General features: G+C 72.6%; 44 protein-coding genes (2 of these 44 only partly in view). 19 read left to right on the top strand and 25 right to left on the bottom strand.

Annotation, left to right across the window (positions count from 1 at the left end; translation table 11 throughout):
- Positions 1-161: the 5' end (the start) of a dipeptidase gene (locus WMF26_RS04785; RefSeq protein ID WP_437999318.1), read on the bottom strand. The gene continues 1360 nt to the left of window position 1, outside the view; 161 of the gene's 1521 nt are visible here — the first part of the coding sequence; it begins with the start codon at positions 159-161; its stop codon lies beyond the left edge, outside the window.
- Between the two features lie 271 nt (positions 162-432).
- Here WMF26_RS04785 and WMF26_RS04780 point away from each other — a divergent pair, with 271 nt between their 5' ends.
- Genes WMF26_RS04780 through WMF26_RS04770 form a run of 3 tightly spaced genes read left to right on the top strand, consistent with a single transcriptional unit; the run spans position 433 to position 3475 of the window.
- Complete coding sequence (locus WMF26_RS04780) at positions 433-897, top strand: DUF3565 domain-containing protein (protein ID WP_437999317.1); 465 nt, start codon at positions 433-435, stop codon at positions 895-897.
- 22 nt (positions 898-919) lie between these two features.
- Positions 920-1366, top strand: a complete 447-nt coding sequence (locus WMF26_RS04775) for a hypothetical protein (RefSeq protein WP_437999316.1) — start codon at positions 920-922, stop codon at positions 1364-1366.
- Positions 1367-1426: 60 nt separating this feature from the next.
- Entirely contained in the window at positions 1427-3475 is a 2049-nt protein-coding gene (locus WMF26_RS04770; RefSeq protein ID WP_437999315.1) for a DEAD/DEAH box helicase, read from the top strand.
- Positions 3476-3709: 234 nt separating this feature from the next.
- Here WMF26_RS04770 and WMF26_RS04765 read toward each other — a convergent pair whose 3' ends face one another.
- Positions 3710-4546 (bottom strand): acyl-CoA desaturase, encoded by an 837-nt coding sequence (locus WMF26_RS04765; protein ID WP_437999314.1) that lies wholly within the window; start codon positions 4544-4546, stop codon positions 3710-3712.
- Positions 4543-6054, bottom strand: coding sequence for a B12-binding domain-containing radical SAM protein (locus tag WMF26_RS04760; protein WP_437999313.1), 1512 nt, complete (start codon positions 6052-6054; stop codon positions 4543-4545). The genes WMF26_RS04765 and WMF26_RS04760 overlap by 4 nt, the downstream gene beginning before the upstream one ends.
- Positions 6055-6305: 251 nt before the next feature.
- Here WMF26_RS04760 and rph point away from each other — a divergent pair, with 251 nt between their 5' ends.
- Together rph and WMF26_RS04750 are read left to right on the top strand one after the other, a co-directional pair.
- Positions 6306-8924 (top strand): rifamycin-inactivating phosphotransferase, encoded by a 2619-nt coding sequence (rph, locus tag WMF26_RS04755; RefSeq protein ID WP_437999312.1) that lies wholly within the window; start codon positions 6306-6308, stop codon positions 8922-8924.
- Positions 8925-9420: 496 nt separating this feature from the next.
- Positions 9421-10974: a serine/threonine-protein kinase gene (locus tag WMF26_RS04750; RefSeq protein WP_437999311.1), complete on the top strand. Its 1554-nt coding sequence runs from the start codon at positions 9421-9423 to the stop codon at positions 10972-10974.
- Between the two features lie 3 nt (positions 10975-10977).
- On the opposite strand, the gene WMF26_RS04745 is transcribed toward WMF26_RS04750, so the two are convergent.
- On the bottom strand, positions 10978-11916 hold the full coding sequence (locus WMF26_RS04745; RefSeq protein ID WP_437999310.1) for a PEGA domain-containing protein: 939 nt from the start codon (positions 11914-11916) through the stop codon (positions 10978-10980).
- A gap of 278 nt (positions 11917-12194) precedes the next feature.
- Between WMF26_RS04745 and WMF26_RS04740 the strand changes: the two genes are divergently transcribed.
- Positions 12195-15347 carry a hypothetical protein gene (locus WMF26_RS04740; RefSeq protein ID WP_437999309.1) on the top strand — a complete coding sequence of 1051 codons (3153 nt, stop codon included), beginning with the start codon at positions 12195-12197 and terminating at the stop codon, positions 15345-15347.
- Between the two features lie 108 nt (positions 15348-15455).
- Here the strand turns inward: WMF26_RS04740 and WMF26_RS04735 are convergent, their stop codons facing one another.
- Entirely contained in the window at positions 15456-16406 is a 951-nt protein-coding gene (locus WMF26_RS04735) for a LysR family transcriptional regulator (RefSeq protein WP_437999308.1), read from the bottom strand.
- Between the two features lie 124 nt (positions 16407-16530).
- Here WMF26_RS04735 and WMF26_RS04730 point away from each other — a divergent pair, with 124 nt between their 5' ends.
- Positions 16531-17379 carry an oxidoreductase gene (locus WMF26_RS04730; RefSeq protein ID WP_437999307.1) on the top strand — a complete coding sequence of 283 codons (849 nt, stop codon included), beginning with the start codon at positions 16531-16533 and terminating at the stop codon, positions 17377-17379.
- Between the two features lie 183 nt (positions 17380-17562).
- Here WMF26_RS04730 and WMF26_RS04725 read toward each other — a convergent pair whose 3' ends face one another.
- The 4 genes from WMF26_RS04725 to WMF26_RS04710 all read right to left on the bottom strand — a co-directional run bounded on the left by WMF26_RS04725 (position 17563) and on the right by WMF26_RS04710 (position 20047).
- Positions 17563-18078 carry a putative immunity protein gene (locus WMF26_RS04725; protein WP_437999306.1) on the bottom strand — a complete coding sequence of 172 codons (516 nt, stop codon included), beginning with the start codon at positions 18076-18078 and terminating at the stop codon, positions 17563-17565.
- Positions 18079-18129: 51 nt separating this feature from the next.
- Positions 18130-18372, bottom strand: a complete 243-nt coding sequence (locus WMF26_RS04720) for an anti-sigma factor family protein (RefSeq protein WP_437999305.1) — start codon at positions 18370-18372, stop codon at positions 18130-18132.
- A gap of 6 nt (positions 18373-18378) precedes the next feature.
- A complete protein-coding gene (locus WMF26_RS04715; RefSeq protein ID WP_437999304.1) occupies positions 18379-19104 on the bottom strand; it encodes an RNA polymerase sigma factor in 726 nt (241 codons plus the stop codon).
- A 91-nt stretch (positions 19105-19195) separates the two neighbouring features.
- The gene (locus WMF26_RS04710) at positions 19196-20047 is read right to left on the bottom strand and encodes an alpha/beta fold hydrolase (RefSeq protein WP_437999303.1); all 852 of its coding nucleotides are present in this window, start codon (positions 20045-20047) and stop codon (positions 19196-19198) included.
- Between the two features lie 428 nt (positions 20048-20475).
- Here WMF26_RS04710 and bioA point away from each other — a divergent pair, with 428 nt between their 5' ends.
- Positions 20476-21759 carry an adenosylmethionine--8-amino-7-oxononanoate transaminase gene (bioA, locus tag WMF26_RS04705; protein WP_437999302.1) on the top strand — a complete coding sequence of 428 codons (1284 nt, stop codon included), beginning with the start codon at positions 20476-20478 and terminating at the stop codon, positions 21757-21759.
- 105 nt (positions 21760-21864) lie between these two features.
- Here the strand turns inward: bioA and WMF26_RS04700 are convergent, their stop codons facing one another.
- A complete protein-coding gene (locus WMF26_RS04700; protein WP_437999301.1) occupies positions 21865-22884 on the bottom strand; it encodes a hypothetical protein in 1020 nt (339 codons plus the stop codon).
- 144 nt (positions 22885-23028) lie between these two features.
- Positions 23029-23301, bottom strand: coding sequence for a hypothetical protein (locus WMF26_RS04695; RefSeq protein ID WP_437944938.1), 273 nt, complete (start codon positions 23299-23301; stop codon positions 23029-23031).
- Between the two features lie 104 nt (positions 23302-23405).
- Between WMF26_RS04695 and WMF26_RS04690 the strand changes: the two genes are divergently transcribed.
- The gene (locus tag WMF26_RS04690) at positions 23406-24251 is read left to right on the top strand and encodes a GFA family protein (protein WP_437999300.1); all 846 of its coding nucleotides are present in this window, start codon (positions 23406-23408) and stop codon (positions 24249-24251) included.
- 157 nt (positions 24252-24408) lie between these two features.
- Here the strand turns inward: WMF26_RS04690 and WMF26_RS04685 are convergent, their stop codons facing one another.
- Complete coding sequence (locus WMF26_RS04685; RefSeq protein ID WP_437999299.1) at positions 24409-24882, bottom strand: STAS/SEC14 domain-containing protein; 474 nt, start codon at positions 24880-24882, stop codon at positions 24409-24411.
- 134 nt (positions 24883-25016) lie between these two features.
- Positions 25017-25505 (bottom strand): hypothetical protein, encoded by a 489-nt coding sequence (locus WMF26_RS04680; protein WP_437999298.1) that lies wholly within the window; start codon positions 25503-25505, stop codon positions 25017-25019.
- Between the two features lie 288 nt (positions 25506-25793).
- Here WMF26_RS04680 and WMF26_RS04675 point away from each other — a divergent pair, with 288 nt between their 5' ends.
- The 4 genes from WMF26_RS04675 (at position 25794) to WMF26_RS04660 (ending at position 29926) form a co-directional block, all read left to right on the top strand.
- Positions 25794-26711, top strand: coding sequence for an alpha/beta fold hydrolase (locus WMF26_RS04675; RefSeq protein WP_437999297.1), 918 nt, complete (start codon positions 25794-25796; stop codon positions 26709-26711).
- Positions 26712-27645: 934 nt separating this feature from the next.
- The gene (locus WMF26_RS04670; RefSeq protein WP_437999296.1) at positions 27646-28038 is read left to right on the top strand and encodes a hypothetical protein; all 393 of its coding nucleotides are present in this window, start codon (positions 27646-27648) and stop codon (positions 28036-28038) included.
- 108 nt (positions 28039-28146) lie between these two features.
- Positions 28147-28935, top strand: coding sequence for a DUF5819 family protein (locus WMF26_RS04665; RefSeq protein WP_437999295.1), 789 nt, complete (start codon positions 28147-28149; stop codon positions 28933-28935).
- Between the two features lie 4 nt (positions 28936-28939).
- Positions 28940-29926: an HTTM domain-containing protein gene (locus WMF26_RS04660; protein WP_437999294.1), complete on the top strand. Its 987-nt coding sequence runs from the start codon at positions 28940-28942 to the stop codon at positions 29924-29926.
- Positions 29927-30015: 89 nt separating this feature from the next.
- Here the strand turns inward: WMF26_RS04660 and WMF26_RS04655 are convergent, their stop codons facing one another.
- Positions 30016-30594, bottom strand: coding sequence for a hypothetical protein (locus WMF26_RS04655; RefSeq protein ID WP_437999293.1), 579 nt, complete (start codon positions 30592-30594; stop codon positions 30016-30018).
- Between the two features lie 485 nt (positions 30595-31079).
- On the opposite strand from WMF26_RS04655, the gene WMF26_RS04650 reads away from it, so the two are divergent.
- Complete coding sequence (locus WMF26_RS04650; protein WP_437999292.1) at positions 31080-33149, top strand: hypothetical protein; 2070 nt, start codon at positions 31080-31082, stop codon at positions 33147-33149.
- Between the two features lie 160 nt (positions 33150-33309).
- Here WMF26_RS04650 and WMF26_RS04645 read toward each other — a convergent pair whose 3' ends face one another.
- The 3 genes from WMF26_RS04645 to WMF26_RS04635 form a co-directional block, all read right to left on the bottom strand.
- Positions 33310-34833, bottom strand: coding sequence for a B12-binding domain-containing radical SAM protein (locus WMF26_RS04645; RefSeq protein ID WP_437999291.1), 1524 nt, complete (start codon positions 34831-34833; stop codon positions 33310-33312).
- 17 nt (positions 34834-34850) lie between these two features.
- Positions 34851-35522 (bottom strand): CPBP family intramembrane glutamic endopeptidase, encoded by a 672-nt coding sequence (locus WMF26_RS04640; RefSeq protein ID WP_187345862.1) that lies wholly within the window; start codon positions 35520-35522, stop codon positions 34851-34853.
- A 350-nt stretch (positions 35523-35872) separates the two neighbouring features.
- Entirely contained in the window at positions 35873-36703 is an 831-nt protein-coding gene (locus tag WMF26_RS04635) for a class I SAM-dependent methyltransferase (RefSeq protein WP_437999290.1), read from the bottom strand.
- A 1046-nt stretch (positions 36704-37749) separates the two neighbouring features.
- Between WMF26_RS04635 and WMF26_RS04630 the strand changes: the two genes are divergently transcribed.
- A complete protein-coding gene (locus WMF26_RS04630; RefSeq protein ID WP_437999289.1) occupies positions 37750-39255 on the top strand; it encodes a sigma 54-interacting transcriptional regulator in 1506 nt (501 codons plus the stop codon).
- An 87-nt stretch (positions 39256-39342) separates the two neighbouring features.
- On the opposite strand, the gene WMF26_RS04625 is transcribed toward WMF26_RS04630, so the two are convergent.
- Together WMF26_RS04625 and WMF26_RS04620 are read right to left on the bottom strand one after the other, a co-directional pair.
- Positions 39343-39867 carry a hypothetical protein gene (locus WMF26_RS04625; protein WP_437999288.1) on the bottom strand — a complete coding sequence of 175 codons (525 nt, stop codon included), beginning with the start codon at positions 39865-39867 and terminating at the stop codon, positions 39343-39345.
- 206 nt (positions 39868-40073) lie between these two features.
- On the bottom strand, positions 40074-43973 hold the full coding sequence (locus WMF26_RS04620; RefSeq protein WP_437999287.1) for a protein kinase domain-containing protein: 3900 nt from the start codon (positions 43971-43973) through the stop codon (positions 40074-40076).
- Positions 43974-44260: 287 nt separating this feature from the next.
- Between WMF26_RS04620 and WMF26_RS04615 the strand changes: the two genes are divergently transcribed.
- Both WMF26_RS04615 and WMF26_RS04610 read left to right on the top strand, forming a co-directional pair.
- The gene (locus tag WMF26_RS04615) at positions 44261-44833 is read left to right on the top strand and encodes a hypothetical protein (RefSeq protein ID WP_437999286.1); all 573 of its coding nucleotides are present in this window, start codon (positions 44261-44263) and stop codon (positions 44831-44833) included.
- A gap of 114 nt (positions 44834-44947) precedes the next feature.
- Positions 44948-45619, top strand: coding sequence for a hypothetical protein (locus WMF26_RS04610; RefSeq protein ID WP_437999285.1), 672 nt, complete (start codon positions 44948-44950; stop codon positions 45617-45619).
- A gap of 84 nt (positions 45620-45703) precedes the next feature.
- Here WMF26_RS04610 and WMF26_RS04605 read toward each other — a convergent pair whose 3' ends face one another.
- The 4 genes from WMF26_RS04605 to WMF26_RS04590 form a co-directional block, all read right to left on the bottom strand.
- The gene (locus WMF26_RS04605; RefSeq protein ID WP_437999284.1) at positions 45704-48289 is read right to left on the bottom strand and encodes a bifunctional serine/threonine-protein kinase/formylglycine-generating enzyme family protein; all 2586 of its coding nucleotides are present in this window, start codon (positions 48287-48289) and stop codon (positions 45704-45706) included.
- A gap of 131 nt (positions 48290-48420) precedes the next feature.
- Positions 48421-49215: a hypothetical protein gene (locus WMF26_RS04600; RefSeq protein ID WP_437999283.1), complete on the bottom strand. Its 795-nt coding sequence runs from the start codon at positions 49213-49215 to the stop codon at positions 48421-48423.
- Between the two features lie 279 nt (positions 49216-49494).
- Positions 49495-50595 carry a PAS domain-containing sensor histidine kinase gene (locus tag WMF26_RS04595; RefSeq protein WP_437999282.1) on the bottom strand — a complete coding sequence of 367 codons (1101 nt, stop codon included), beginning with the start codon at positions 50593-50595 and terminating at the stop codon, positions 49495-49497.
- A 264-nt stretch (positions 50596-50859) separates the two neighbouring features.
- The gene (locus tag WMF26_RS04590) at positions 50860-52392 is read right to left on the bottom strand and encodes a hypothetical protein (RefSeq protein WP_437999281.1); all 1533 of its coding nucleotides are present in this window, start codon (positions 52390-52392) and stop codon (positions 50860-50862) included.
- Between the two features lie 543 nt (positions 52393-52935).
- On the opposite strand from WMF26_RS04590, the gene astD reads away from it, so the two are divergent.
- Positions 52936-54402, top strand: a complete 1467-nt coding sequence (gene astD / locus WMF26_RS04585; RefSeq protein ID WP_437999280.1) for a succinylglutamate-semialdehyde dehydrogenase — start codon at positions 52936-52938, stop codon at positions 54400-54402.
- A gap of 60 nt (positions 54403-54462) precedes the next feature.
- On the opposite strand, the gene WMF26_RS04580 is transcribed toward astD, so the two are convergent.
- Both WMF26_RS04580 and WMF26_RS04575 read right to left on the bottom strand, forming a co-directional pair.
- Complete coding sequence (locus WMF26_RS04580; RefSeq protein WP_437999279.1) at positions 54463-55752, bottom strand: cytochrome P450; 1290 nt, start codon at positions 55750-55752, stop codon at positions 54463-54465.
- 155 nt (positions 55753-55907) lie between these two features.
- A complete protein-coding gene (locus tag WMF26_RS04575) occupies positions 55908-56600 on the bottom strand; it encodes an ROK family protein (protein ID WP_437335976.1) in 693 nt (230 codons plus the stop codon).
- Between the two features lie 1064 nt (positions 56601-57664).
- Between WMF26_RS04575 and WMF26_RS04570 the strand changes: the two genes are divergently transcribed.
- Positions 57665-57671 carry the start of a DUF1592 domain-containing protein gene (locus WMF26_RS04570; RefSeq protein ID WP_437999278.1) on the top strand. Its footprint extends 1628 nt past the window's final position, so 7 of the gene's 1635 nt are visible here — the first part of the coding sequence; it begins with the start codon at positions 57665-57667; its stop codon lies beyond the right edge, outside the window.

Raw genomic sequence — 57671 nt, 5'->3', positions numbered from 1 at the left:
GGCCCCACCGGGCTCTCCGCGATCTCGGGCGCGGGCTCGGTCCACGGCGCGATCTCGCGCTCGGCCGTCGCGAAGGGATCGGGCGACTCCGCGGTCGCCTGGGGAGGAACGCAGGCCGCGAGCGACGCGGCGAGGAGCGCGAAAGAAATGCGTGTGCGCATGAGCCGAGCGTATCACGCGGTCTCAGCGGTGGGACGGCCCGCGCGACGGCCGGATCGTGCCCCCGGCCGTCGATACCGCGGCGCCCAGCGGCGTCGTGGTGCGGCGTACGAGTGGGCCACTATGCCCCTTCGACCCACGAAGAAGCACCTGGCGGCGGAGGATTGCGTCCCTGCCAGCTAGCGCCGCGAGCCTCGCTTGACGTCCTCGAATCGCTCTGCTCTTCCTTCTCCCGCGCTGGCATGCAGCCAGCCTTCGGGGGGAGAAGCCGGGATGCTCCGACCGATCACGGGCTACCACAAGGACGACGCGGGCGACTGGGTGGCCGAGCTGAGCTGCGGTCACGGTCAGCACGTCCGGCACAAGCCCCCTTTCCTCCTGCGCCCGTGGGTGCTCACCGCCGAGGGCCGCGCCTCGATGCTCGGCACCGAGCTCGATTGCGCGCGCTGCGATCGGCTCGACATGCCGGGCGGGCTCTGCGCGTACAAGCGGACCGCGGAGTTCGACGAGGGCACGATCCCCGGCGGGCTCCGGAAGAACCATGCGACGAAGCCCGGCGTGTGGGGGGTGATCCACGTGGTCTCGGGGCAGCTCCGCTACCGCATCGAGGGGCCCGCGGGGCGAGAGCTCCTCTTGACCCCGGAGACCCCCGGGATCGTCGCGCCGGAGGTGCTGCACCACGTCGAGCCGGACGGTCCTGTCAGGTTCTTCGTGGAGTTTCACAGGAAGGGCGCGTGACCAGGATCGTTCAGGAGACCCCATGTCGCTCAGGCAGCGCGATTACCTCCTCCGCATGATCGAGCAGCTCGCCGAGGCCATCGGCCGGATCGCCGGGCTCCGGCGCGCCGGCCAGCTCGACGAGGCGGAGCTGCTCGTCCGCACCACCGCGGACGGCCTCTTCGGCCCGATGCAGGACATGCTCGACCGGGTCGACGCCGCGGGCGCAGCCACGCTGCTCGGCGACCCCGAGAAGATCGGCGCGTACGCGGCGCTCTGCGCGGAGCAGGCCGAGATCCTCGAGCTCCGGGGCCGGGCCGCGCAGGCGCTCGCGGAGCAGAGGCGCGCGCTCGAGCTCCACCTCGAGGCGATGAGCCGCGCGCCCCAGGGCAGCCCCCGCGCCGAGGAGGCCGCGCGCGCGCTCCTCGGCCGGGTGGACGCCGCGCGCCTGTCCGAGCGGTACCGCGCCCTCGCCGCGAGGCTCGGCTGACCGGGACGCGGGCGCGCGCGCCGCGCCCCTGCCGGCTTGCCATGACGCCGGCGCGAGGCCATGAGACGCGGAGCCGCCGTGGAACCGACCACCTCGTCCGCCAGCTTCGCCGCGCTCGGCATCGGGCCTGCCCTCCTCGGCGAGCTCGCCGAGCTCGGCTACGAAGAGCCCACCCCGATCCAGCGCGAGGCGATCCCGCACCTCCTCGGCGGGCGCGACCTGCTCGGGCAGGCCGCCACCGGCACCGGGAAGACGGCCGCGTTCGCGCTGCCGCTGCTCCAGCGGCTGGAGATCGGCAGCGCGCCGCCCGGCCGCCCCGTGGCCCTCGTGCTCGTGCCGACGCGCGAGCTCGCCATGCAGGTGGCCGAGGCGATGCACCGCTACGGCCGCCGGCTGGGCGTGCAGGTGCTGTCGGTCTACGGCGGCCAGCCGTTCGGGCAGCAGCTGCGCGCGCTGCGGCGCGGGGTCCATGTCGTCGTGGCGACGCCGGGCCGGGCGCTCGACCACATCGGCCGCGGCACGCTCGCCCTCGACGGCATCCGCACCGTCGTGCTCGACGAGGCGGACGAGATGCTCGACATGGGGTTCGCCGAGGCGCTGGAGGAGATCCTCGCGGCCACGCCGGGCGAGCGGCAGACGGTGCTCTTCTCGGCGACGCTGCCCGCGCGGATCGCCGCGATCGCCGGCCGGCACCTGCGCGAGCCGGTGCGGGTCAAGATCGCGGTCGAGAAGGCGGCGCCGGGGGAGCTCCCGCGCGTGCGCCAGACGGCGTACATCGTGCCGCGGGCGCACAAGCCCGCGGCCCTGACGCGGGTGCTCGACATGGAGGACCCGTCGTCGGCGATCCTCTTCTGCCGTACGCGCAACGAGGTGGACGAGCTGACCGAGGCGCTGCGCGCCCGCGGCTACGAGGCCCAGGCGCTCCACGGCGGCTTCTCGCAGGAGCACCGGGATCGCGTGATGGCGCGCTTCCGCGCCGGCGCGGCCGACCTGCTCGTCGCGACCGACGTGGCGGCGCGGGGGCTCGACATCGAGCACGTGTCGCACGTCATCAACTACGACGTCCCCTGCGCCGCCGAGGTGTACGTCCACCGCATCGGCCGCACGGGGCGCGCCGGCCGGGAGGGGGCGGCGATCACGCTGATCGAGCCGCGCGAGCACTACCTGCTCCGCAACGTCGAGCGGCTCACGGGCCAGCGCATCGAGGCCGCCACCCTGCCGACGGTGGCCGATCTGCGCGCCCGTCGCCTCGAGCTGACGCGGGCGTCGCTCCGGGAGGCGCTGCTCCAGGGCGGCGCCGAGCGGTTCCGGGTCGTTGTCGAGGGGCTCGCCGACGAGTTCGACGTCATGGACATCGCCGCGGCGGCGGTGCAGCTCGCGCACCGCGCGACGGAGGGGGATCGGGAGGAGGAGGCGGCGGAGATCCCGTCGTTCCGGCCGCCGCCGCCCGCGCCGGAGCGCCCGCGGCGCGGCCCGCCGGGGGCGCGCGGCCGGCCGGGGGAGGCGCCGGGGCGGCCGGGGGAGGCGCCGGGGTGGCCGCGGCGCGGGGGGCGCGAGGAGCGGGAGGCCGACGGCACCGTCGCGCGGCTCTACATCGGCGCGGGGCGCGTCGCGGGCATCCGGCCGGCCGATCTGGTCGGCGCGATCGCGAACGAGGCGTCGCTGAGCTCTCGCGACATCGGGGCCATCCAGATCGCGGACGGCTTCTCGGTGGTCGAGGTGCCGGCCGGCGCGGCAGACAGCGTCATCGAGGCGCTGCGCGCCACCCGGCTGAAGGGGCGCAAGGTGCAGGTCCGCCGCGACCACCACGACGCTCCCGGCGACGCCCGGAGCGACGAGCGCGACGAGGCCGGCGCGCGCGGCGGCGCGGCCGACGAGGACAGGCCCCGGAGCAGCGCGGCCGGCGCCCGGGCGCGGGCGCGGAGCGGCGCGGCCGACGAGGGCGGGCCGCGGGGCAGCGCGGCCGACGAGGACAGGCCGCGGGGCAGCGCGGCTGGCGCCCGGGCGCGGGCCAACGCGCCCGACGAGGCAAAGCCGCCGGGCCGCGCGGCCGCGGCCCGGGACCGCGCGGGGGGCATGGCGCCCCCGCGGCGTCGCCCCCGGGACTGAGCCCAGCGGCGGTCCGCTCCGCTCCGCGGCCACCCGCGCGCGATGGCGGGCAGTGCTCAAAATTGAACATGAAGGCGGGGAGGCGGGAAGAAAAGATCAATGATCTTCCTGCCTTCCCGCCTTCATGGGAGCTCTCTCCGCGCAAATTTGAGCACCACCCGATGGCGGGTCCGCCGCGCTGTCGCTCCCGCGCGCCGAGCCGCGGGATCGGCGGCCGGCGCTCGGCGCTCGGGCCTATCCGCCCCCCGCCGCCCGGGCCCGCGCGCCCTCGCGCCCCTCCGGCCCGGGCTGGATGTCCGACGCGAGCCCCAGCGCCGCGAGCGCGCGGATGAACAGGAACGCGAGGTCGTGCTGCCCCGGCGCCATCCCGTAGCGCGCGGCGCGCGGGAAGGCGTGGTGGTTGTTGTGCCAGCCCTCGCCGAAGGTCAGGACCGCCACCCAGCCCACGTTGCGGCTCCCGTCGCGGGTCTCGAACGCGCGGCGGCCGAAGCGGGGCGCGTGGCAGACCGAGTTCACCAGGTAGGTCGCGTGCATCCAGCACACGAGCGGCAGGAAGAACACGAACGGCACCGCGCCCCAGCCCAGCGCGAGCCCCGCGAGCAGCACCGCCGCCGCCTGCGGCGCGAACCGCCACCGGAGGAGCCACCGGTAGTAGGGATCGCCGGCCAGATCGCGGCAGTACCGCTCCGGATCGCGGGGATCGGTCGAGCCGTCGTCGACGATCCACCCGAGGTGCGCGTACCAGAGGCCTCGCCGCGGCGAGTGGACGTCGCCCTCGCGATCGGTGTGCGCGTGGTGCCGCCGGTGCGTCGCCACCCACGCGATCGGGCTGCCCTGGCCGCTGATCATCGCCGCCGACACGAGCGCGTACTCGACCCACCGCGGGCAGCGGAACGCGCGGTGCGAGAGCAGCCGGTGCAGGCCGACGATGGTGGACAGGTGGAGCGCGGTGTACAGCCCGGCCGCGAGGGCGACGTAGCTCGCCCGGATCGGCAGGAGCAGCCCGACGACGGCCAGCGCGTGGACCAGGGCGAAGTAGGCGATCGCCGCGCCGCTCGCGCGGCCCCTCACGACGGCTCCCCTCCCCGCGCGACCGCCGCCGGGCCGCTCCCCCGCCGCGGCCGGATCCGGGCGAGCCCCCGCGGATCCGCCCGGCAGGACGCGGCGTCGATGCGCTGCGGCTCGAGCCCGAGCTCCCGCATCCTCGCCGCGTCCCACGCCTCGATCGGATCGCGCCCGGCGATGTAGCTGCGCGCGGGGTTGGCGAGCGGCGCGCGCAGGCTCATCACCTCGGGCGCCGACATCAGAACGCACGTCTTGTAGCGGGGCAGATCGCTCGTCATCAGCCGGCTCCACAGGTGGCGGCCCACGCTGGTCAGGCCCCCCAGGGTGCGGCTCAGGCGCTGGAAGTGCTCGATCGCCTCGGAGGGGTGCAGCCGGTCCGGCCGGTGACACAGGGTGTACCCGTCGAGGTCCCGGCTGGTCACCCCGGGCAGGAGCCGCCCCTCGGCCGCCACCTGCGCGAAGAACGGCGTCTCCGGGTACGGGCAGACGATCCCCAGGAACGTCGGGCACTGATCCCCGAGGTCGTGCAGGTACGCGGGCAGCCGCTCCAGGTACTCGTTGGTGTCCCCGTCCGCGCCCACGAGGAGCCCGAACGAGAGCACGATCCCGCTCGCCGAGGCCCGCTTCAGGACCTCGCGGACCTCGCTCAGCTTGTTCTGCCCCTTGTTCATCGCGCTGATCGACTCGGGGTTCAGCGACTCCAGCCCGGTGTAGACGTAGCGGCACCCCGCGCGCCCCATGAGGCGCACCAGCTCCGGGTCGCGCAGCACGTTGAAGGTGAGCGCGCAGCCCCAGATCTTCTTGAGCGGCATCAGCGCCTCGCAGAGCTCCCGCAGGTAGCGGGGAGAGCCGCCCAGGTTGTTGTCGAGGAAGCTGAACGTGTCGCCGGTCACCCCCGGAATGCGCCGGTTCAAGATCATCCGGTCGCGGATGTCCCGGATCACGTGGTCGATCGGGCGATAGCGGTACTGCTCGTGCCCCGTGAGCACGCAGAAGTTGCAGGAGAAGGGGCAGCCGCGCGACGCCTCGATGCCCGGCAGGCGAACGAGGTTGTTCCGGTAATCGATCAGATCGTAGCGGTAGGTGGGGATCTGCTCCGGGGGCACCGGCGGGAGCGCGTAGACGGGCTGGAGCTCGCGCCGCTGGAAGTCGACGACGAGGGCCGGGACGTTCGACTCCGGGTCGCCCGCGATCACCGCGTCGAAGTGCTGGAGCGCGTCCGCGCGGAAATGGCTCGCGTGCCGGCCGCCGGCCACCGTGGTGACGCCGCGCCGCCGGAGCAGCGCGGAGAGCACCTTGGTGTGCTCGTAATAGGCGTGCAGGTACGAGAAGAACACGAGGTCCCAGGGGCGATCGAGGGGGATGTCCGTCTCCTTCTCGTTGTAGAGCTCGATCTCCGCGTCCGGCGGGCACAGGGCGGCGATGAGCTCGGGCACGGAGGACTGCATGATCGAGCGCTCCTTGCGGTGCAGGCGGCTCGGGTGCGTGTACGTCGAGAGGATCGCGATGCGCATCGAGGGGGGCTCCTGGTTCAGCTCAGGCCGACGGCGACGAGGAGGGTGAGCAGAAGCCACCAAGAATAGGCCATGCTTCGCGCCGCGAGCAGCCCCGCGATCGCCGTCCGCTGGGCCACCCAAGTCGCGCTCGATCTTCCCCGCGTCCCTGGCGGCCCTCTCCGTCGGTCGTTATAGTGGCGCGCTTCGACGGGGGGGCGTGACGATCCATCGCAGCGAACGAGCTGCCAACGTCGGATGGAGGTGAACGGATGCGGACCTATGTGCTCGATCTCCAGGAGGTCGATCGAACGAAGGCCAAGCTGGTCGGCGGGAAGGGCGCGAACCTGGGGGAGGTCTCCAGGATCGAGGGGATCCGCGTGCCCGCTGGCTTTTGCGTCACCACCGGAGCCTTCCAGCGGATCATGGGAGGAGCGCCGTCGATCGCCGGGTTGCTCGATCGGCTGTCGTCGCTCGAGGTGGGAGACCGGGACGGGATCCGCGAGCTCAGCGGCGAGCTGCGCCGGATCATCGAGGGGACGGCCATCCCCGAGGACCTGCAAGAGGCGCTCACCCAGGCTCTCTCCAGGCTCGGCGCGGGCGACGCCTACGCGGTACGGTCCAGCGCGACGGCGGAGGATTTGCCGGGGGCCTCCTTCGCGGGCCAGCAGGATACGTACCTGAACGTCATCGGGACGCAGGCGGTCCTGCAGCACGTCCGCCGGTGCTGGGCATCGCTCTTCACCGAGCGGGCGGTGACCTACCGCGTCCAGCACGGCTTCGACCACCGCAAGGTCCACATGGCGGTGGTGGTGCAGAAGATGGTCTTCGCGCAGGCGGCCGGGATCTTGTTCACGGCCGATCCCGTCACGTCGAACCGGAAGGTGTCGTCGATCGAGGCCGGCTTCGGCTTGGGGGAGGCCCTGGTCTCCGGCCTGGCGAGCGCCGATCGCTACAAGGTGCGGAACGGCCAGATCGTCGAGAAGGCGATCGCCAAGAAGACGCTGGCCACGCGCGCCCTGGAGGAGGGCGGCACCGAAGAGCGGGCGATCGAGCCCGAGCGGCAGGGCGGGCAGGTGCTGACGGACGCGCAGATCCTGCGGCTCGAGCGCGTGGGCCGGCAGATCGAAGGGCATTTCGGCCACCCCCAGGACATCGAGTGGTGCCTGGTCGGCGATGAGCTCCACGTCGTCCAGAGCCGGCCGATCACGACCCTGTATCCCATCCCCGAGGCAGGGGATCGAGGCAACCGCGTCTACATCTCGGTCGGCCATCAACAGATGATGACCGACCCCATGAAGCCCCTCGGGCTGTCGTTCTTCCAGCTGGCCGCGGCTGGCCACATGGTCGCGGCGGGCGGCAGGCTGTTCGTCGATCCCACGAAGCAGCTGGCCTCACCGGCCAGCCGGGACGCCCTCCTGAAACTCGTGGGGCGCTCCGATCCGCTCATCAAGGACGCCCTCTCGACCATCATCGCGCGGGGAGACTTCATCGAGCCCTCGCCCGTCGATCCGGCGGCCTCGCGTCCCGGCCAGGGCGAGCAAGGGGCGGCGCCCTCGCGCTTCGACGCGCAGGTCGAAGACGACCCGGCGATCGTCACCGCGCTGATCGAGCGGGCCCAGGCCGGGCTCGAGGAGCTGAAGCGCGACATCCGAGGCAAGACCGGAACGGCGTTGTTCGACTTCATCCTGGAGGACGTCCAGCGAATGAAGAAGTCCATGTTCGGTCCACAGAACATGGGCGCGATCATGGCGGCCATGAACGCTTCATGGTGGCTCAACGACAAGATGATGGAGTGGCTCGGCGAGAGGAACGCCGCGGACACGCTCTCCCAGTCCGTGTCGAACAACGTCACGTCGGAGATGGGCCTGGAGCTCCTGGACGTCGCCGACGTGATCCGTCCTTATCCGGACGTGGTCGCTTATCTGCAGGACGTGAAGCACGATGGCTTCCTGGAGGAGCTGGCCGAGCTCGACGGTGGGCAGCAGGCCCGGGACGCCATCCTGGCGTACCTTCAGAAATACGGCATGCGATGTGCCGGGGAAATCGACATCACGAGGGCCCGCTGGAGCGAGGCGCCGACGACCCTGGTCCCCTTGATCCTGAGCAACATCAAGAACTTCGAGCCTCATGCCGGCAAGCGGAGGTTCGAGCAGGGGCGGCAGGAGGCCTTGCAGCGAGCGCAGGAGCTGCTCGACCGGTTGAGGCAGCTGCCGGATGGGGAGCAGAAGGCCAGCGAAGCCCAGCGGATGATCAACCGGCTCCGGAATTTCCTTGGGTATCGCGAGTATCCGAAGTACGCCATCGTGAGCCGCTACTTCGTTTACAAGCAGGCCTTGCTGCAAGAGGCCGAGCGGCTCGTGCAGGCCGACGTGATCCACGACCTCGAAGACATCTACTATCTGACGTTCGACGAGCTCCGCGAGGTCGTGCGCACGCATCGGCTGGACGACCAGCTCGTCAGCCGACGGAAGGCCGAGCACGAGCTCCACAAGAAGATGACGCCCCCGCGCGTCATGACGTCCGACGGGGAAATCGTGTCGGGTGCGTACAAGCGAGCCGATCTCCCCGCCGGCGCCCTCGTCGGCCTACCGGTCTCCTCCGGCGTCGTCGAGGGACGCGCCCGCGTCCTCCTGGACATGGCCCATGCGGATCTGGAGGCGGGGGACATCCTTGTCACCGCCTTCACCGACCCGAGCTGGACGCCCTTGTTCGTGTCCGTCAAGGGCCTGGTGACCGAGGTGGGGGGCATGATGACCCATGGCGCGGTGATCGCCCGGGAATACGGCTTGCCGGCCGTCGTCAGCGTGGAAAATGCGACCAAGTTGATCCGGGACGGGCAACGCATCCGCGTGAATGGAACGGACGGGGTTGTCGAGATCCTGACCTGAGGCCGCGGCCAGGGAGACTCTGGGGTCCCGCGCCTGAGGAGCCGTGCCGGCACAGAGGCGAGACAGGGCGGGCGCCCGGGGGGTGAGAAGTCCAAACGCGATCCGAAAGTCAAGCTCCTCGTCGCGGCCGTCCCACCCACCGTCCAGTCGCGCTGCATGCGCTGGTGGACATAAGGCACCTTCCGCGATCCACCTCTTTCGTGGAAAAGTGGCGCCGTATCAACAACCTCTCTGCGATCCAGCTCTCCGGGAAAACAACGCTCTATCTACAATCAATTCATGGTCCAGACGGGCCCCCTTCACGCCACGGCCTGCGGGAGCGGCAATTCACCTGCGAAGCGGCCCCATCGGCTGCCGGCGGATGTAAAATGTAAGTGAGTGGGGGTGTTGGTACGACAATTGCGGCCTGTCTCCGTCGTGTTTCTTGCGCTATGCCCTTGCTTGGTTTCGCCGCCCACTCGTACAGTGAGGGGCCGTAGTTAACCTTGCGAGTAGCGTGAATCCTGCGCCGAACGTCTTAGCGACCAACGCGGCCGAGCTCGGGCCTGGGTCCGTGTTGGGTCGTTACGAGCTGCTGCTGCCGATCGCAGCGGGCGGCATGGCCATGGTGTGGGCGGCGCGGCTGAAGGGGACGCGCGGCTTCCAGAAGATCGTCGCCGTCAAGACGATGCTGCCGAAGCTGTCCGAGGACGACCAGTTCGAGCGCATGTTCCTCCTGGAGGCGTCGCTCGCGTCCCAGATCCGCCACCCGCACGCCGTCGAGATCCTCGATCTCGGCGAGCAGGACGGCGTGCTGTTCCTGGCGATGGAGTGGATCGACGGCGTTCCGCTCAGCCAGGTGATGAAGGTCGCGAAGCGGCGGAGCGGCGTGCCGATCCCGATCGCCGTGCGCATCGTGGCGCAGGCCTGCGCCGGCCTGCACGCCGCGCACGAGCTCAAGGACAACGGCGGCAAGCTCGTCGGCCTGGTGCACCGCGACATCTCCCCGCAGAACATCCTGGTCACGTACAACGGCATGGCCAAGGTGGTGGACTTCGGCGTCGCCAAGGCCACCGCGTTCAACGACAGCACCACGAAGGCCGGCCAGCTCAAGGGCAAGGTGAGCTACACGGCGCCGGAGCAGGTGCGCGGCGACCCGATCGACCGGCGCGTGGACGTGTTCGCGATGGGCATCGTGCTCTACGCGCTCACCACCGGCAAACACCCGTTCCGCAGGGAATCCGAGGGCGCGACGCTGTTCGCCATCTCGTCGCCGGACCCGGTGGTGGAGCCGCGCACGTTCCTGCCGAGCTACCCGCCGTCGCTCGAGGCCGTGCTGATGCGCGCGCTCGAAAAAGAGCGCGATCGGCGCTACGCCACCGCCAACGAGCTGCTGCGCGCGCTCGACAACGCGCTGCCGCCCAACCAGCGCGCCACCGAGGACGACGTCGCCGCCTTCATCCGCGAGCTGTTCGAGGAGGAGCACCAGCAAACGCGCGCGGCCCTCGCCGAAGCGCTGGAACGCGCCGACCGCAATCCGCCGAGCGGCAACCTCGGCATCTCCGACGTGACCGGCATGAGCCACTCGGTGGTGAGCGCCTTCAACCCCGTCGACATCCGCCGCGCGGCCCCGGGCCAGGCCGGAAGGGGCGCGCTCGACGACGACATCCCCCCGTTCGCGCGCTCCAACAGCCGCGCGCCGATCGCCATCGCGATCCTCTGTCTCTTCGCCGCCGTCGCGTTCGCCGTGCTGACGCTCCGGAGCGACGACCCACCAGCCCCTTCTCCGGCCATCGCCGCGACCGCCGCCCCTGCGCCGGCGCTCCCCAAGGAGGAGGCGTCGTCGCCCGCGCCTCCTCAGGCGGAGGCGCCCCCTGCGACCGAGCTCGGCGCGCCCGCGGGCGCGCCCTCTGCCTCCGCGTCGGCCAGCGCAGCGCCGGCGCCGCGCCCGGCGTCACCCGGGAGCCCAGCGCCCCGCCGTCGGGACAAGCCCGCCGAGCAGGTCAAGCCGGCGAGCCCGACGCCGACGTCCGCACCGCCCAAGTCGTGGAAGCACGATCCGGGGTTCTGACGCTCAGAACGCGCCCGAGAGACTCGCGCCTATCTCGGATGCGCCCGCGACGGGCGCGAGCGCGAGCGAGGTCTTCGCGGGCTCTTTGGGCTTCTTCTGGAGGAGCAAGATCGCGGTCGCCGTGCCGACCGCGGCGACGCCGACGCCGAGCGCCACCTGCGCGCCGTAGTGATAGAACTTGAGGTCGTCGTAACGCGACTGCATGGAGGGCGGGCACGACTTGCCGCCCGGACCGCAGGCGTCCTCCAGATCCGTGAGCGCTCCCTGGCGGAGCACGAACAGCACCCCGGAGCCGATCAGGCTCGCCGCGCCGACGCCCCCGACGACGAACGGCACCACCTTGGACGGCGGCTTGTCCGGCAAGGCGCCCGCCCGGATCAGCAGCTCTTGCGGCAACGCTTCGAGCGTCACCTCGACGCGCGTCACTCCCCCCTCCTTCAGCTCCACCGTCTTTTGAAACGGCTTGTGATTGGGCGCCTTGGCGGTGAGCGCGTGAGGCCCGGGATCGAGCGGCACCTCGGCGCCGATCGACGCGCCGCCGAGGGCGATGCCGTCGAGCGCCATGGCCGCGGAGGCCGCCCCCTTGCCGCGCACGATGACGAGCTTCGGGATCCGGGCGCGCAGCCGGCCGATCGACTGCTCGACCTCGCCCCGGAAATCGGGCCCCACGGCGTCGGCCTCGGCGAGCGCCAGCTCGTAGCCGCCGAGCGCGGCCACGAGCCGCCCCAGGTTCTCCTCGCACACCGCGATGTGGAAGCGCACCTGCGGCGTCATCCGCACCTGGCCGACCTCGCGGAACTGCTGCAGGGCCGCGGCCCAGTTGCCAGCCTGCTCGAGCTCGGTCGCCTGCTGGAACTGCGCGCGAGCTCGCTTGAGCGCGTCGTCGTCCTGCGCGAGCGCGGGCGCCTCGAGCAGCAGCAGCACCGCCGCGACGCGGAACATTCGTGGAAAATTCCTCACCGCTGCGACGCGGAACATTCGTAGAAAATTCCTCACCGCTGCGACGCGGAACATTCGTAGAAGATGCCTCATGCGAGGCTTACCATAGTGGCTTGCCGTCTCCGCTCCTGTCAACGTGGCGGCGCGGCCTTCGCGGCGCGCGACGCCGCGCCGCGTCGTCGTCGGAGGTGCGAGCGCGCCGGCAGAGCTCGGCGAGGATCCTGGCGCTGTCTCGATTTGTGGCCGCGAAATCCGCCAGAGGATGGTACTTTGGCCGGTGGATGTCGACCCCGAGCTTTCTACGTTGCTTCGCGCTGCTCCGCGCGTTCTCGGCCGCCGCGCTGACGGCGGGGATCTCCGCCGTTTCGTGCAGCGTGCCGGACTTCGAGTTCCCGCCGGCAGGCGGCGCCGCCCCCCCGCCGCACTGTACCGATGGCACGCAGTCCGACGGCGAGACGGGCCTGGACTGCGGCGGCGAGTGCGATCCGTGCCCGCTCGGCGCCGGCTGCGCCGCGAGCCGCGACTGCGCCGAGGGCGAGTGCATCGACGGCATTTGCCAGGAAGCGGGTTGCATGAACGACGCCCGCGACGGCTCGGAGTCGGACATCGATTGCGGCGGCAGCTGCGACAGGAAGTGCGCGACCGGCCAGGACTGCAACCAGGGCAGCGACTGCGAGAGCCGCGTGTGCCAGGAGGGCCTGTGCGTCGCGCCGACCTGCACCGACGGCGTGCCCAACGGCACCGAGAGCGACGTGGACTGCGGCGCCGACTGCGGGGGCTGCGAGGACCGAAAGAATTGCCGCTCGAGCAGGGACTGCCTCAGCAGCGATTGCATCGACGGGGTGTGCGGCCCCACCTGCCCGGATGGCTACGCCAACTGCGATCGCCAGGTCGAGGGCGAGTGCGAGGTGAACCTGCGCAGCGACGCGAACAACTGCGGCGACTGCGGCCAGAAGTGCGCGCTGCCGCGCGCGACCGCCGAATGCCAGGGCGGCGCCTGCAAGGTCAAGGAATGCGAAGCGCCGTACGCCGACTGCGACGGCGACCCCGAGAACGGTTGTGAGGTGAACACCGCGATCGACTCGAGCCATTGCGGCGGGTGCGACGAGCTGTGCCCGGCCGTGTACGGCGACGCGTATTGCGAGGCGTCGGAGTGCAAGATCGAGTGCGACGAGGGCTACACCGACTGCAACGGCCTGGTCGGCGACGGCTGCGAGATTGGGACCAACCGCGACGTGTTGAACTGCGGCGGGTGCGGCGTCGAGTGCAAGCCCACGGCGGGCGGCAGGCCCTGGTGCCGCGACGGGGAGTGCGGAGAGACGGTTTGCCCGGCCGGCAGGGGCGACTGCAACGGCGACCCCGAAGACAGCTGCGAGGTGAACCTGGCCGCCGATCCGGAGAACTGCGTCACGTGCGGCAGCCTGTGCACGGTCGCCAACGGCACCGGCAAGTGCACGGCCACCGGCTGCGCCGTCGGCACCTGCGCGCCGGGCTTCGCCGACTGCGACGGCATCTACGAGAACGGGTGCGAGACCAACACGGACACGAGCCTCAGCCACTGCGGCGGCTGCGGCGAGACCTGCACCATCGCCGGCGGCGCCCCCAAGTGCGAGGGCGGCGAATGCAAGGTGAGGACCTGCAACAGCGGGATGGGCGACTGCGACGGCGACCCGGACAACGGCTGCGAGACGAACGTCAACTCCAACCAGACCCACTGCGGCGCCTGCGCGGCCGCCGGCGGCGTCGACTGCAACACCATCTACGCGAACGCCACCGCGACGTGCCAGAGCGGCGCCTGCGCCTTCGTCGGCTGCAAGGCGGACTACGCCAACTGCAACAGCTCGCTGAGCGACGGCTGCGAGGCCAACATCAGGACCGACGAGGGGCACTGCGGCGACTGCAGCACCCAGTGCAACACCATCCACACCACCAGCAACCAGTGCCTCGACGGCACCTGCAACCCGGTGTGCACGACCGCGCAGTACGACGACTGCGGGGTACCGAAGAACGGCTGCAACATCGATCTGTACAACGACGAGAGCAACTGCCTCGGCTGCAACCTCGTTTGCCAGAGCGGGTCGAGCGCCCACGTCGTCAGCAACACGTGCAGCTCGTCGGGCTGCAACCCCGTGTGCGCCGGAGCCTACGAGAGCTGCGACGGCAACGCGAACAACGGGTGCGAGACGGACACCGCCACGAACCCGAGCCACTGCGGCGACTGCAACCAGGTGTGCAGCACCGCCTCCGGCGCGCACGTGACCAGCAACGGCTGCAGCGGCGGCCAGTGCCAGCCGGTGTGCAGCGGCGCGTGGCGCAACTGCGACGGCAACGGCATGAACGGCTGCGAGAAGGACACCGCCAGCGACATCAACTCTTGCGGCGGTTGCGACACCCGGTGCCTTACGGCGCACGCGAGCGCCACCACCTGCACGGCCGGCGCCTGCGTGCCCACCTGCAGCGCGGGCTGGAAGGCGTGCGGGAACCCGGAGGCCGGCTGCACCACCCAGCTCGGCACGGTCAGCAACTGCGCCGATTGCGGTGACGTGTGCAGCAACGCGCACGCGAGCGCCGTCGCCTGCACCGCCGGCACCTGCGTGCCCACCTGCAACGCGGGCTGGAAGGCGTGCGGCGACCCGAGCGACGGCTGCACCACCCAGCTCGGCACCTCCAGCAACTGCGGCGACTGCGGCCACGTGTGCTCGGGAGCGAGGCCCATCTGCTCGAACGGCAGCTGCGTCGTCACGCCGGACATCGTCGTCGTCAACTCGCGCACCGGCAGCGTGGGCGTCAGCGGGATGGCGACGCCCATCATCAACGTGAGCCACACGCTGCAGTCGCCGTCGGGCAACGATCGCATGGTCCTGGTCGGGGTCGTCGCCTCCGAGAACGCGCTCGTGCCGGTGAGCGTCACCTACGACGGCACGCCGATGACGCTCTTCAACGGGGTGACGACCGAGAGCAACGCCGCGGCGCGCATCTACTACCTCCTCGACAGCCAGCTGCCGGCCACCACCGGCACCAGGCCCGTGGTGGTGCAGATGGCGAACTCGGCCAGCTGGGGCGTGTCCTTCGCCAACGTGGTGGAGCTGAAGGGCGTGCATCAATCGAACCCGTTCGCGAGCACCACCTCGACTGGCCTCCTCAACAACGCGACGGACTGCAACGGCACGGCCCGAGGGGTCACCACCAACTTCAGCGCGACCAACTCGTTCGTGTACACGTTGATGGCGGCGCGCAACGCCAACGCCAGCCCCACCATCAGCCCCACCTCGGCCACATCGACGATGAACCTGCGCCAGACCTCGCCGGCGACCATGGTCGCGCTGGCCGGCTACCTCGTGGCCAACTCCAACACCACCATCTCCTGGAATGTGAGCAACTGCTGGAGCACCGCCGGCGTCGGCGTCGCCGTGCGGCGCGCCGGCGGCGGCTGAACCGAGGCAGCACGGCCGTCCCCGTGAGGGGACAGCGCCGGTCCCGAGGGCGGCGGCGTGGCGCCGCAGCGGCGGCCGCGCCGCGTCGCGCCGAGGGTGGGTCCGGGCTCACGCGGGGCCCTCGCCGCCGGAGGCGCCGGTCCGACCCGAACGACGCTTGGCCTTCTGCCCGCGAGCGCTCGTGACGCCCTCGATCAGCGCGCGGAGTTTCGGCTGCTCCTGGGTGCGCGCCGGAAAGTACAGGTAAAAGCCAGGTCCCTTCGTGATGAAGGCCTCGAGCACGCGCTCCAGCCGGCCCTCGGCGAGGTCGCGCTCGATGGCCTGGTCGGGGACGTACGCGAGGCCCGACCCCGCGCACGCGAGCGCGACCATGAGCGCGATGTCGTCGACGACGATGCCGCCGGGGACATCGACCGTGATCGTCTTGCCCCGGCGTTCGAGCTCCCAGCGATAGACGGTGCCGCTCGCGATGAGGCGCTGTCGGATGGCGCGATGGCGGACGAGGTCCTCCGGCGCGCGCGGCCGCCCCGCCTTCGCGAGGTAGGCCGGCGAGCCGACGATCGACCACGACGAGTCGCTCGTGATCGGGACCCGCACCATGTCCTTCTCGACCGCGTCGCCGAGCCGGATGCCCGCGTCGAAGCCGGCTGCCACGAGGTCGACGAAGGCATCGTCGAGCGAGACCTCGATGGACAGCTCCGGGTACGCCTCCCGCATCTGCGCCACGAGCGGAGCGAGGAGCCATGCGCCGCTCATGCGCGGCGCGGTGATGCGGAGGTTGCCGGAGGGGCGCCCGCGGTAGTCGCCGAGCGCGGCGAGCGCCCCCTCGACGTCGGCGATCGCGGGCTGGAGGCGCCGAAAGAGGCTCTCGCCCGGCTCGGTGAGCGCGACGCGCCTCGTGGTCCGCTGAAACAGCACCACGCCGTACCGTCGCTCGAGGAGCTTGATCTTCTGGCTCACGGCGGTGGGGGTGACGCCGAGCGCGGCGGCGGCGGCGGTGAAGCTCTTGCAGCGGCCCACGGCGAGGAACGTCGTGAGCCCGTCGAGCGCGTCGATCATGCCCGATTATGAAGCGTACGTTCATAGAGCTTCAAGCGTTCTGCGCATTTTCTTCAAGGTCGGGATGCTGCATGTTCACTCGTGCGAGGGGCGCTGAGCCCCCGGACACCGAGAGGAGATCCCCATGGAAGCGAGCGAGAACAAGCGTGTTTGGTTCATCACGGGAGCGTCGCGCGGCATCGGCGCGGAGATCGCGAACGCGGCGCTCGCCGCCGGCGACCGGGTGGTCGCCACCGCGCGCGATCCGAGGAGCGTCACGGACCGCTTCGGGCGGCAGGAGGCGCTCCTCCCCGTCGCGCTCGACGTGACGGACGAGGCGTCCGTCGCCGCGGCGGTCGAGGCTGCCGTCGCGCGGTTCGGCCGGATCGATGTGCTTGTGAACAACGCCGGCTACGGCGTCGTCGGCGCGGTCGAGGAGACCCCGGGCGACGAGGTGCGGCGCGTCTACGAGACCAACGTGTTCGGCCTGCTCGCGGTGACGCGCGCCGCGCTCCCGCAGCTCCGGAAGCAGCGCGCCGGCCTGATCTTGAACCTCTCGTCGGTGGGCGGCTACCGGTCGGGGCCCGGCTTCGGCATCTACTGCTCGACGAAGTTCGCCGTCGAGGGGATCTCGGAGGCGCTGCACGCGGAGCTCGCGCCGCTCGGCATCGCGGTGACGATCCTCGAGCCGGGCTACTTCCGCACGGAGTTCCTGGAGGCGAAGTCCGTCGTGGCGACGGGGAAGGTCATCGACGATTACGTGGAGACCGCGGGCAAGGTCCGGAGCCACGCGAAGGAGGTCAGCCTCCAGCAGCCCGGCGACCCGGTGCGGCTCGCCCGCGTGGTCGTCGAGCTCTCCCGCGCGAAGAACCCGCCGCTCCGTCTTCCGCTCGGCACCGACGCCATTGCGGCAATCGAGGCGAAGAACGCGCTCGTGGCGCAGGAGCTCGCCGCGTGGCGCGCCGTCTCGGCGTCCACCGACTTTCCGACGTGAAGCTCGCGCGCCCTCCCGGTGTCGCCCAGGCTGAGTTTTGCTGCTGCGCCACGTATCGATGCAGAATGGTTGACGTAGGCGCGTTCGGGCGCTCGCTGATATCGACCTCACCGCCGGCACGGTCTGGGACGAGAGCTTCGACGGCTCTCGAACGTCACGTCCCCTCGTGGCAGCGCCGTCGGCTCAGTCGACGAACACGTTCCAACAGAGCGCGTTTCGCAGCTTCTGATCGTCGAGGACGAGGTCTCGAATCTCGTCGGTCAGCTGTTCCCACTGCCACTCGCGTTCGGCGCGCGCAGCCGCGTCCCCTTGGCCCGGCGGCGCGGCTTCCCGGGCAGCCCTGATGGCGTACGCCGCAGCCCCCAGCTCATGGGCGGCGACATGCGCCACGGCCACCGCCTGACCCGCCGCGAGGGCGGCGAACCGGGCGGCGGGGGGCGCGTCGCGGCCAGCGGCGTTGGAGGCGAACGCCGCGTTGTGACACTCTCTCATCGTGGCCTCGCCTCGGGTCCACGCCCGCGCCAGCGCGAGCGCTCTGCGCGGCCGGTCATCGTCTGGCTTGTATTCATCGAAGAACCTCAGGACGTGCTGCGCGCAATCTGCGGCCCAGATGGCCAGCGCGCGATGGGTGCCGTCCTCCAGGAGCCCTCCGCGGCGGATGGTGATGAACCGTGGGTCACGTTTCTTGGGGAGAATCATAGTGCTATTCGCTCTGCAACACTTCGTCGGCGGGATTCCTGACCCGCGGCGCTAGTCGGCGGTCGTCTTCCGCCGCTGGAACTGCGCGAACAGCGCGGAGCGGACCTCGTCGTGCAGCGGCTCGCCCGGGATCCCCCGGAGCGCGTCGATCGTCAGCTCCATCTGCCGCAGGTAGGTCCGGCACCGATCGCACCACGCGAGGTGCCGCGCGCAGCCCTCCTCCTGCTCCGAGGACAGCTTTCCCTCGCTCCGGTCGGTGATCATCTCGGTCAGCTGACAGCACGTGACGACCATGCGCGCTCACCCCCTCGTCAGGTATCGCTCCAGCGCGGCCCGGAGCTTCGATCTGCCACGGTGCAAAAGGACCCGCTGGTTCGCCTCGCTGATGCCCAGGATCTCGCAGACCTCGTCGGAGGGACACCCCTCCACGTCGCGCAGCAGGACCACCGCGCGCTGGCCAGGCAAAAGCGCCTCGATCTCCCGCTGGAGCACGACGCCGACCTCCTTGCGCAGCAAGAGCCCCTCCGGGCTCTGCTCCGTCCAGGGGACAGGCGGGCTCACCCAGTCGCCCGTGCTGTCGAATCGAGCCGGCTCGACCGCGGGCTCGCCGCCCCGATCCCCGTCCTCCAGCCACGAGACGGGGACCGTGCGCTTCTCCCGCGCGCCCCACGTCCTGGCGCGGTTCGTCAGGATCCGGAACACCCAGGTCTTCAGCGCGGAGCGCCCCTCGAAGCGGACGAGCCCGTCGAAGACCGCCGCCCAGGTCTCCTGGACGACCTCCTGCGCGCACGCGGGGCCGGCGATGGTCCGGGCGAGCCGGAGCATGGGCGTGTGGAGCTGGGTCACGAGCCGCTCGAAGGCCTGCTCGTCGCCCGCGAGGAGCCGGCGGACGAGCGCGAGGTCGTCCGCCGACGCCGCGGAGCCGGCCGCGCCTTCCGTCGCGGGGAGCGGGCCTATCTCGGCCGATGCGCGCTGCGCCGGTGCGGCCGCAGTGCCGCCGGCGCCGGCCAGAGCGTCGTGGGACACGCGGAGGACGGTACCACGCCGCCGAGCCCCCCAGCAACCGACGCCGATCCGTGGCGGCTCGCCCCGGGGAGGACGGCGGCCGCCGCCCGGGTCACAGCGACGTCAGCGCGTCCGCGACCTCCCTCGGCTTCGTCAAGAAGGGGGCGTGGCCCGCGTCGATCGAGATCACCTTCTCGCAGGGCAACGCCGTGTACTGCTGCCTCTGCTCCGCAGGGCTGATGGCGAGATCCTGGAGCGCCTCGATGTAGACCCGCGGGACCCTCCCCCACCGCTCCTCGGTGACGTGGATGGGCTCGTCGAACGGCTTGGCGGGCTCCTCCCGCAGGTGGCTCTCGAGCGCCTCGATGTCCTCCGGGGAGCAATCCTGGCAGAAGGCGTTCTCGGCCCACCCCTCCTTGAAGCTCAGCGAGGTGCCGTCGCTCGACGGGGCCGCATACGCCTTGATCTCCGCCCCCGCGTCGTCGGCCCACTCCTGGTTCAGCGACTGGCCGTCCTTCATCAGGAACGCGGTCAGGTAGACCAGCGTCTTCACCTTGTCGGGCCGCTGCTCGGCCGCCTGGGTCACCACGATGCCGCCCATGCTGTGGCCCACGAGGATCACGGGGCGCGAGGCGCTGTCGATGGCCTCCACCACGGCGTCGGTATAGACTTGCAGGCTGGCGCTCGCGAGGGGCGTCCGGTCCTCGCCGTGCGCGGGGAGATCGAGGGCGATCACCTCGTGGCCGCCGGCCTCGAGGAGCGGCACCACCTTGTCCCAGGCCCAGCCGCCCACGAAGGCGCCGTGGACCAGGACATACGTATTCTTCTCCGATCCCTCGGGGCCGCCGGCGCCGGTCGCGCCGTCGCCGTCCCCGCCGCCGCAGGCGGGGAGCGCGGACGACATGAGCGCCGCGGCCGAGATCATGGTGCCAAACCGAAGGACCTTGCGAAGCAGACCGTTCATGGATGTCTCCTCATCGTCGCCTGGCTCTGCTCGAGCGCGACGTCATCACGTGTCTCGACGTGCGATGAATGCGCGCGCCCCTGCGCCCGGGCGTGTCCCCGGCGCGACGGCGGCTCATCCCGCTACGAGCACAGTCTCGGAGAGGGCCCGAACGTTACAGCCCGATCGAGGAATCGTACGAAGGGGGTCGCGCCCTCGCGCCTCGGGGGCGGCGGCGCCGGCCCGGGGCCGCCGGGGCGCGGCGGCGCTGGGCAGGGAGGCCCCCGCGCCCGGCGGCCCCTGGTGGCGCTGCGCGTTCTGGGCTAGACGCGCCGCGATGCCCTGGCGAACGGTCGAGCCCCGAGGAACCCGCGCGCTCGCGCGCCGCAGCCCGCTTCGACGCGACGAGGACGGCACGCCGTCGGCTCGGCAGGCCGGAGGAGGGCGCCGTGGCTAGCGGGGACGACCTCGTCGCGCGCGACCGCCGCTGCGTGATGCACCCCTACGCCGCCCCCATCTCGAGCGCGCCGCTCTTCGCCGTCGAGCGCGCGGAGGGCGTGCGCCTCACCCTCACCGACGGCCGCGAGCTCGTCGACGGCATGTCGTCCTGGTGGGCCGCCATCCACGGCTACGGGCACCCGGCGCTGACCGCGGCGATCAGCGCCCAGCTCGGGCGGATGAGCCACGTCATGTTCGGGGGCCTCACCCACGCGCCCGCGGTCGAGCTGTGCGAGGCGCTCGTGGCGCTCACGCCCGAGCCGCTGACGCGCGTCTTCCTCGCCGACTCCGGATCCGTGTCGGTCGAGGTGGCGATCAAGCTCGCCTTGCAGTTCTTCATCGCGCGGGGGCGGCCGGAGAAGCGCCGCCTGGTCAGCGTGCTCGGCGGCTACCACGGCGACACGTTCGGCGCGATGGCGGTCACCGACCCCGTGAACGGCATGCACCACCTGTTTCGCGGCGCGCTCGCCCAGCACCTGTTCGCCCCGGCGCCCGGCCCGGCCTTCGGCGCGCCCTGGTCGCCGGAAGCGCTGGGCAGCATGGCCGCCCTGCTCGAGCGGCACGCGCACGAGGTGGCGGCCGTCATCCTCGAGCCCGTCGTGCAGGGCGCCGGCGGGATGCGCTTCTACCACCCGGGCTACCTGCGCGAGCTGCGCGCCCTCTGCGACCGCCACGACGTGCTGCTCGTCCTCGACGAGATCGCGACCGGCTTCGGCCGCAGCGGGGAGATGTTCGGCTGCGAGCACGCGGGCATCGCGCCGGACATCCTGTGCCTGGGCAAGGCCCTCACCGGCGGCACCATGACCCTGGCCGCCACGCTCTTCACGGAGCGGGTGGCCGAGACCATCGCCGGGAGCGATCCGCGCGTGTTCATGCACGGCCCCACGTTCATGGGCAATCCGCTCGCGTGCAGCGCCGCGCTGGCCAGCATCCGGCTGCTGCTCGACTCGCCCTGGCGCGCGCGCGTCGCGGCCATCGAGGCGCAGCTGAAGCGCGAGCTCGCCCCCTGCCGCGCCCTCGACGCGGTGGCCGACGTGCGCGTGCTCGGCGCCATCGGCGTCGTCGAGCTCGAGCGGCCCGTCGACATGGCGCGCGTGCAGCCGGCGTTCGTGGAGCGCGGCGTCTGGTTACGGCCGTTCGGGAAGCTGGTCTATACGATGCCGCCTTACATCATCGCGCCGGAGGATCTGTCGCGCATCACCGGGGCCATCGTGAGCGTGGCGTCCGAGCTCTGATCCGCACGCGCAGGTCCCGCTGCTCGAGCGCGACCACAGCGTCAGCACGAGCGACCACGGCCTTGGCGCGCTTGCCCTTCGGCGGAGCCTTACGCGCTCCATCGCTCACGGGCGCTGGAAGACGACCTTCCCCTGGGCGAAATCCGCGGTGACGCGGAAGTAGCGCAGCGCGCTGCCCCCGAGCGCGCCTTCCACCCTGGCGTCCATCATCGAGGACATGAACGCGTGGAAGCTCTCGTCCTTGCGGAAGGTGAACCACACCGGACCCACCTCGTGGGCCGCAATCGACACCTTCGGGACCTCGATGATTGCAAAGCCCGTGCGCCGCTCGGCGTCGGCGACGACGCGCCATTCTGGATGGCGGGAGCGCCAGCGCTCGAATACGTTGCGCGCGATGAAGCTCGTCCCCCGGGTCGCGGGACCGCCGTCGCCCAGGGTCGCGAGCGCCTCGGGCGCGAGGGTCAGGGTGGCGCCGGTGTCGAACAGCAGGTCGATCGGCTCCCCGTCGACGAGCACGGTGACGCGACCGAAGTGCATCGTGGGCAGGCCATCCTGGGCGCGGGGTAGATGGAGCGGGATTGCATCGGAGGACGCGTGGGCAGGGAAGTCCCCCGCGGCGCGCCAGAGCAGCTTTCGGGCCGCATAGTCGAACGTCCACGTGCGCCCGCCGAACCAGCCCTGGCCGAGGAACCCGTCCCCCTCGTCGAAAGCCTCGTCGAGGACCAAATAGTGCGTCTTCAGCTCGGGAGGCTGGTGAATGGCGAGCGGCGGTGGAATGCTCGCCTCGGCGCGCCAGGCGGGAATGGGCGTGAGGGAGAGCTTCTCCCCGTCCGCCTCGATCGTGCGGACCGTGAATCCGAGTCGCTCCACCGCCGGCGGATGGAGGAATTGCGTGCCGCCGCCCGTGTCCGTGTAGAGGCGCAAGGGTCGCCCGTCGACCATGACGGGGCGGACGAAGATGCGGTCCGCGACGAACTCCGCGGGCAAAGCGACGGGACGGCCCGGCGCGGGCTCCATGGGGCTGGGCGCGGCGACCGCGACGGGCGTGGGCGCGGGTCCGGGCGAGGGAGGCGCGGCGGGGGTGCACGCCGAGGCAAGGAGGAGCAACGGAACGAGGGCTCGCATGCCGACCGCGTAGCACGTGCGCATTGATGCGCGCGGCGTCCGTGCCGCAGGGGGCGTCGTGTCGCCGACCTCGCGCGTCGGCAAGCTCGACCTCCCGCACCGCCACCGGGACGGCCGGCGGGCCGAGCGCACGCCTCCGCCGCGTCACTGCGGCGCCTGGAACGTCACCTTGCCCTGTGCGTCGAGCATCTGGATGCGCGCCTGCCCGTCGCGGTCGACGCCCAGGATGATGCGCTCGCGGCCCTGCGGGTCGGACAGGACGATCTGCGCGTCCTCGTTGTGGTTCTCGATGGCGATGCGGCGCTGCACGACCTTGCCGGCGGCGATCACGTCCAGGTCCTGCGGCGGACGCGAGTTGATGAGGAAGCCGGCCAGCGCGTCGGCGCCGTCCGGGCTGATGCGCGTCACGAGTCCCATCGCGTCGTAGTTGGAGGAGCAAGGAGCCGCCGCCGTGCTACCGTGCGCGCCCCGGTCATCGCGCCGGCGCACACGGTTCACGCACGACAACGGGAGGTACGACCATGACCAAGGGCGCGTGTCTATGCGGAACGGTCCGCTACGAGATCGACGGTCCGTTCCAGACCATGCTGAACTGTCATTGCTCGATGTGCCGCAAGTTCCACGGCTCCGCGTTCGCCACGGCCGCGGTCGCGCCGCTGCAAGGCTTTCGCTGGCTCGCCGGCGAGCACGCCGTCCGCGCGTCGAGCGCGAGCCGTTATCGCTCCTTCTGCGTCACCTGCGGCGCGGCGGCGCCGCTGCTCGCCCCGGATAGGCAGCTCGCCCTGGTCCATGCCGGCAACCTCGAGGGCGATCTCGGCATCGAGCCGCAGTTTCACCAGCTCGTCGGCTCCAAGGCCCCCTGGTACACGATCACGGACTCCCTGCCTCAGTTCGAGCAGTGGCCGCCCGGGACCCAGGCGCCGGTCGTGGAGCGCCCCGCGGTCGAGGCCAGAGAGGGAGTCACCCAGGGCAGCTGCCTGTGCGGCGACGTGGCGTTCGAGTTCGACGGTACGCCCCTGCGCATGATGTACTGTCACTGCACGCGCTGCCGCCGCGGGCGCAGCGCCGCGCACGCGGCCAACGTCTTCGTGGCCCTGGACAGGTTCCGCTGGGTCCGCGGCGAGGCGCGGGTCGCGAGCTACAAGCTGCCCGAGGCGCGGTTCTTCAGCGTGGCCTTCTGCACGGGTTGCGGCGGCGCGGCGCCGCGCCTGTCGCCCGAGCGCGGCTTCGCCGTGGTGCCCGCGGGCACGCTCGACACCGATCCTGGCATCCGGCCGGCGGCGCACATCTTCGTCGGCTCCAAGGCGAGCTGGTTCCGGATCACGGGCGACGTGCCGCAGTTCGACGAGCTGCCGCCGCAGGCCTGAGGACCGCATCGAGGGATCGGCCGGGGCGCCGGGGCCGGACGCCGGGAAGCACGCGGCAGGCGGCGTCAGGTGACCTGGCGCCGAGCGGCCCGGAGCGCGTCTCGCTGAGCGAACAGCGCTAGCGCCTCTGCGGCGACGTTGTGGGCCGGTGCTGGCGTCATGCGCTCGAGCCCGGCCTGACCCGGAGCGCGTCTCGCTGGGCGAGCAGCCACGCGCGCGCCTCGCCCTCGGTGTCGAAGAACTGCTGCGGGTAGGGCCGTCCCGTGAGCATCTGCACGCCTTTCGCGAGGAGCCCCAGGACGACGCGCAGGGAAAAGCTCGCTCCGAGGATCGCGACAGCATCGACGCGCGTGCTCCGCACCTCCTCCGTCGTCGCCTTGCGCGCCGGCGCCGTGAGAAGGCCCGCCTGACGCATGTCGGCGAGCACCAGCACCTCGCGGCCGCTCTCCGCCACCCGCCGAAACACGCCAAAGATGGCGCGCAGTCGCTCTTCCCTGAACTCGCCGTCGATCGTCACATGCAGGATGCCGTCGGGCTCGTCACGTACATCGGGGCTCGCTCCCTTGAGGCCGAGATCGCTCATGCGGACCATGCTAGCTCCTCTGCGGCGAGGCGCGGTGCGCGCCCTCACACTCAATGCCGCTGGCGATGGGGCGACGCGAGCGAGCGAGCGCATCGGTTGAGGCGGCGGACGGCGCCGCCCGCGCGCGCGCGGCGGTCACCGTCCCCCTCGGCAGCGCGCCGGCGCGACGCCGCTTCCGCCCATCACTTCGCGCCCGCGAGCCGCAGCACCTCTGCCCGCTCGGCGTCGGTCGGCTCACGCTGGCAGTCCTTGCCGGCGCTCTGCAAGGCGTCGAGCTGACGGACGAGATCGCCGGGATCGACGCTCATGCAACCCTCCTCGAACTGCGAGCACTCAGCGACCGAGAGCGCGGTCCCCGCGACATAGCGGCAGTCGGGATCCCCGGGCGGATACCTCAGGAACGTGGAGGCCTGGGTGAGCAGACATGCGGCGTCCGACGGCGTGCTCGCCTTCTTGCAGCGCGCGGCGGCGATGCGCGCCATCCGTTCCAGATCGGCCGCCGCGTACATCGGGACCCGAGGGCGCGCAGGCTGCGCGCTCGCGGCGCCGGCGGCGGTCCGCGGGCCCGCCGCCGGCCGCGGCGTCTCGGAGCACGCGCACGCGAAGCCGACGCACGCACCGACGAGGGCGAGCAAGGATCCCCCAGGCCTCATGGTTGCGACAAGTACCACGCTCGCTTCGTCGCCCGCAACCGACGCAACCGACGCAACCGACGCAATCGACGCAGCCACGCGCGCCTCCCCCGGCTCTCGTCGCGCCTCCACTCACCTCCATCGAGCCAGCCCCGGCGCGCAGGTCCCCGCTGGCCGTACCTCGGCGGCCCGCCAGGCCGGGCCGCGCCGCCGCGCCAGCCCTCGAGCGGCGGCTCGCGCTCTTCCATTACCTGGCAGGTAATCGACCCCCGCCCGCGGCGTGGTTCAACTCCTCCTCACAACGCGCGACGAGGAAGGAGAACCGCAATGACGGAACAGCACATCGACACGCCGGCCGCACCCGTGGATCGCGAAGCCGGCCCGGCGGCGAGGCCCGGAGAGCCGCAGCCGGCGCGGAGCAGGCCGCGGCCCGCCGCCGGCCCGTTCATCGAGGCGCAGGACGGCGCGCGCCTGTTCCACCGCGACTGGGGCGCGGGCAAACCCGTGCTGTTCCTCTCCGGATGGGCGCTGAGCAGCGAGATGTGGGGCTACCAGATGGCCGACCTCGTCGATCACGGGCTGCGCTGCGTCGCCTACGACCGGCGCGGGCACGGCCGCTCGAGCGATCCGGGGCGGGGCTACGATTACGACACGCTCGCCGACGACCTCGCCGCGGTGCTGGAGCGGCTCGATCTGCGGGACGTCACGCTGGTGGGCCATTCGATGAGCGGCGGCGAGATCGCGCGCTACCTCTCGCGCCACGGCGACGGCCGGATCGCCCGCGCCGTGTTCCTGGCGCCCACCACGCCGATGCTCCTCAGGGCGGCGGACAACCCGGACGGGCTCGATCGGCGCCTCGTCGAGCAGGCGCGCGCGGCGATGCGCGCCGACTACCCGAGATGGCTGGCGGACAACGCGCCGCCGTTCTTCGTGCCCGAGACGTCGCAGGCCATGAGGGACTGGGTGCAGCACCTCATGCTCCAGTGCTCGATGAAGGCGCTGCTCGACTGCAACCGCGCGTCGGTCGAGGCCGACTTCCGCGACGAGCTGCGCCGGATCGCGGTGCCGACCCTCGTCATCCACGGCGACCGCGACGCGTCGGCGCCGCTCGCCCTCACCGGCGAGAAGACGGCGGCGCTCATCCCGGGCAGCCGCCTGCTCGTGATCGAGGGCGCGCCGCACGGGCTGTTCGTCACCCACCGCGAGCACGTCAGCCGCGCCCTGCTCGCCTTCGCGCGCGCCTGAGCGGCCGCGCCTGCGCGGCGGCGCGGCCCTCGTCGGCGCGGCGGCGCTCCCCCGAGGGCCGCGCCGCCGCGCCGATCCGCCCGTCAACCACACTTGCAGACCGGCTCGCCGCCCGCGTCACAGTAGCATTGACACACTCCATCAGGGCACGAGATCTCTCGATCACCCCTCGGGCAGCTGACGACGCACGAAGCCACCGAGTCCGCCTCGACCGCCGCCGCGGCGTCAGCTCCGCCGGCGCGCGAGGGACCGCGGTCGCCTGCGCCGGTCGACCCCCGTGATTCGCCGTCCGCGGCCCCCGCGCTCGCGCTCGTCCGGAGCGTCGTGGGGGCGGGCAGGATTGACATTACCAACACCGATAGCAGCGTAGCGCGCATCTTCACTCCTCCTGTCCAGCGATGGTTCCACGGCTGGACATCGTGGATGGCCGAGGAGCGAGGCACGCGGCGTGCCGATCCGCGCGGCGCGCGGCCGAGATCGCGGCGCCTGGGCCGTCCGAGGGGCGCTGTCCCGCGCGCGCCCGCCGTGCTCGGGCGGCGGAGCCAGGTCGGCTGCGCGGGTCGAGCTCGCCTGTCGCGCCGCCTCACCGCCCCTCGGTGCGACCTCGCGGCTCCGCGCGCGACGCGCCGAGCAAACCGCTGCGCGTGGTGGTTTGCTCGACCGCGCAAGCCGCCCGGCAGCCCGAGCGCGCGGCCCAGCGGGCGCGACCTGCAGGTGGGCTCGGCCAGCGGGCGGAGCGCGCGCTGCGCCCGCGGAGAGGGCGTCCGGCACGGCGCGTGCTCCTGGTCAGAGAGCCTACCATGAGCTGCGAGTTGGCTTGACGCGCAGAGCCCGCGGAGCACCGCAGTCACGCGGGGCTCCGCGGGGCTCGACCATCGCAGCTGGCATGTCGGGCCGCTGCAACCATCACATGATTGAACGGAAAGGGAAGAGCATGACACGCAAGATCATCACGGCGCTCGCGGGGTTGTCTTTGTTCGTCGGCATGGCGCTGGCGCACGCGTCGACGCCCGCGGCCTCGAGCATGAAGGCTCGCCCCGTCCTCGGCGCGGAGGCGAGCGCCGCGACGCCGGAGAGGGTGGCGTACTACGGGTACCCCGCGGCCAACGTGGCCACCACGACGCAGGTGGGCCTCGCGGGCATCGCGATCGGGACCTCGGGGGTCGTCTCCCAGGCGGCGGTCGCCCAGGCCGGCGGGATCGGCAACATCGGTGTCTCGACGGCCAACGCGCAGGGCTTCGGGGGCCGCGGCATCGGAGGCTGGCGGAGGATCGCGATGAACGACGCGCCCGCGTGCAGCCGAGCGGACGTCCTCTTCGACAACTAGCTATCTCGGCCGGCCCGCCGGGGCCGCCGCCGTTCACGGGCCGCGCGCGGGTGGAGCCCCGCGCGCGGCCTCCTCTCCGACGACCCCGAACCCGGAATGGACGAACCCATGCGCCGAACCCTCCGCGTGCTCTCGACGTCCGCGCCCGCGCTGCTCGCCGCGGCGCTCGCCTTTCATTTCGCGATGACGCTCTCGTACCTGACGCCGCAGAACCCGCTCAAGCTCCGCTTCGCGCGGCTCATCGACGGATACATGCACCCGTTCCTCCAGCAGAACTGGCACCTCTTCGCCCCGGACCCCATCACCGACACGCGCGTCCTCATGGTCGCCTGCCGCCTGCGCCAGCCGGACGGCGGCGCGACCGAGACCGGGTGGATCGACATCACGACCCCCTACTGGGAAGCCCACCTGGACGACCGGCTCGGCCCCGCGGCGCGCCTCGGGCGATCGGTGACCGGCGCGGCGCGCCTGATCTACAGCGCCGATCCGACGTCGCTGCAGATGGCGAAGAAGCTCGAGGAGCATCGCGCCCGCGCGCAGGCGGGCGGAGGCGGCCCGGAGGCCCCCGAAGAGCAGGTGGTCGACAGGCTCCGGGACGAGGTGAAGAAAGAGCAGGACGCCGGCTTTCAGCTCGGGAAGATCGTCCTGGAGCGCGCCGCCTCCGCGCACTGCGACAGCCTGTTCGGTCCGAACCGCACCGCCGCCGTGCGGATGCGCATGGCGGTGCTGAAATTCCCGCGCTTCTCCCGGCGCGACCTGCCCGACTCGAGAGGTGCGATGACGTACTACGATTTCGACTGGGCCCCGGTCCAGGCGGTGGCGCCGCTGGGGGCGGCGGCGGGGGACGATCGGAGGCCGCCGGTGGCCCTCCGGGCGGCCGCGCTGGAGGAGAGGTGACGCCATGCCGAGCAAGCCGAGCGCGCGCTGGCATCGCGTCGTGGAGCTCGCGAGCCGCGAGCGCTGCCTGATCGGGGCCAGCCTCTTCCGGATCGTCGCCGGGCTGACCATCCTCCACCTCTACCTCGCCAACTACTACCAGCGCCATTACCTCTACGGCCCGGAGGGGGTATGGCCGTTCGCGCGGTCGCTCGAGGAGGCCCGCAGCGCCGGCGCGTTCTCGATCTACGTGCTCAGCCGATCGCCGCTCTACTTCGAGGTCGTCTTCCACCTCGGCGTCCTGTTCGCGGCGCTGTGGGTGGTGGGCTTCCGCACGCGGCTCATGTCGCTGCTCACGTACGTCGGGCTCTGGTCCTTGCACCAGCGGAACCCCGTCCTGCTCGACGGCGGCGACAACGTCGTCCGGCTCGCCCTCCTGTATGGCATCTTCGCCGAGCTCGGCGCCCATTTCTCGCTCGACGCCGACCGCCTCCGCGCGCAGCGGGAGCGCGGCGGGGAAATCCAGCGCCTCAAGGCGATGGTGCACAACGCGGCGATCCTCGCCTGCGCCGTCCAGGTGTGCCTGGTCTACGGGGTCGCCGGGCTGTACAAGGTGCAAGGGGAGCTGTGGCAGAACGGGACGGCCCTTTACTACATCACCCGCGTCGGCGAGTTCACGTGGCCCGGCCACAGCGAGGGCCTCTATCACAGCGTGGCGCTGGTGACGGCGCTGACCTACGCGACGGTCGCGTTCCAGCTCGGCTTCCCGTTCCTGTTCGCCCTGAACCGGCACACACGGAGGCTCGCGCTCGCCGGCGCATTCCTGTTCCACGCCGGCATCGCGGTCATGATGGGCCTCGGGACGTTCGCCGCGTTCATGATCAGCGTCGAGCTGGCGCTCGTCTCGGACGCGGAGTATCGGGCGATCGGCGCCCTCTTCAGGCGGCTTTTGTCCTTCGAGGCGCCCTCGCTCCGGCGCCTCCTGTCCGGGCGCCGGGTCCGGGCGAGGTAGCGCCGGGAGCTACATGCCGGCGCGCGACGGCTGCGCGCGACCGCGGAGGTCGCCGCGCCGGAGGGCGGGGCTCGGGCGAGCGCCTTCGCTCAGATGGCCTGACAGTAATAGAACGCCATGTTGTCGCAGTGATCTCCGCTGCACTTCGCGCCTGCGATGTAGTAGCCCGGCGGGAAATAGATCGACCCACCGTTCTCCTCGGAGATGAACCCGCTCCAGTAGCAGCTGCCCCAGGTCTTCCCGTTGAGATGGGAGCACTGGAGCGACACGTTGTCGCAGTAGCTGCCCGTACACGCGAGCCCCGTGACGAAATCCCCGTAGTTGCACCTCCGGTAGTTCGTGTTCTCCTCGGAGAAGTAGGAGGTCCAGTACGCGGACGTGTTGTAGGTCCCGAGGGAAGAGCAATAGCCCCTGATGTTGTCACAGTCGGAGCCGGCGCAATGGAACGCGCTCATGGCGTTGCCGCTGTCGCACGCGACGGGCGCCCAGCCGTCGGACGTGTCGGCCGTCCATCCATTCGTGATGGCGTCGGCCGCCGTTCCGACTTCCTCGTCCATCTCGATGTCGGCGTCGCTCGCGCTCTCGACCGACTCAGCCATGCAGCCGGGCACCGTCAACAGGGTCGATCCGAGCAGCGAGAGAAGCGACAGCGTCGATGTAATCTTCATGATGAACCTCGTGGCGCGACCGTGCGCGAGTCGGCTTCGCGTCGGTGGCACGGTCGCGCCTTGTGGAATTGGAGTTGTTAGACCTGGCGCGGGCATCGAGGCTTCGAGGTCCGCGCCGCCGGTATGAGCAGGGCGCGTACCATCGCCCTCCGGCCCGGTCCCGCCCCGACATTGCGTCGGAAAGGCCCGAATTCAGGCGGGCACCGCGGGCGTCGCCCCGGCGGGCGGGGCGGCGTTGCGCAGAGGCTCGCTCAACCGTTGAGCGAAACCTCGTCCAGTTGCGCAGAACGTGGTGTCGGGAGGAGCGTCACGGCGCGCACCCGCTGCGGCCGGCCCGCGTGGCCGTCCGCGCGCGGGGGCGCGCGAAGGGCTCGGGACCGACGCGAACCGCCGAAAGCGGGCCGCGGCATGGCCCTCAGAGCGCTCGATGAGCGTGAGCGCTGCCCTCCAAGCTGTCGTATCGTCCGCGCGAGGCACCGAACACCATGCGAAAAGAGCGGCTGGCCCTCTCTCTCCTGCAGATCGCCCTGCTCGCGGCGTGCGCGCAGCGCCCTGACGCGGACGGCCCTGGCCCGGACGACGGCGCGGAGACGGGCGCCGGGCCCACGTTCCCGTGCCCGCCGGGCTCGGTGGAGACCGACGCGGGCTGCGAGCCGGCGGGGGTCCCGCCCGGACGGTGCGGGAGCGGCTTCGCCCCCGACGGGGCGCAGGGCTGCGTGCCCGTCCTGCCGAAGGAGGCGGGCCCGCCAGGGCAGATGGCCGTCCCCGGCGAGACGGCGTGGCGTGAGGTCGCTCCATGCGGGGCGGGCCCGTGGGGCAGCGCGCCGGTCGACGAGACGACCGAGTTCGTCGACGCCGCCTACGCCGGGGCGGACAGCGACGGCACGGAAGCCAGGCCGTGGACGACGATCCAGGACGCGGTGGACCACGCGCGCGAGGGCGCTCTGATCGCGATCGCGGAGGGCAGCTACGTCGAAGAGCTGCTCATCTGGGGGCAGCCGGTGCGGCTCTGGGGCCGGTGCCCCGCGCGCGTCGAGATCGTCGGGCCGCCCGGCGCGGAGATCGCCGTCCAGATCGACAGGGGCGCGGGCGCCGCGGAGATCCACGACCTCGCTGTCCGCGGACAGGGCATCGGCCTCGGCGTGAGGAACGCGCGCGACGTCGTGGTCGAGCGGGTCTGGATCCACGACACGAGCGACGTGGGCCTCCTCGCCACAGGCCCGGAGACCGAGACGAGCGTGACCGTGCGCGGGGCGCTCGTGGAGCACGCCACGGGCGCGGGCATGGTCGTGGCGGACGCCGCCGTGACGCTGGAGGGCACGGTCCTGCGCGACGTCGATCTCGCCGCCGGGGATCCGGAGCACCCGTTCGACGGCCATGCGATGGCGATGCAGGTCGAGTCGTCCGAGCGCCGCGCGAGCGTGACGGCGCGATCCGTGGTCATCGAGCGCGTCGGGGGGCTCGGGATCAGGCTCTCCGGGGCGGACGGCGTCGTCGAGGACAGCGTCGTCCGCGACGTCGCCTGGCTCGCGGCGGAGCTGCCGGGCACCGGGCTCGCGTCGACCCACATACCGGGCTCGAATCCGGGGACCCTCACGGTCCGGGGCAGCGCCCTGGAGCGGAACCACACCGCCGCGATCGCGATGATCGGCGCCGAGGCGACCATCGAGGCGACGGTCGTGCGCGACACGGGCGCGGGGTCGGCCGAGGGCGATCCGGGCGGCGCGGGCATCTACGCCGAGCCGAGCCGCGTCGACGGGCGCCCCGCGCGCGTGGCGCTCCGGCACGTCCTCGTCGAGCGGAGCCGCGAGAGGGGGGTCGTCGTCAACGGCTCCGATGTCGAGATCGATGGCCTCCTCGTGCGGGAGCTCGTGCCTGGCGCGTCGAACTACGGCGCCGGGATCGAGATCGCGCACGATCGGCGACGCGCGAATGTCCGGGTGGGCGGCAGCGCGGTGGAAGGCAGCTACGGGACCGGGATCGCCGTCTTCGGGGCCGACGCGGCCCTGGACTCGACCGTGGTGCGCGACACGAGGCCGCTGCCGTCGAGCCAGGATCTCGGCCGGGGCGTCAATGTCCAGGCGCTGCCCGACCTCGGCGAGCGCGGGAGCGCGCGCGTGCGCAACGTCCTGATCGAGCGGAACAGGGATGTCGGCCTCTTCCTCAGCGACTCGGACGCGACCGTCGAGTCGACGACGATCGCGGACACCCTGGGGCGCGCGCTCGACGGCAGGAACGGCTACGGCATCATCGCCCACAACGACGAGACGGGTCTGGCGAACGTCCTCGTCCGGGACAGCGTGATGGCGCGGAGCGCCGGGGCCGGTATCTACAACCACGGCGCGACGGTGCAGATCGCGTCGACGACCTTCACGTGCGAGCCGCTCGACATCGTGAGGGACGTCGATGAGCTCTCCCCAGCGGTCTACGAGGATTTGGGCGGGAACGTCTGTGGCTGCGAGGGCCGCACCATCGACTGCAAGGCGGAGCCGACGCGCCTCGAGCCCCCCCGTGCGCTGCCGCCGCCCCCGCCTTTGCCCACAGGCGAGGGCTGAAACTCCCGCGCGTCCGCCGCCCTCGCGTCTTCGCGCCGGTCACGGCTCAACCCGGGTCGGGGAGCTCAACCCGGGTCGGGGAGCTCAACCCGGGTCGGGGAGCTCAACCCGGGTCGGGGAGCTCAACCCGGGTCGGGGAGCTCAACCCGGGTCGGGGAGCTCAACCCGGGTCGGGGAGCTCAACCCGGGTCGGGGAGCTCAACCCGGACCGACCCGCCCGCCGGGGCCGGATGCGGGCGAGGCCCCGCGGATCCGCCCGGCAGGACGAGGCGTCGATGCGCTGCGGCTCGAGCCCGAGCTCCCGCATCCTCGCCGCGTCCCACGCCTCGATCGGATCGCGCCCGGCGATGTAGCTGCGCGCGGGGTTGGCGAGCGGCGCGCGCAGGCTCATCACCTCGGGCGCCGACATCAGAACGCACGTCTTGTAGCGGGGCAGATCGCTGGCCATCAGCCGGCTCCACAGGTGGCGACCCACGTTGCGCACGCTGCCCAGGGTGCGGCTCAGGCGCTGGAAGTGCTCGATCGCCTCGGAGGGGTGCAGCCGGGCCGGCCGGTGACACAGGGTGTACCCGTCGAGGTCCCGGCTGGTCACCCCGGGCAGGAGCCGCCCCTCGGCCGCCACCTGCGCGAAGAACGGCGTCTCCGGGTACGGGCAGACGATCCCCAGGAACGTCGGGCACTGATCTCCGAGGTCGTGCAGGTACTCCGGCACCCGCTCCAGGTACTCGTTGGTGTCCCCGTCCGCGCCCACGAGGAGCCCGAACGAGAGCACGATCCCGCTCGCCGAGGCCCGCCTCAGGACCTCGCGGACCTCGCTCAGCTTGTTCTGCCCCTTGTTCATCGCGCTGATCGACTCGGGGTTCAGCGACTCCAGCCCGGTGTAGACGTACCGGCACCCCGCGCGCCCCATGAGGCGGACCAGCTCCGGGTCGCGCAGCACGTTGAAGGTGAGCGCGCAGCCCCAGATCTTCTTGAGCGGGATCAGCGCCTCGCAGAGCTCTCGCAGGTAGCGGGGAGAGCCGCCCAGGTTGTTGTCGAGGAAGCCGAACACATCGCCGGTCACCCCCGGAATGCGCCGGTTGAAGATCATCCGGTCGCGGATGTCCCGGATCACGTGGTCGATCGGGCGATAGCGGTACTGCTCGTGCCCGGTCAGCACGCAGAAGTTGCAGGAGAAGGGGCAGCCGCGCGACGCCTCGATGCCCGGCATCCGGACGAGGTTGTTGCGGTAGTCGACGAGGTCGTAACGGTAGGTGGGGATCCGCTCGGGGGGCACCGGCGGGAGCGCATAGACGGGCTGGAGCTCATTCCGCTGAAAATCGGCGACGAGGGCCGGGACGTTCGACTCCGGATCGCCCGTCACCACCGCGTCGAAGTGCTGGAGCGCGTCCGCGCGGAAATGGCCCGCGTGCCGGCCGCCGGCCACCGTGGTGACGCCGCGCCGCCGGAGCAGCGCGGAGAGCACCTTGGTGTGCTCGTAATAGGCGTGCAGGTACGAGAAGAACACGAGGTCCCAGGGGCGATCGAGGGGGATGTCCGTCTCCTTCTCGTTGTAGAGCTCGATCTCCGCGTCCGGCGGGCACAGGGCGGCGATGAGCTCGGGAACGGAGGATTGCATGACCGAGCGCTCCTTGCGGTGCAGGCGGCTCGGGTGCGTGTAGGTCGAGAGGATCGCGATGCGCATCGAAGGGGGCTCCTGGTTCAGTTCAGGCCGACGGCGACGCTCGCGAGGCCGAGGGCGGCGTGCGCGAGGGTCACCCCGGCGAGGGTGCGGTGCCGCGCGTAGAGCGCGCCGAAGAGCATGCCGATGGCGAACGTGAGGAAAGCGAATCCAAGCGAGACATGAAGGTGGTAGACGCCGAAGAACGCCGAGGTGAGCGCGAGCGGGACGGCCCGGCCGGACCGGGGCAGGAAGCGCTCCAGGGAGGTCTGGATCACGCCGCGCGCCACGAACTCCTGGAGCAGGCAGTGGGGCGCGTAGAGGGCGAAGAAGAGCGCCCGCGAGGTCGCGTCGTAATCGGCGATCGATCCCCAGGTGACGAGGGGCTCGCCGCGCGTCCACGCGCCGAGCCGCAGCGCGAAGCAGGCGGCCGCGAGGGCGAGCGCGACGGCCAGCGACTCCGCCAGGCTGCTGCGCAGGCCGGCCGTGGTCACGCCCATCCGCGAGAGCGGCAGCGACTGACGGCGCACGTACCACGCGACCGGGACGAGGAGGGCGAGCAGAAGCCCCCAGGAATAGGCCATGTGCTGGGCGGGGGGCAGCCCGGGGGTCACCGTTCGCTGGACCACCCGCGCCATGAGGAGGAGCGCCGCGGCGAGGGCGATGAAGGAGGTGATCTCGCGGCGGAGCTTTCGCGCAGGGGCCCCACACACGGGTTCGAGGCTGTGTTCGCGCAGCCCGGGAGCGATGGTTGCCGGAGCGTCGATGGCCATGCCGGCTCGCTGAGCAGCGGATGTGCCACGCGGGGATCCGCGGCGAAGGACGCTGTCGGCCGGCGGACGAGGTGCGTGAAGGCGGCGCGAATTGAGCCGATACGGCACAACGACATGGCGCCTTCGCCCTGGTGGTCCCGGTCGGCGCCCGGCGCCGGGCGCACGGGCGTGTGTCCGAGATCACCAGAGCCGCTTGTGGCGCGCACCGGGGCCGCTCTCGGCGCGGCCCTCGCCGGGTGCCTGGCGGCGAGCGCGCAGCGCCGGCGCGCTTCGCTGGCTCGAGCGCTGGCTCAGCCCTTCACGGCCTGCAAGGTGTAGCTCGCGGCCAGCCGCTCCGGCCTTTCGCGGAGCCGCCATTCGCCGCGCTCGTCTTGCACCATGCCGTCTCCGAGCGGGTTCCAGGGGACGGAATCGTGCTCGGTGAGCGCGGTCAACCGCAGGTTCGCCGCGAAGAGCGCGGTGACGATCTCGCCGAGGCCGTGGTTGAAGCTGATGCTGTCCGGCGCGGCGAGCTCCCCCTCGTGGGACACGTAGGTCTGCTTCTCGTGGAACAGCGTCCCGCCCTCGACCTTGAAGTAGGGATACTCGACGACGAGGAGGCCGTCCGGGCGCGGATCGGCGAGCGCCCACAGCATCGGATGGCCCTCGCGCAGGAACAGGCGGCCGCCGGGCTTCAGCAGCGCCGCGACCGTGGCGGCCCAGCGCTGGATGTCGTCCAGCCAGCACAGCGCGCCGACGCCCGTGTACACGACGTCGAAGCGCTCGGCGCCCAGCGCCGCCACCGCGTCGTAGACGGTGCTGCACACATAGGCGATCTCGGCGCCGCACTCCGCGGCGAGCCGCCTCGCCACCGCCAGCGCCGGCTCGGAGAAATCGAGCCCAGTCGCGCGCGCCCCCAGCCGGGCGAGCGACAGCGTGTCCGTGCCGATGTGGCACTGCAAATGGACGACGTCGAGGCCGCGCACGTCGCCGAGCCGCTCGCGATCGAACTCGACAACGCCCGAGAGTTGCCGCGGATCTTCGCGGAACCGGTGGAGCTCGTAGCCTTGCTCGTGGTGCGGCACGCGGCTGTTCCAGTTCGCGAGGTTGATCGCCACGTAATCGCGTTGGTGAGAGCTCATGGCGCAACGCTACCACGGATCGTGTGGCGCGAAGCAACGCGGGCTCGAGAGGCGCTCCCCGGGCGATCGTCCCTCACGGCGCGCAACGTATCTGAGGGGGCTCGCTCTTGAGCAGCAAGCACCCCCGACCTCGGCACTCGATGGCGCAAGCCACCTCCATCGTGGTGCACACCGTGCCTCCGCAGCGCTTGAGGTTGAAGCAATCGCTCCTTACGGGGCACATGCCATACTCGCCACAGGGCGAGAGCGCATCACAGCGCGGCGCGGCCGCCCGCTGGACGCCGGCAGCCGGCGCGGCTGGGCTCTCCGCGGACGGAGGTTCGGTGCTCGGCGGCCGTGGATGGGGCTCTTGATTCGGAGCGCCGGCGTCTTCAGCCGGAGCGACGGCGTCTTCGGCCGGAGCGCCGGCGTCTTCAGCCGGAGCGACGGCGTTCGAGGCACGCGGTGAGCTGCGCGGTTCCTCGCGTTCGATCCCCGCCCCCCCGGCGCGGATCGAGCTGACGCACGCCGAGCCGGTGGCCACGACCCCGAGAAAAAACGGCAAGGCGGCCTGCCAGCGCCGGCCGCGGCGGTGACCTGTTGCGGAGCGTGCGCCGCGGGGCGCCCGCGGCTTCGGTCCATGCATCGGCGTTCGCATTGTCATCACACTCAAGGCGAAACACGAGGCAAGCGCGTGCCCCCTTCGGAGCCATCATGCCGTAGCCGGCCTCGCACACCGGCTGCGGTTCCGCAACCCTATCTCATGTAATGACAGGTACCACCCCCGCCGGCGCGCGTCCCGCCAGCGCGCCTCCTCCGGCTCCCAGGGCCAGCGAGGCGCGCTGGGTTCGGCTATCCTGGCGTCCGATGCGCGCACGCCCGTCGCTGCCCCTCGTCCTGCCCGTCGTCGCCGCGGCCGCGCGCGAGGTGCCGCGCTCTTCCGGCGCCGTGGCCGCCTCCGGTCGCGCCCCAAGGCGACGCCCGCGGGCTCGCGGCCCTGGCCGAGGGCGGCCGCGAGGCGCTTCGGCTCGCCCCGCGGGCGGCGCGGCGCGGTAGAACGAGCGGAAGTGAGCAAGGAGAGAGACGTGGCCGGCGCGATGTCCCCCCGGAAGGATGCGCAGATCGACGCGCAGCATGCCCTGGAGCTCGCGGTGTTCGCCGGGGGCCGCGTGACCCGGCACCCGCTGCCGGCCGAGGGCCGGGTGTCGCTCGGCCGATCGAAGGAGAACGACGTCCAGATCGACGAGAGCTCCGTCTCGCGCCGCCACGCGATCATCCACCTCGGCGCCCGGCTCGCGATCGAGGACCTCGGCAGCGCAAACGGGACCCGCCTCCGGCGCGAGCGCAGCGCCGGGCCGACGACCAAGCTGCTCGAGCTCCAGCTCGAGCCAGGCAAGACGACGGAGCTCGCGGTCGGGGACGCGGTCAACCTGGGCTCGACCCTGATCGTGATCCTGCCGCGCGAGGGCGCCGCGAGCGCCGCCGCCGGCCACGCGCCCGGCGAGCCCATCGTCCGCGACCCGGCCATGCAGCGGCTCTACGCGCTCGCCGAGCGCGTGGCCGCGTCGCCCCTCAGCGTGCTCCTGCTCGGCGAGACCGGCGCCGGCAAGGAGGTGCTCGCCGAGCACATCCACCGGCGATCGCCGCGCGCGCACGGGCCGTTCCTGCGCCTCAACTGCGCGGCGCTCGCCGAGTCGCTCCTCGAGAGCGAGCTCTTCGGCCACGAGAAAGGCGCCTTCACGAGCGCCGGCCAGGCGAAGCCCGGGCTGCTCGAGACCGCCGAGAAGGGCACCGTGATGCTCGACGAGGTCGGCGAGCTCCCTTCCGGCATCCAGGTGAAGCTGCTGCGCGTGCTCGAGGACCGGAAGGTGATGCGCGTCGGGGGGCTGAGCCCGCGGCCCATCGACGTCCGCTTCATCTCGGCCACGAACCGCGACCTGGCCGCCGAGGTGAAGCGCGGCGCCTTCCGCGAAGATCTCTTCTTCCGGCTCAATGGCATCGCGCTGACGATCCCGCCGCTCCGCGCGCGCGCCTCCGAGATCGCGCCGCTCGCGCGCGCGATGGCCGAGCGGACCGCCAGCGCGCTCGGACGCCGGGCGCCGGCGTTCGCCCCCGAGACGCTCGCCGCGCTGGAGGCGCACCCGTGGCCCGGCAACATCCGCGAGCTGCGCAACGTCATCGAGCGCGCGGTCGTGCTCGCCGGCGGGGACACGCTCCTGCCGGAGCACCTCCTGCTCGACGCCTCCGCGCCGCCGCCGCTCGTCGATACGCGCACCCCGACGTCCGTCGAGGCGCACCCCGCCGAGGTCGCCGCGCTCGCCGGTCCCCTCCCCGCCGGTCCCCGCCCCCCAAGCCCCCTTCCCCCGGGCCCTCCCCGATCGGCCGAGGCCGCGGGCGGCCTGCGCGGCGAGCTCGACGCGATCGAGCGGCGCCGCATCGTCGACGCGCTCGAGCAGTGCGCCGGCAACCAGACGCAGGCCGCGGCGCTCCTCGGCATGCCCCGCCGCACCTTCGTCGCCCGGCTGAGCGCCTACGGCATCCCGCGGCCGCGCAAGGGCAAGGCCAAGGGCTGACGCGGCCGGCGCGGCCCGCCGGCGAGGGCCCGCGTCCGATGGCGCAGGCGCCGCGCCAGGGGGCGCTTCATCCCGCCGGACAACGCCTCACTGCGAGCCAGCGAGCTTCAGCACCTCGGCCCGCTCGATCTCGGTCGGCTCGCGGTTGCAATCCTTGCCGGCGGTCTCCAGGGCGGCGAGCTGGTGGTCGAGATCCTTGGGATCCACGCTCTGGCAGCCCTCCGAGAAATCGGAGCACTCGGCCACCGACAGCGCCGTCCCCGACACATAACGGCAATCCGGATCCTCGGGCCGGTATTTCAGGAACGGCGTGGCCTCCGTGAGCAGGCACGCCGAATCCGACGGCGCATTCGCCTTCTTGCAGCGCGCGGACGCGACGCGGGCCACCCGGCGCAGCTCTTCTGCCGGGTAGACGCGGCCCCGGGGCCCCGCGGAGCGCGCCGCCGCGTCGCTCTGCGCCGGCGCGGGCGCGCCCGCCGCCGGTACGCCGTCCGCCGGCGCGCGCGCGCCGTCCGCGCCGTCCGGCAGCGACGGAGACAGCGGCGACGAGGATGCGCACCCGCAGGCGACGAGCACGGCAATGGTATTGAAAAGAATTCCCCCAACCTTCATGGGCGTCTCATATCACACCTTGTCGCTCGCTCGCAATGCAGAGTTCTTGCCCTTCACGCCGACGCCGTGGCATCGGACCTCGTTTCCGCCGGCAATTCCGCCGGCAATGCGCCTCTGATTGAAGAATTGCAGCGCGAGCGCGGTGCTCCCCGCGCGCGGGGCAGCGCTGTCGCGATGTTCAGCGATTGCGCCGTTCGCCCTCGCCGTCACCCGCGCTCGGGCGCGTCGCCGAGCCGCTCCCGCGCGAGCGCGAGCGTCGTCCGGTTCTCCGGGACCGCCTCGAGGAAGCTCACCCGGTAGGCCGGATCCGGGATCGTCCCGGCGATGCGGAGCAGGCGATCCCGCGCCGCGGCGAGCGCCGCCTCGGCCGCGCCGCGCCGCCCCACCGCGTCGAGGCACGCGACGTGCGCGAGCCGGAGCCGGGCGCCCCCGAAGAGCCCGCAGGCGCCGCCCATCGCCTCGACCCGCGCGAGCGCCCCCTCGACCGCCGCGAGCGCCTCGGCGGCGCGGCCCTGCCGCAGGCGCAGCTCCGCGCGCGCCGCGATCGCGCCCGGGCGATCGATGCGGTCCGCCCCCGAGAGCAGCCCGAGCGCGGCGCCGAGCTCGCGGTCGGCGCGCTCGAGCTCCCCCGCGCGGCCGAGGACCTCGGCGAGCAGCCAGCGGCCGCGCCCCTCGTGCGGAGAATGGGACCGCGCGCGCCCGGACGCGATCAGCGCCTCGGCCTGGCGGCGCGCGCCGTCGACATCCCCCCGCTCGAGCGCGGCGCGGACGCGGACGAAGGGCCGGTACGACGACCAGGCCCCGTACTCCTCGTCCGGCCCCGGCACGCAGCCCAGCACCTCCTCCGCGCGCGCCGTCGCGCCCAGGGTCCACAGCACCGTCCCGAGCAGGATCCGGATCGCGCCGGCGCCGCGCGCGTCGTCGACCCGGAGGGCCGCGTCGAGCGCCGCCTGGACGCGCTGGAGCGCGCCCCACGGGTCCTCCAGGGCGAGGAGATGGTCGAACATGAGCGCGGTGTGGAGGAGCGCGGCGGCCCACGGCTCGCGCTCGCCGTGGCGCTCGAGCATCGCGCGCGCCCGCTCGACCAGCTGCCCCCGCTTCGCGACGCCGCCGACGTGGAGCGCGCCGTACAGCCCCGCGAGCAGCGCGAACGCCCCGCTCGCGATCGCGTCCTCCGCCGGCTCCACGGCCACGATCGCGCTCAGGATCGCCTCGAGATCGCCCTCCATGCCGAGCAGGGTCGCGTGCAGCGCCGTCGCCGACGCGCCCTGCATCCACGGCAGGCTGCCCGGCGCCGCCTCGCGCATCACCCGCGTGCCCGCCTGCCTGAGCGCCGCGAGGCCGGCCCTCGGGAGGCGCCACATGGCGAGCTCGCAGCGCAGCCCGAGCAGCGCGAGCTCGACGTCGGCCGGCGCGTCGCCCGCGAGCCCCCGGTCGACGCGCGCGAGCGCCGCATCGACGTCGCCGCCGCGGTGGGCGATCTCGGCGGCGCGCAGCCAGTAGCGCGACGCCCGCGCGCGCTCGCCGCCCCTGTCGAGGTGCTCGGCGAGGACGAGCGGGTCCGCCTCGCCGCGCTCCTCCAGCCAGCGCCCGGCCAGCCGGTGCCCGAGCGCGCGATCCTCGTCGCCGAGCATGGCGTACGCACCCTGCCGCAGGAGCGCGTGCCGGAACCCGAACTCCTCCTCGCCGGGAAACCGGCTCGCCGGCCGCCGCACGAGCAGCTCCGCGCCGGCGAGGAGCGCGAGCCCGTCGCTCACCGGGCGCCCCACGAGCGCCTCGACGCCCGAGGCCCAGCACGCCTCGCCGAACACGCTCGCCGCCCGGAGGAGCAGCCGCGCCTCGGGGCCCAGCCCGTCGAGCCGCGACTGCACCATCGCCACCACGGTGTCGGGCAGCGCCTCGCCGCGGCCCTCCGCCGCCGCGCGGATGAGCTCCTCGAGGTAGAACCCGTTGCCGTCGGCGAGCGCCACGATCCGGTCGAGGGTCTCCTGGGGCGCGCCCTCGCCGAGCAGGAGCCGCGCGAGCCGCTCGCACGCCTTCTTGCCGAGGTCCTTCAGCCGGAGCTCGTGCACGCTCCGCTCCGCCCACAGCCGGGGGAACAGCGCCGTGATCTCCGGCCGCGCGAGCGCGAGGACGAACAGCGGCTCGTCGGCGAGCTGCCGCAGCGCCGCCTCGACGAGGCGCGTGGTCGCGGGGTCGCCCCAGTGCAGGTCCTCGAGCACCAGCACGACCGGCCCCTCCGCGCACGCGGCCCGGACGAGCGCGACGAAGGCGCGCTGCACCTGCTCGCCCAGGATCTGCGCGTCGCGCCGCGCCGCCCGGAGCAAGGGGCTCTCGCCGTCCGGGAACGGCGCGCCGATGAGCTCCCCGACGAACTCCGCGGTCCGGGGCCGCTCCGCCTCCGGCACCCGCCGCGCGACCTGCGCGAGCACCTTGTCCCGCCGCGCCGCGAGCGCCTCGCCCTCCGCGATGCCGCACGCGCCCTCGATCGCCCCGACGAGCAGCCCGTACGGCGCGTCCGCCCGCAGCGGGTCGCCGCGGCCGGTCCAGATCGACGCCCGCGGGGCGCGCTCGGCCGCCCGCCGCAGGAACTCCTGCGCGAGGCGCGACTTGCCCACGCCGGGCGGCGCGATCACGAGGACCGCCCGCGCCGACGGCTCGTCGACGCACGCCGCGAACGCCGCCTCGAGCATGCGGAGCTCGCCGTCGCGCCCGACGCACGGGGTCGGCTTGCCGAGCAGCGCCCGCCCGCCGCCGACGCTCGAGCGCTCGCCGACCAGGAAGAAGCGCTCCTCGTGCTCGCGCACGTCGAACCGCGCGTCGATGAGCCCCACGAGGCCCTCGTCGATCGCGATCGGCCGCGCGTCGCCAGGGCCGGCCGGGCCGCGCGCCGAAATGAGCCGCGCCGCGCGGTCGATGGCGTCGCGCAGGAGGCGCATCCGCCCCGCGGCGGCGCTCCACCCGAGCGCGAGCGCCATGGGCCGGTCGGGGGTCTGCCGGCGCAGCGCGAGCGCCACCCGCGCGGCCTGCCACGCCAGGTCCGTCGCGGCGCCCTGCCCGGCCATGGTCAGCACCGCCGCCCCGCCCGGCAGCGGCTCGACGCGCGCGCCCCACGCCGACGCCTCCTCGACGAGCTGGCTCGGCACGGTCGCGATCTCGGTCGCGACGTTCGCGAAGGCGGACGCGTCGATGGCGCCGATGAGGAGCACCGCGACGGACCGGCGCTCCGTCGCGGTCAGCGCCCCGGGCCGGGACGGCGCCGGGCCGTGCGCGCTCGCGGGGGCGTGCTCGCCGCGCTGGATCGCGAGGAGCGCCTCCGCGGCCTCCCGGCCGTCCCGCGGCCGGGCGTCCGGTCGCTTCGAGAGCATCCGCGCGCACAGCGCCGCGATCGGCTCGGGCACGTCGCCCCGCACGTCCCGCAACCGCGGCGGATCGGCGAAGAGGACCTTGGCCAGGATCGACATGAAGTGATCCCCGCCGAACGCGGGCTCGCCGGTCAGGCACTCGAAGAGGAGGCAGCCGAGCGCGAACACGTCCGCGCGCGCGTCCACCACGTCCCCGCCGCGCGCCTGCTCCGGCGCCATGTACGCGGGCGTCCCGATCACGACGCCGCTCTGGGTCATGCGCGTCCCGCCGGCCCAGGCGACGCCGAAGTCGAGCAGCCGCACGTCGCGGGAGCCCTCCCCGACCAGGAACACGTTGCTCGGCTTGAGATCGCGGTGGACGACCCCGCGGGCGTGCGCCGCGCCGAGCGCGTCCGCCACGCGGCGCGCGATCTCCACGCTCTCGTCCACGCCGAGCGGCCCGCGCCCGAGCCGGCGCGAGAGGTCCTCGCCCTCGAGCCACTCCATCGCCAGGTACAGGGCGCCCGACGGGAGCGCGCCGTGCGCCACGTGCCGCACGATCCCGGGGTGCTCGAGGCCCTCGAGCAGCCGCGCCTCGCGCAGGAACCGCGGCGCGTCGGCGCCGCTCGCGGCGCGCAGGAGCTTGACGGCGACGGCGGCCCCGCGCTGGAGATCCGTGGCGCGGTAGACCTCTCCCATCCCGCCGGTGCCCGCCTGGGCCTCGAGCACGAAACGCCCCGCCACGAGGTCGCCAGGCCGCATCGGGCGAGGAGGGTACGTCCGCGCTCCGGGGCTGTCGAGCGCGCGCGCGGCGCCGGGCGGGGCTCGCGCCGGCGCCGCTTGCGCGAGGCCTGCTCAAGTCGAGCGGGGGTGACGCGATCTGCGGCGCCGGGGCGCGAGGGCTCCCCGGATGCGGCCCGGATGCGGCCCGGATCGCCGCGTCCTCGCCGTGGCACGACGCATGCTCATGCTCCGAAGCGAATCGCCGCGCACGGAGCCGATGTCCCGGCAGAGGGGCGCGCAGGCAACCCTAAACAAGGAGCTTCATCATGATGCGTGCATTGTTTGCTTCGCTGGCCGTCGTGTCGTTCGCTGGTTGCGCCGCGGCGCCCGCAGAGGACGCGGCGGAGGAGGGGCTCTCCCCGATGGATGCGACGGCCGCGGAGGACGAGGTGGACGTCGCCGTGGCCGCCCTCTCCTCGTCGGTCACGTTTCATTCGGAGACGCCGTTCTACATCCCCCCGCACGTCGGCGGCGACGCCGATTTCGGCGGCCACGGGCCGCGCGTCAACCTCGACGTGGAGCTCCACGTCTTCAATGGCAACGAGGTCTGGGCCTCCGTCCACATCGACGCCATCGAGACCAAGAGCGACTGGACGCGCGCCGAGGGGACCGGCTGGTTCCACCTCTACACCGCGCCCGGCACCATCGCCGAGATCCTCAGCCCCACGTACTTCGAGCACGAGTACACCGACACCGACCACGCCCGCGATCTCTACGCCTTCTCGCCCGGAAGCCTCGTGTCCCTGCTCGACTACGTCGGCGATACCAAGGGCAACGAGGCCGGCTCCAGGACCGGCGTCCAGGTCTTCTTCCAGCCCATCACCGTGGGCCTCCTGTGAGGCCCCCCCGGCGCGAGCGGGCCCGGGAGGGCCCGCCGCGCCGGGGGCGCGCCCGGCGAGCGAAGCGGATAGGATTCGGACGTTCCACCCACGAGACGAGGAGATCATCGAACCATGAGCACTGGATCGGGCACGGGCGAGCTGGATATCAAGAGGGGAGACCTCTTGCCGAAGGAGCCGGAGGAGACGGAGCAGCCGGACGAAACACAGATCCCCATCGACTCGAAGCTCCGCTTCATCGAGGCGAGGACCGAGACCCCGCTCCTCCAGGTGGCCGTGACGGGGTCGAACCCTCCCCCCGGATACACGGCGATGACCGAGTACTGGTCGAGGCGCGGCACCCTGAAGACGAGCGCGATGATCCTGGAGTCGATCGGGTTCGCGAACCGCTCGGGATCGGCCGGGTACCCGAAGGAGTTCCATGACTGGCTCGCCGGGGGCAGCCTCCTCGCGACCGCTCAGGAGGTGTCGGCGCAGCAGTGGGTCCAGGGCGTCCACCAGCCGGCCTCTCCGAACAGCGCGTTCTATTGGGCCGCCGATCCGGACGCGCCGAGCACGCGCCGGATCGGCCTCCTCCTGGAGCTCGGGAGCGCCGGCGAGCTGCTCAACGTGGTCTGGTACAAGACGAGGCAGCCCACGGGCGGCCTGATCTTCCAGAAGGCCCCGAGCAGGCTGACCTTCACGCTGCTGGTCGTGGGCGAGGAGAGAAAGCAGTCGACCGATCCTTACGACATCGACGCTCAGTGCACCTGGTACTACTACCGTGGCGAGATGAGATCCGTGTGAGCGGCGCGCGCGCCTCCCGCCGCGCCCCGGCCGCGGCGGCGGCGCGCCCGGACAGGCCTCCTGCGCAGGGCGGCGGCGGGCCGCTCACCGCGGCGCCGAGCGCGCCAGCCTGAACCCGATCCCCCCGAAGCGATCCCCGGGCTTGCCCGCGAAGCGCCCGGCCGCGCGGCAGAGGTTCGGCGACGTCGACCACGCGCCGCCCCGCGCCGCGCGGAAATCCGGGTCGCCGTCGTCGGCCGGATCGAGCAGCACGATCCCCTCGTCGGTGCGCGTCCCCTCGCGCTTCCACGCGTTGACGCACCAGTCCCGCACGTTGCCCGCCGCGCCGCGCAGGCCATGAGGGCTCTCGTCCAGCGGGAAGTCGTCGACCGGGCGGCGGCCGGCGACGCCCTCGTGGCTACCAAGCATGCACCCCCAGGTCGGCTCCAGGAAATCCCCCCAGGGCATGCAGCGGCCGTCGACGCCCCGCGCGGCCTTCTCCCATTCGAGCTCGTTCAGGAGGCGCCACGGCGCGCCGGTCTCGGCGGCGTACCACGCGGCGTAGCGCATCGCCGCCCGCCAGTGGACGAAGGCGACCGGCATCCGCGGCTCCTCCTGGACGTCGGTCGGGATGAGCCCGAGCCGGAAGCGGCCGTCGTCGCCCCGCTCGAACCGGAGCGAGTCCGGGCCCGCGTCCGAGGCGGCGCGGCCCAGCGAGAGGCGCGGGCAGCACTCGAGCGCCTCGGCCTCGCGCCCGCTCGCCACGAGCGCGTTGAGGAAGGCGAGGTACTCGGCGTTGGTGACCGGGTGCCTCCGGACGATGAAGCCGTCGCACCAGAGCCGGCGCCGGGGGAGGCTGTCGCCCGCGTCGGGATCGCCGCCGGAGACGAACCAGCCGGGCGGCACGTAGAGGTCGTCGTCGCCGAGCTCGCCGAGCCGGAGGAGGCGGACCGGGTGCGGCGCCCTCCCGCCGGGCCGGACGCCGTCCCAGGGCCGCCCGCGCTCGATGAGCACGGGATAGCTGGCCTCGTGGTGCCCCGGCGCGCGCAGCTTGAGGAGGTAGCTCCCGCGCGGGAGCGCCACCCCGCGGAGCGGCGTGGGGCCGAGCTCGCGCGCGTGCTCGGGCACGAGCCGGCGGTCGCGCTCGACATAGCGGTAGAGCGAGGCCTCCGCCCCCTCCGGCTCGGTCGACAGCGAGAGCGCCCCGTCGCCGGCGAGCAGCACCGCGTGGCGGCCGCGGTCGTGCTGCCGGAGGAGCGCCTCGGCGCGCGCCGCGCCCCGGGCGTCCCGCGCCTGCTCGGCCTCGATGAGCTCCTCGGCGTGGTGGTCGGCCAGCGCCTCGTGCGCCTCGCGGAGATCCGGCGCCTCGTTCAGCGCCGCGCGGAGCAGCTGCATCCACTCGACCTGGCCGAGCGACGCCTCCCGCTCGAGGTGCTCCGCCTCGTCCTCGAGCCGCCACCCGCGCGCCTTCAGCTCGGCGGGATCGAACGAGCTCAGGCCGTCGAGCAGGGCCCGCGCCTCGGCGCGCAGCGCCCGCGCGCGCGCCCGGATGGCCGCGATCTCCGGCTGGATCGCGCGCGCCTTGTCCACGATCGCGAGCGCGCGCTCGCGCCGTCGCGCGCCGTCGAGCCAGCTCCGGACGTCGGCGGCGAGCGCGCCCGCGTCGGGGTGGCGGGCCTCCGGAGCGAGCGCCATCGCGCGGGCGCAGATGGCCGCGAGCTCCGCGGGCACCTCGTGCGGGGCGCGCTCTTCGACCGGCGTGAGCCCGCCGGTGAGGAGCGCGCTCCAGACCGCGGCGAGCTGGCCGCCGTACGGGTGGCGCCCGGCGAGGATCTCGTAGAGCACGACGCCGAGCGCGTAGACGTCGCTCGCCGCGCCGAGGCGATCGCCCTCGCCGCGCGCCTGCTCCGGGGCCATGTAGAGGAGCGTGCCCAGCACCTCGCCGGGTTGCGTGAGCGGGGCCGCTTCGAGGGCGTCCCCCGCGCCGGCGGCCCCGGGCGACGCGCGCAGCGGCGCGGCGGGCCGCGCGAGGCCCCAGTCCATCACGAGGACCTCGCCGAACTCGCCGATCATCACGTTGGCCGGCTTGAGATCGCGGTGCATCACGCCGCGGCTGTGCGCGTAGGCCACGGCCTCGCAGACGCGGAGGAACGTGTCGACCGCCCGCCGCAGCGCCGCCGGCGAGAGGCTCCCGCCGCCGGCCGCGTACAGCTCGTCGAGCACCTCGCCCAGGGTGCGCCCGCGCACCTCCTTCATCGTGAACCACAGCCGCCCATCGGCGAGCGCGCCGCAGTCGTGCACGGGCACGATCCCCGGGTGCTGGAGCTCCGCGGTCAGCCGCGCCTCGGCGAGGAAGCGGGCGCGATCGAGCGTCGCGTCGCGCGCCTCGGACGACTGGATCTTCATCGCGAGCACGCGCCCCATGATCCGGTCGCGCACGCGGCGCACCTCGCCCATGCCCCCGCGCCCGATGCAGCCGAGGTCCTCGTAGCGCTCCTCCGCGGAGAGGGGCTCGGGCGCCGCGACGGGGACGGGCGGCCGCTCGGGCGCCGGCGAGGCCGGGGACACGCGCAGCCGGAACGTGACGTCCGACGCGGCGCCGGCCGGCGGCACGTCGCCCGACTCGTCCGGGCTCGCCGCGCCGTACGCTGGCAGCGTCATCTCCATCTGCTCGCGCTCGCTGCGGCTCATGATCCGTCACTCCGCGGATCCCGCCCGGGAAGCGCTCCGGGCCGAGGTCCGCGCCGACCCTATCGTCGAGGCGCGCAGGCCTCAAGCCGCGAGGGACAGTCGGCGCACGGCGGCCCGGATCCGGCGTCGCTTCACGAGCCCAGCACGACGCCGACCCCGCCGGTGAAGCCGAGCTCGAGCGAGGCGCTGCTCTGGAGAGCCCCGCCTCGTGAGCTCTCGAGGCGGGTGAGCCGGAGCACGAGCTCCGGGGCCATGTGCAGATAGATGTGCTCCCAAGGCTGGTAGACGAGCCCGACGTCGGCGACGCCGATCCACGCGTTCATCACGGAAGCGTCGCCTGCCGACCGGACCGGGTCGGCGCGGGTGCCGGCGTACCCGAACCCCGCGCGCGGCCACAACGAGAACTGCTCGTTCAGCGCGAACACGTACCCGACGCGCGGCACGACGGAGAGCGTGAAGGCCTCGGCCTCCATCGAGGTCGTCCCCCCGCCCGCCACGGACAGGCGGGCGTCGTAGCTGGCGTACGAGAAGCCGATCGTGCCCCCGATGGAGACCCCGTCGGCCACGAACACGTCGACCGAGGGCGAGACCCAGACCGTGCGGGAGGTGGCGGCGAACCCGTCCTCGTCGGCGCTGCGGTCGTCCGAGAACGTAAAGCCGATGAGCCCCGTGTACCCCGTGGCTCCCCAGACGGTGTCGGAAGGCCCCCCGGCGACCATGTTCGGTCCGAGGTGGCCGCCTTCGGTGGTCACCCCGACGACGTTGTCGAAGGCGACCTGCCCGCGCCCCCCGAAGCGGCGCTCCGCGGGGGCGCCCGCGCGCGCGCCGGCGTCCTCGGCGCGGGCGGCGCCGGCCGCGGAGAACGTCGCGAGCACGAACATCAGAGCGACGAGCCGGATGCGACGGATACGGTCACTCTCCATCATGATTCTCCTCTCGATGGCCGAGGCCAGCGGCCTTGGACCACCCTGGATTGACGAGCGCAGCTCGGCGCGCCCCGCCGGAGACCGCTCGGGCGACGGCGCTGCGCCTCCCCCGGTCCGCCGCAGTCAACGCCGGACAGCCGCGCTGACTTTCTGCCATGTTGTCAATCGCTCTCGAGGGCTCGAATCCGACGCACGCGCGACACCGCTCCTCCCAAGGCGCCTCCGCCGCTCGCCAGGGGCCTTATTTCCGCGCGCGGCGCGGCGGGCGGCGGCCCCTGGTCAGCCCGGGTCCTGCGGATCTTGGTACGGGCTCGCGTCGAGGGGCAGCTCCAGGGCGAACGTGGTCCCGCGCTCGGCGTCGCTCTCCAGCCTCACCCTTCCGCCGTGCGCCTCGGCGCACCCGCGCAGGAACGCGAGGCCGAGCCCCCACCCGCGCGGCACCGCCTCGGACGCGCCGGCCCGGAAGAACGGCGCGAACACGCGCGCCTGGTCGTCGGGCGGGATCGCCGGGCCCTCGTTGTGCACCGCCACGACGGCGAGCCCCGCCGCCGCCTCGACCGTGATCGCGACCGGCGCTCCCTCCGCCCCGTGCTGGAGCGCGTTGCTCACCAGGATCCCGATCGCGCGGCGCAGCTCCTCCGCGCCCCAGACCCCCCGGACGCACGCCTCCCCCTGGACGACGAGGCGCTGGTCGTGGAAGGCCGAGAGGTCGTCGGCGACCGCGCGGGCGATCGCGGCGAGATCGCACGCGCCGAGCGAGAGCGGCAGCCTGTGGCCGGCCTGGAGCCGCTGCACCTCCCGGAGAACGCGGATCATCTCGTCCATGCGCCTCAGGCTGCGGACGATCCGGCCGGCGAGCCGCTTCGTGTCGTGCTCCGCCCGGGCCAGCTCGAGGCTCTCCGCGTAGAACATCGCCGCGGTCAGCGGGCTCCGCAGGTCGTGGGTGATGCGCGACAGGACCTGCTCGCGGCGCCGCTCGAGCTCGGCCTCCTGGACGCGCGCCGCGGCCTGCTCGGTGGTGTCGAGGATCTGCACGAGCAGCCCCCGCGGGCGCGCCTGCTCGTCGAGGAGCGGCGCCGCGATCGCGGTGCCGTGGAACGCGCTCCCCCCGGAGGACGCGAACGCGATGTCCGCCGCGACGTCGGTGACGCCGTCCCGGATCACGCGATCGAGCAGCCCCGCCAGGCCTTCTGCCTGCCGAAACAGATCGGTGAGGGGAACCCCCGAGAGCTCGCCGAGCGGCAGGGCGGAGAGCCCGCAGAACGCCGGGTTCGCGTAGAGGACGAGGTGCTGTTCCGTCGCGGTCAAGACCGATGGGAGCCGGGACCGCTCGACCGCGGGCTGGTGCTGGCGAGCGAGGCCCACGTCGGCGTCAGCCATCGGCGTCCCTTCCCGCCGCGCAGCGCGCGCCGGGCGCGTCGCCCGCGCGAGGGATGGCCGCGTCGAGGGCTGGCGTCGCGTTGCTCGTCATCTCCACATCAGCACATCTACTACGGAAGTGCGCGACGGGAAGCGGGGCTCGAGCCCGGACGAACGCTCGTCCGGACTCGAGGATGGCAGTCTCAGCAGCCGTGATCTGCCGAGCTCGCCGGAGGGCGCCGGGCGCGCGGGCCAGCGTGCGTTGGCGTCGGAGATGGGAGGAAATCAGCCGCGCATCGCGGCGGTCGCCTGGGGCCGCAGCGCCGGGCGCGGCCGCTTGGCGACCTCGGCCTTCCGGGGCACCGAGGGCCGAGCGTCGGCCCTCCAGGGCTGGAAGCGCTCGTCCTTCCACATCAGGAGGCCGCCCGACAGGGGCGCGTCGGGGGCCGCGCCGTCCTCGGAGCGCAGCCAGACGAGCGGGCGCGCCTCGAAGACCGGCTTCGTGCACGCGATGTCCTCGAACGCCGCCGACCAGGAGCCGGTGTTCCCGAAGAACACCCCGTCTTCCCAGCTGCCCTCCGGGTTGTGGGTGTGCCCGAAGACCACGGCCTTCGCGCGGTGCGCCCGCGCCACGCGCCGCGCCGCCCCGTTCACGCCCTGCCAGACCGCGTCGAGCGTGGGCTTCGGGACCGCGCACTCGTAGGCGACGAGGAGCGTCGGGGCGAGCAGGACCGCCGGCGCGAGCCCTTCCGGCATCCACCACAGACACGCGAGCGCCGCGATGAGCCCGACGAGCACGAGGCCGAGCCGATCGAGCCAGAGCTCGCGGGCCACCCGGCCGAGGCAGTCCTCGGCGGGCCGCGCGAACAGCCGCGCGTGCTTCACCACCGCGGGGAACGGCGCGCCCGTCTCGCGGGCGGCGGCGGCCAGATCGGCGCGCCGGAGCGCGCGGCGGCACGGGTCGCGGCGGCGCACGAGCTCGAGCATCGTGCGCAGCGCGCCCACGGCGAACGCCAGGACGAGCGACCTGCCCGAGAACAGGTAGTACCGCGCCCAGTGGGAGAGATACCCGAAGCCGGAGAGCATGAACGACGAGTCGACGTGCGGGTTGAAGTACCCCATGCGCGACACGAGCAGGCGGCTCACGAGCGAGCCCATGGTCGGCTGGATCTCCCCCCGCTTGCGGCCGAACGGCGCCATCGGGTAGCGGTAAGAGCAGTACGAATCGTACTGATTGCCGTGCTCGACGACGACGCCGTCGCGCGTGCGGTGGAACCAGGCGCGGAAGACCACCCGCGCCTCGAGCGCCGCGCGGCGCTCGATGGCGGCGCTCGCCGCGGGGGCGCCGTCGCGGGCGGCGAGCGCGTGCACGGCGGCGTCGACGACGCGCCGCCTCACCGCGTCGCGCACCTCGGGGAGCGTGAGCTGGATGTCGTGGTTGCCCGCCACGAACACCACCGTGTGCCCGTCCGCGACGACCCGGCCGACGGCCGCGACGAACACGGGGTGGTCACGGAGGATGGCCTCCATCGCCGGCACGGCGTGCTCGGCGGTGCGCGGCAGGTCGTGGACCACGCTCTCGTTGTCGATCACGCGCGGCGCGTCCAGGTCGAAGATGTCGCCGTTCAGGACCAGCGTGAGCTCATCACGCTGCGTGTCGAGCCCACCGGAGCCGCCCGTCCCCTTCCGGATCTCTCCTCGGAGGGCGTCGAGCATCGCCGCGATCTCCCCGTCCGGGGAGTACGGCGCCTGCCGATAGCGCATCCAGAGACCGGCGGTCGGCTCGAGCTCACATAGATGGATGTCTGATATAGCCACCGTGTGATGCATCGGCCGGGAAACTGACATATCCACATTTCCACGCCAGCCACGGGACCGTCAAGACTTGGTGTCATGGGCCGTGAGGCGCGCCCCGGCGGCGTTCGCCCGGAGCGTGATTTCACGGTTCGATCGCGCTCTGCACACCTGTTCGCCACGGTGCATCCCTGTGAATGTCGCGAGCTCGCCACATGCGCTGTCGGGGCGCGGTGGCGCAACGTGCATTAAGGACCACCTTCAGGGATTCTCATCGGGCGAGCGGATACCATCGGTTGTGGGTCCATCGGGCCGGCACCCCCTCCGTTGGGGTCGCCCCCGGGACGCGCGCGGATCCGGCGCGCGGCGGGCGGCCACGGCCCTGGGCGGGGCGGGCGGGCGGATCGGCGGCGGCGCCGGCGATCTGCCCGCGCCCGCCCGCCGGGGTGGGCGGGCTCGCTGCGCGGGCGGCTGGTACGGTGCACACTGGCGGGGCAAGGTGGACGCTCGCCAGCCTGGCTGGACGGACTGCTGAGCTCGCGGGGCGTTCCGCGTGGAGAGGTGACCATGTCGACCCATTTCATCGACGGCTGCTGGGTGTCCGGCACGGGGGAGCCGTTCGCGAGCCGGAACCCCGTGACGCAGGCGCTCGTCTTCGAGGGGCGCGCCGCGGCCGAGGGGCAGGTGGACGCCGCCGTGCAGGCGGCGCGCGGCGCGTTCAAGGCGTGGCGCGACGGCGGCGCGGAGGCGCGGGTGTCGCTGGTGAAGCGGTTCGCCGGGCTGCTGGGCGAGCACAAGGCCCGGCTCGCCGACCTGATCGGGCTCGAGACCGGCAAGCCGCGCTGGGAGGCGCTCACCGAGGTCCAGACGATGATCGGCAAGGTCGACGTGTCGCTCATGGCCTTCCGGGAGCGGACGGGCGAGCGGCAGGCCGAGGCGGGCGACGCGACGGCGGTGGTGCGGCACCGGCCGCACGGGGTGGTCGCGGTGTTCGGGCCCTACAACTTCCCGGGCCACCTGCCGAACGGCCACATCGTGCCTGCCCTGATCGCGGGCAACTGCGTGGTCTACAAGCCGTCGGAGCTCACGCCGAAGGTCGCGGAGGAGACCGTGCGGCTGTGGCAGGAGGCGGGCGTTCCGGCCGGGGTGCTCAACCTGGTTCAGGGGGGGAAGAGCACCGGGATCGCGCTCGCGGGTCACCCGGGCATCGACGGCCTCTTCTTCACGGGCAGCTCCGCGACGGGCAGCGCGCTGCACCGGCAGCTGGCGGGGCAGCCGGAGAAGATCCTCGCCCTGGAGATGGGGGGCAACAACCCGCTGATCGTCGAGGACGTCGCCAACACCGAGGCGGCGATTCACCATATCCTGCAATCGTCCTTCATCTCGGCGGGCCAGCGGTGCACGTGCGCGCGGCGGCTGCTCGTGCCGACGACGCCGGAGGGCGACGCGCTCGTGGAGCGCCTTGTCGACGCGGCGGGGCGGCTCAAGGTGGGCAGGTACGACGACGCGGAGCAGCCGTTCATGGGCGCGGTGATCTCGCTCGCGGCCGCGGATCGGCTGCTCGAGGCGCAGGCGCGGCTGATCTCGCTCGGCGGGGAGGCGCTGCTCGAGATGCGCCGGCTCGAGGAGGGGACAGCGCTGCTCTCGCCCGGGATCATCGATGTGACCGCGATCGAGGAGCTGCCGGACGAGGAGCATTTCGGGCCGCTCTTGCAGGTGCAGCGCTACGAGAGCTTCGACGAGGCGCTCTCGCTGGCGAACCGCACGCGCTACGGGCTCGCCGCGGGGCTGATCTCGGATCGCAGGGAGCTCTACGAGAAGTTCTGGCGGGAAGCGCGGGCGGGGATCGTCAACTGGAACAAGCCGCTCACGGGGGCGTCGAGCGCGGCGCCGTTCGGCGGGATCGGCAGCAGCGGGAACCATCGGCCGAGCGCGTACTACGCGGCGGACTACTGCGCTTATCCGGTCGCGGGGCTGGAGGCGGCGAGCGTGGCGCTGCCGGCACAGCTGGCACCAGGGATGCGGGGGAACTAACGAGAGGGCAACGGCCGCCGGCGGGAGGCTCGATGGGCTCTGTCGAAGGACGCGTTGAGGTCAGGAGGCGGAGCTCTGCGCGCCAAGCTCGACCGGCATGGCGGTGAGGCTGCGGATGCCGGGGCTCTGGCGGTAGGTCAGCGGGGCGGAGGAGAGCGCGGCGTCCGGGAAGCGGCGGAGGAACGTGGAGATCGCGGCCTGGGCCTCCACCCGGGCCAGCGCGGCGCCGGCGCAGTAATGCACGCCGAGACCGAACGAGATGTGACGGATGTCCGTGCGGCGGAAGTCGAGACGGTCGGGCTCGGGGAACTGCGAGGGATCGCGGTTCGCCGCGCCGAGCACCAGGAAGGCGCGATCGCCCTTCGCGATGCGCACGCCGTCGAGCTCGATGTCGTCGAGGGCGACGCGGCTCATCCACTGGACCGGAGAGTCGTAACGCAGCAGCTCCTCCACCGCCGGGCCGATCAGCGCGGGCGCCTCGCGGAGCGCGTCGCGCTCGGCCGGGTGCAGGAGCAGCGCGAGCAGGCCATTGCCGATCAGGTTCTTCGTGGTCTCGTGGCCGCCGAAGAGCAGCATGCAGCACGTCGAGAGCAGCTCCTGCTCGCCGAGGATCATCCCCTGCTCCTCCGCGACGAGGAGCTGGCTGAGCAGGTCGCTCCCGGGGTTCTGCCGCCGGGCCGCGATCACGCCGCGGAAATAGTCCTCCATCTCGGCGACGGCGCTCAGCGCCCCGCCCGCGATCTCCAGCGTCGGCCGGCCCGAGCCGAGGAACCCGCCGAGCGCGTTCGACCAGCCCTTCAGCCGGTGCCGATCCTGCGTGGGCACGCCGAGCACCTCGCCGATCACGAGCAGCGGCAGGACGTCGCCGAGGTCGCGGAGGACGTCGATGCGGCCCGTGGGCGCGACCGCGTCGAGCAGCTCGTTGACCAGCGCCTCCACCCGGGAGCGCAGCCCCTCGACGAGCCGCGGCACGAACGCCTTGTTGATGAGCGAGCGGATGCGCGTGTGCTCCGGCGGGTCGAGCAGCAAGGCCCACGACGCCAGGTTGCGGCGCAACGGCTCGAGCCGCTGACGCACCTCCTCCGGCAGCTTCGTCACGAAGGCGCCGGAGCGCTTCGCCGAGAGGCGCGGGTCGCGGAAGCCCGCGGCGACCTGGTCGTAGCGGGTGATGAGCCAGCCGTTGTAGGCCGCGCTGAAGTACACCGGCGCTTGCTCGCGCAGCTTTGCGTACACGGGGTACGGGTTCGCGAAGGTCTCCGGCGATTGAAGGCGAAACGGGTCGAGATCAGCGTCCGCCGCTGGAGGGGCCGCAGGCGTCGCGTCGGGCTTCGGTGCGTCGGGCGAGTTCATTCGACCAGGGTACGCCGGCCGCGCCCGCTTGGGAACCGGCGCGGCCCGCGCCCGCTCGGGGACCGGCGCGGCCTTCGCTCGCCGAGCGCCCGCCCCGGCCGGCACATCGCGGGGGCGAGGCGGCCGGGCCTGCCGGCGGCGCGGGGGGCGCTTCGCTAGGCCCAGAGCTTGATTCCGCCGAGCAGGCCGGCGACGTTGTCGACGACGACGACGTTCTCGGGCAGCCGCGAGACGTCGAGCAGGCGCGCGTTGCCGCCGCCGAGGTAGAGCTTGCGGTAATTGAAGATCGGCTCGAGCTGCGCGATCATCTGGCGCACGCGCTTGTTCCAGCGCTTCGGGCCGATGCGCTTGCACTCGGCGTCGAACACGCGATCCTCGTACTTCAGGTCCCGCTTTCCGTAAGGGTGGTGTCCGAGCTCGAGGTTCGGCACGTAGTGGCCGTCGATGTACAGGGCGCAGCCGAGCCCCGTGCCGAAGGTGAGCACCATCTCGAGCCCCCTGCCCTCGATGACGGCGAGTCCCTGGATGCCCGCGTCGTTGGCCACGCGCACGGGCTTCGCGAGGCGGCGCTCGACCGCCTCGGCGAGCGGGTACCCCTTCCACTTCTCGTTGTCGAGGTGCGGCGCCGTCTTGGTCACGTTGTCCATCACCACGCCGGGGAAGCCGATCGAGACGCGATCGAACTCCCCGAGCGCGCGGGCCATCTCCTCGATGACGTCGAGCATGGGGTCCGGCGAGGCCGGCTGCGGCGTCGGCACGCGCATGGGATCCGCCATCGGAGTCCCCTGCCCGTCGAGGATGGTGCCCTTGATCCCCGTTCCGCCGATATCGATGCAAAGCGTGCGCATGGATTCCTCTGTCTCCTCCCGGAGCTCTTCCTCCGAGGCTGCCGCGGGCACGTCGGCGCGCCCGCGATCGCGGCGGACATCATCTGGAGCGCCGGCCGTGTGTCAACTGGAGCCGCAACATGACCGCCCCAGCGGCACGGGCGCGCGCTGGCTCGATGCGATGTTAACGCTAACAGGTGGCCAGCATCGGCCATCTGGAGGAGGGAGCGGAGCACGCCGAGCGCCGCTGGGCCGTTGGCCACGAGCAGGGCGGAAACGTCCAGCGAGCGCAAAAGCGGCGGGATTCGGCGCCCGATTCGGCGCCCATTTCTTCTGACGCGGCGCTCCGGCGGAGCCCCGCCAGCCAGGTGTCGCCCCCGGCCCGAGGAGCCCGCGGGCCGTCCGGTTTGGCGTTGACATGGGCCATGTGATCGTTCACATTTGGTCCGAGCCGCATCCTTCTGCTTCGCCTTGGAGGGGTCGTCTTGTGCGCCGAGAGCTTTGCCATCGATGGTCTCGGCACCGATTCCGCTAGCTCGGTCGTTGCGGGCGCGATTGCGGATCGAGGATGGGTAGCGTTTCACCAAGGGTGTCTCTCGCCAGAGAACACGATCCACCTCGCTGATTCGGCGAAGGTCCTGTGAGCCTGGGTGCGCCCACGGGGGATGTTGTTTCGAAGATCCGGCGAAACGGCCGAATGGCGAGCGTGGGGACGGCGTGAGCTACGTGGCGGCAGAGCGCGACGACGTCCTCCTCGGGGGCACCGTTTGACGGATGAGGCCCCTCCGGGAATTTTACTGAGTCACGCGAGAGGCGATGCGTTCACCGTCTCATTGCACTTCTTCGTTATAGCTGCCGACTGCTTCTCGCGAGGTTCAGAGTGCCCCTCTGAGGGCTGCACCATGATAATCTGACGATGTCGTCAGGGAAGCCAGCGGTTCGACAATTACCTTCAGCGTGCCCACAGCGGGCGAAGAGGGATGTTCATGTCTAGGCCCTCCCATCATGACCAGGCGCGTCCTTTCCGAGGCTCTCGGTCGGCGATCCTGGCCGCGTTGCTCCTGGCCAGCGGCTGCATCGGAAACGTGGGTG

This window comes from Sorangium sp. So ce185 (assembly GCF_051526825.1).
GTDB lineage: Bacteria > Myxococcota_A > Polyangia > Polyangiales > Polyangiaceae > Sorangium > Sorangium cellulosum_D.
This window is presented reverse-complemented; position numbering and strand designations above follow the sequence as displayed.

Bases quoted from the DNA above. Each gene is read 5' to 3' on its own strand.
- WMF26_RS04780 (WP_437999317.1), top strand. From the start codon at position 433: ATGCTCCGACCGATCACGGGCTACCACAAGGACGACGCGGGCGACTGG.
- WMF26_RS04775 (WP_437999316.1), top strand. From the start codon at position 920: ATGTCGCTCAGGCAGCGCGATTACCTCCTCCGCATGATCGAGCAGCTC.
- WMF26_RS04770 (WP_437999315.1), top strand. From the start codon at position 1,427: ATGAGACGCGGAGCCGCCGTGGAACCGACCACCTCGTCCGCCAGCTTC.
- WMF26_RS04760 (WP_437999313.1), bottom strand. From the start codon at position 6,054: ATGCGCATCGCGATCCTCTCGACGTACACGCACCCGAGCCGCCTGCAC.
- rph (WP_437999312.1), top strand. From the start codon at position 6,306: ATGCGGACCTATGTGCTCGATCTCCAGGAGGTCGATCGAACGAAGGCC.
- WMF26_RS04745 (WP_437999310.1), bottom strand. From the start codon at position 11,916: ATGTTCCGCGTCGCGGCGGTGCTGCTGCTGCTCGAGGCGCCCGCGCTC.
- WMF26_RS04740 (WP_437999309.1), top strand. From the start codon at position 12,195: ATGTCGACCCCGAGCTTTCTACGTTGCTTCGCGCTGCTCCGCGCGTTC.
- WMF26_RS04735 (WP_437999308.1), bottom strand. From the start codon at position 16,406: ATGATCGACGCGCTCGACGGGCTCACGACGTTCCTCGCCGTGGGCCGC.
- WMF26_RS04730 (WP_437999307.1), top strand. From the start codon at position 16,531: ATGGAAGCGAGCGAGAACAAGCGTGTTTGGTTCATCACGGGAGCGTCG.
- WMF26_RS04725 (WP_437999306.1), bottom strand. From the start codon at position 18,078: ATGATTCTCCCCAAGAAACGTGACCCACGGTTCATCACCATCCGCCGC.
- WMF26_RS04720 (WP_437999305.1), bottom strand. From the start codon at position 18,372: ATGGTCGTCACGTGCTGTCAGCTGACCGAGATGATCACCGACCGGAGC.
- WMF26_RS04710 (WP_437999303.1), bottom strand. From the start codon at position 20,047: ATGAACGGTCTGCTTCGCAAGGTCCTTCGGTTTGGCACCATGATCTCG.
- WMF26_RS04700 (WP_437999301.1), bottom strand. From the start codon at position 22,884: ATGCGAGCCCTCGTTCCGTTGCTCCTCCTTGCCTCGGCGTGCACCCCC.
- WMF26_RS04695 (WP_437944938.1), bottom strand. From the start codon at position 23,301: ATGGGACTCGTGACGCGCATCAGCCCGGACGGCGCCGACGCGCTGGCC.
- WMF26_RS04690 (WP_437999300.1), top strand. From the start codon at position 23,406: ATGACCAAGGGCGCGTGTCTATGCGGAACGGTCCGCTACGAGATCGAC.
- WMF26_RS04675 (WP_437999297.1), top strand. From the start codon at position 25,794: ATGACGGAACAGCACATCGACACGCCGGCCGCACCCGTGGATCGCGAA.
- WMF26_RS04670 (WP_437999296.1), top strand. From the start codon at position 27,646: ATGACACGCAAGATCATCACGGCGCTCGCGGGGTTGTCTTTGTTCGTC.
- WMF26_RS04665 (WP_437999295.1), top strand. From the start codon at position 28,147: ATGCGCCGAACCCTCCGCGTGCTCTCGACGTCCGCGCCCGCGCTGCTC.
- WMF26_RS04660 (WP_437999294.1), top strand. From the start codon at position 28,940: ATGCCGAGCAAGCCGAGCGCGCGCTGGCATCGCGTCGTGGAGCTCGCG.
- WMF26_RS04655 (WP_437999293.1), bottom strand. From the start codon at position 30,594: ATGAAGATTACATCGACGCTGTCGCTTCTCTCGCTGCTCGGATCGACC.
- WMF26_RS04650 (WP_437999292.1), top strand. From the start codon at position 31,080: ATGCGAAAAGAGCGGCTGGCCCTCTCTCTCCTGCAGATCGCCCTGCTC.
- WMF26_RS04645 (WP_437999291.1), bottom strand. From the start codon at position 34,833: ATGCGCATCGCGATCCTCTCGACCTACACGCACCCGAGCCGCCTGCAC.
- WMF26_RS04635 (WP_437999290.1), bottom strand. From the start codon at position 36,703: ATGAGCTCTCACCAACGCGATTACGTGGCGATCAACCTCGCGAACTGG.
- WMF26_RS04625 (WP_437999288.1), bottom strand. From the start codon at position 39,867: ATGAAGGTTGGGGGAATTCTTTTCAATACCATTGCCGTGCTCGTCGCC.
- WMF26_RS04620 (WP_437999287.1), bottom strand. From the start codon at position 43,973: ATGCGGCCTGGCGACCTCGTGGCGGGGCGTTTCGTGCTCGAGGCCCAG.
- WMF26_RS04615 (WP_437999286.1), top strand. From the start codon at position 44,261: ATGATGCGTGCATTGTTTGCTTCGCTGGCCGTCGTGTCGTTCGCTGGT.
- WMF26_RS04610 (WP_437999285.1), top strand. From the start codon at position 44,948: ATGAGCACTGGATCGGGCACGGGCGAGCTGGATATCAAGAGGGGAGAC.
- WMF26_RS04605 (WP_437999284.1), bottom strand. From the start codon at position 48,289: ATGAGCCGCAGCGAGCGCGAGCAGATGGAGATGACGCTGCCAGCGTAC.
- WMF26_RS04600 (WP_437999283.1), bottom strand. From the start codon at position 49,215: ATGATGGAGAGTGACCGTATCCGTCGCATCCGGCTCGTCGCTCTGATG.
- WMF26_RS04595 (WP_437999282.1), bottom strand. From the start codon at position 50,595: ATGGCTGACGCCGACGTGGGCCTCGCTCGCCAGCACCAGCCCGCGGTC.
- astD (WP_437999280.1), top strand. From the start codon at position 52,936: ATGTCGACCCATTTCATCGACGGCTGCTGGGTGTCCGGCACGGGGGAG.
- WMF26_RS04580 (WP_437999279.1), bottom strand. From the start codon at position 55,752: ATGAACTCGCCCGACGCACCGAAGCCCGACGCGACGCCTGCGGCCCCT.
- WMF26_RS04575 (WP_437335976.1), bottom strand. From the start codon at position 56,600: ATGCGCACGCTTTGCATCGATATCGGCGGAACGGGGATCAAGGGCACC.